Genomic DNA, 57,671 nt, shown 5'->3' on the forward strand with positions numbered 1-57,671 from the left:
CTGAAATTTTAATCTTTTCTTCTTGATTTCCCGAAAAGACATGACTAATTTTATATATATCTCCACTGGATAAAAATTCTAAAATTTGTAAGCCAATCCATTTAATTAATAGTAATAAAGTAAAATTAAAACCAGTTAATAAAAACACGATAAAAGAGGTAGTTTCAAATTCTTCAAACAGCAGATAACTAATTAATTCATTTCGAGCTTCTGCGGGAAATATTAATTCTGCATTTAAAAAAATAATCCATTCACAAGCACCTGCCAATAAATTGAGAGCCATTGTATACTGTACACTCAATTTTGGAGATATATTGAAACTTTTTTTAAAAATCCAGGCTTCCATAGTAATCGAGATTAAAAACCGAATAACTCTTAATAAAATGACCCTTAATATAGTCTTGATTGGCATATATGGAGGATGGGGAATGGGGAAAAACTAGATATAATCAATAATTAAGGATTAGATTGGAGAAATTCTTGAACTACCTCTTGATATTGTCGTTTTTTGCCATCAACCTGATAATTTAATTCTCGCATTTTCTCGGCGGAAATTTTACCCGATAACTGTTGTAACACCCCATCTAATTGGGGATATTGGTTGAGGGTTTCCTGGCGAATAATGGGGGCAGCTTCATAGGGGGGAAAATAGTTTTTATCATCTTCTAAGATCACTAACCCTAAGACATCAATTAAAGCATCTGTTGTGGAACCTGCGACTAAATCTACTTGTTTTTGGGCGAGTGCTTGATAAATTAAACCTAAATCCATGGTTTTCACGGGTTCAGAAAATTTAAGATTATAGACCTTAGTTAAGCCGGATAATCCATCTTCTCGTTCTCCGAATTCATATCCCGAACCGAAGCGAATTTTAGGACTATCAGGAACTAAATCAGAAAACTTTTTCCAGTTAAATTGTTTAGCATCATCCTGGCGTACCACCATAGCAAAGCTATTGTTAAATCCCAAAGGAGGCATCCAAATCAGATTATATTTTTCAGCATAATCAGATTTTAACCGATTAAAAACTGCTTTTGGATCACTAATCGGTTTTTGTTTCAAAATATTGGTAAATGCCGTTCCCGTATACTCAACATATAAATCCACTTGACCTGCAACTAGAGCCTGGTGGCAAAGTTCCCCCGCTAAATTAAATCGTCGTTTGACCTGAATATCCGTTTGGGTTTCAATTTTTTGTGCTAGAATTTCCCCTAAAATCAATTGTTCAGTAAAATTTTTAGCACAAATCACAATTTCAGGAGAACGGGAAACACAACTACTTAAACTGGCTACAATCCCTAACCATAACCCCAAAAATGTAACAATTTTTTTTCCTCGCCTGCGAAGGGTTTGGTAGGGGGATAAGGTTTCTGGGGGAAATTCTATTTTATCGTCCATGGAATATTTAGGTTGATAATTTGACTTAACCGGATGTTGCATAAATTTTGATCAAAGCAATTGATTGATTAGTTTAACTTGACACTCCCACCCCTTAGCGTAGCGTAGGGGTGGGATTCTCGTATCTAGCCCAGTCAAACAGAGATAGTTGAACATACCTCTTGTTTGACTGTATTCACCGAGTTCACCGGGTGTGCCAAGCACCCCATGATTTAAACCGGATGAATCCATTACAGAAGCATCTCTCTCTAGGTTCAAATCACATGAAAACCCGTCCCATTGAGATAGGTTTCGTGCAGCATTAAGATCGGAATTATGGTAGTGACCGTTAGGGCAATTGAAATCATGTCGATTTCTTTTGCCAATAACACCACAAGTTGAACAAGATTTAGAAGTATACGGTGCAGGTCTTTTGATTAACTTCAATCCTTTAAGAGCTAACTTATAATTAAGTTTTTGTTCCAAAGAATAATAAGACCAATTATGTCGAGATTGACCAGAATCAGAACGAGATTTCTTGCTCTGTTTCATGGTTTTACGACAACCTTCCAAATCCTCAATCACAACATTAGCATTATGGTATTCAGCAAAACGAACAATTCGGCGACTGACGGTATGGTTAATTGCATCCATCCATCGTCGTTCTTTCTTGTCCCATTTCTTTAAGGCTCGAAACTTTTTAGCTTCTTGAAGTTGTTTTCTTCGTTGTTGAAAATAACGTCTCCGATGCTTAACGCTGTGACCATTAAAGAATTTGCCAAAACCTTCTTTTGGTGCAACTACCGCTAAATTATTCTGCCCTCGGTCACATCCTAATGTTTTCTCTGTCTTAACTTCTGGAACATCCTCAGTGATTGACAGATAGACATACCACTTATTTCTATGTTTAATTAACTTAAAAGATCCCCCTTGAATTGTTCCCTCTAATAATCCATCTAAAATGGTTTGCCAGTGAGCGGATGCAACTTCAATAGGGATTCTTTTTTCACCTTTAAGAGTCGGGAAACTAATTGAATAAGTATTTCCTTTTTGAGTTAACTTCCAGTTTTGGTTGTTGACTTCCACAGGAAGAACTTTATATTGTTTAGTTTTACGACCCGTGGGGGATGTGGTATGTCGGATAACTTGGTTAACCAGGGCAGATTTTAACTCGGACATGATTTTAGCTGTTGTCATTTTACGCCGTTCTTTAATCGGCAATGACAACAGGTTATTGGCAATCCGTGTGTTTTCTGCCGTCATTTGCTCAAACATCTGAGCTTTACAACGGTTGAGATCCACGAATTTCAATTTAATCGTCCGAGTTATTTGTACCATGTTAACCATGATAACATAAAATTGTTCAATTAATATTGATAAAAGAATTTTCTCAATATTAATTGAACTGCCTTCTTTGTGGAGTCGGAGCTATTATTGTGGGACGGCTGGCTCTGTATAAGAGTGAAACTATCAAGAAATATATTGCAAACCAAAACTCTCATTAACCTTCACTCCGCCTAAAGGCGGGTATTCTACATCCCACGCTTGAAAGACGTGGGATGTAGAATACGGTTATTGTAAATCCGTTGATTAACTCCGATCTTCTATACTGTTTATTGTTGACCCATAACTGATCAACTCTTACACTGACAAATCATAAAAGATTCGCCCACTTCTGGCCCACTGATCACTAATTACTGATATATGAATTATCCCATTCCCACCAGTCCCCAAGAAATGATGGCTCTGCGACAACAACCTGTTACCGATGAGTTAGTAGTAACAGCACTCGCTGGAGTGGTTAAAATTGCACGTTCGCGTCAACAATCTTTAGAAGATCTTAAAGCTGAGGTTTTGGCTGATGATAGTCTGCTGAACCGAGAACAACGGGTTTGGTTAAGTGAATTAGTTACCCATGCTTGGCAATCTTTACCTTAGCAAAAAATTTAGGGTGTTTAGGGGAATAGGCAATACAAAGAATTAATATATATTACCATTGAGGATGGGAGAAAAACAGAGTTTCTGCGGCGGCGGCATCCAAAGGTTTAGCGAATAGATACCCCTGAGCTAATTCGCAGCCCAAAAGTCGCAGTAACGATAATTGTTCTGGGGTTTCAATTCCTTCAGCTACCACACTCATCCCCAAATGATGGGCGAGATTCAGAATTGCTTGAACGACTTCTAAATTTTTTCCCATAGAATCTAAGTTACCAATAAAAGATCGATCAATTTTAATAATATCTAAAGGAAATTGGTGTAAATAACTCAAGGAAGAATATCCCGTCCCAAAGTCATCTAAACTTAACTGAATTTTGCGAGCTTTGAGTTGTTCAAATAGCTCGGAGGCTAATTGAGGATTATCCATAATGGCACTTTCTGTAATTTCTAATTTTAAATTTTTACTATCTAATTTCAAACTCTCAAGAACTTGATCAATTTTTTCAATTAAATTATCTTGAGAAAACTGTTTAACAGATAAATTGACACTCATGCTAATCTCAAAAACTTCCCCTCGTTCAATAGCTTGTTCTTGCCAGAATTTGAGTTGACGACAGGAATTTTCTAATACCCAAAATCCTAGGGGAACAATTAAACCAGTGGCTTCAGCAACGGGAATAAAATGATCCGGTGAAACTAAGCCCTGTTGGGGATGTTTCCAACGAACTAAGGCTTCAAAACTACTAATTCTTCCGGTTGATAAGCAAATAATTGGCTGATAATAAACAATAAATTCTTGACGCTCAATAGCCCGTCGCAGGTCATTTTCTAATTGTAAACGAGTTAAAGCACGGGTGTGCATCTCTCGATTGAACACTTGATAACGGGCTTTTCCTAGGGTTTTAGCTTGATACATTGCCGTATCTGCATCCCTGAGCAAATTTTCTGGCTGTTCATACTCATAATTTCCCAAAACAATCCCAATACTGGTATTAATAAAAACTTCATGTTGATGGAGTAAAAAAGGTTTCATTAAAGCGTGTTGAATCGTTTCTGCTAATTGGGTAGCTTCATCCACCGATTCAATCTTTTCTAAAAGAACAGTAAATTCATCTCCTTCAAATCTAGCCAAAGTATAATTAGGATTAATACAATTGGCTAATCTTTGAGCCACCGCTTTTAAGAGTTGATCTCCAGCTAAATGTCCTAAAGAATCATTAACGACTTTAAAATCATCGCAATCGAGAAATAATACGCCAAATTGAGAACTAAAATGGTTATGAGTATAGGCCAAAACTGCCATTAATTTTTCCATAAAAAACACTCGATTCGGTAAACCGGTTAGGGCATCATGGGAAGCCATGTGCAACAATCGTAAATTAACTTGTTCTAGTTCCTTAGTTCGTTCTTTGACCCGTTCTTCCAGTTGCGTATTTAATTGTTGAATTTGTAATTTTGCTGCTTGTAAATTCAGTTGATTTTTGATTCTGGCTAAAACTTCTCGAATTTCAAAAGGTTTAGTAATATAGTCCAAACCGCCCACTTCAAATGCTTGAATTTTATCAAAAACTTCATTTAACGCGCTTAAAAAAATCACAGGGATATCCCGGGTTCGTTCTGAAGACTTTAACTGTTTGCAAACTTCATACCCACTCATTTGAGGCATCCGAATATCTAATAAAATTAAATCCGGTGGGTCAGTAATCGCACCCATAATCGCAGCCGAACCATTAATTACGCAGCGCACATTATACCCCTGTTCTGTTAACATCGCTGATAACAGATATAAATTATCAGGCGTATCATCAACAATCAAAATGCTAGTTAGTGGGTTATCTGGTTGAGCGTCATTCATCGGAAAAAACTATAAATACAGAAGGAAATGAGTGGTCAGTGCTGGTTGAGTTAAAGTTTAGCGCAAAATTTCTTCAATCATCTGATTAGCTTGTCTGCCATAGCTTCCTCCAAATAAGTTAAAATGATTTAAGATATGGTAAAGATTATAAAGTATTTTACGTCGCTGATAACCTGAATCTATAGGAAAAATAGTCTGATAACCCTGATAAAAACGGGGCGGAAACCCTCCAAATAATTCGGTCATGGCTAAATCAACTTCTCGATCTCCAAAATAACTAGCTGGATCAAAAATTACTGCTTCTCCTGCTGAAGAAATTGCCGCATTTCCTCCCCATAAATCTCCATGAACTAAGGAAGGTTTAGGATCATAATCCGCTAACAACTCTGGTATTTTTGTGAGTAATTTTTCTTCGTGTTCAAAATAGCCTCCTCGCTGTTTAGCCAGTTTCAATTGATAGTTAATTCGATGTTCTTGCCAAAATTCAATCCAATTATTTTTCCAAGTATTAATTTGAGGTGTGGAACCAATTGTATTATTGATTTCCCAGCCAAAGTTTTCAAACCCAGGATAATCCTGTGGGGGTGTCCAGCGATGCAGTAACGCTAAGTTTTTTCCCATTTCTTCCCAGGCTGAAGGGTCATTTTTTCCCCCTAAATTTAGCCATTCTAAGACTAAATAAGCGGAATTTCCTAACCCTCCCCAACAAATAACTTGAGGAACTCTAATTGTATGGGTTTTCCCAATTTGTTTAACCCCTAAAGCCTCGGCTTCAAACATTTGCACTTGACTAATTTGATTGAGTTTAATAAAATAATGACGGGAACCTTGACTAATTTTATATCCTTGATTGATGCAGCCTCCACCGACGGAATGGCGATCGCAAATTTGAAATGGTTCTCCCGTAGCTTGACTAATTTGTTCAGAAATTTGATCCCACATCATATCTAATTGTTTTATTTTTCTAACTGATTATATCAAATTTCAAAAATTTATGTAAATATTATGATAGGTTTTAAGAGACAATTCATTGTTTAGTTAAACTAAAATCTTCCCACCTATTTTATCCACATAATTACCATGACTGAAGCAGAAACCCCTAAGCCTAACTTACTAAAACTCGCTAAACAAGGAAATCCGAAAGCGATCGCTATTTTACTCGATTTTTAGTTAATATTATTATTGTTTTAGCCCAAAATTTCTGATCAAACTTGGCAAAAAATCTTGCCACAATTGCAAGAGACTTCTTTTAGCCTTAGTTCTTTAGAAGTAATTTCTAAAAACCTTAATTCCCCAGAGGAAGAACAAATTATTAACGCTATTCATCAAAAAATAAATCATCAACCCTTAAAAACCGAGTTTCTAGTTCAGCAAAAACCACGATAAAAACGCTAATATGAAGGAATCTAAAGCTATCTTTCACACATCTATTCAATTATGCACATCTTTGGACTGGGTAAAAAACTAAAAATGCCTTCGGCTTCCGACGCCTTACCCGGACGGAAACAAGTCATGTCCGTACCCGACAAACATTATGTCAATGGTAATCCCCTGAAACCTCCTTTCCCGACCGGGTTAGAAATGGCAATGTTTGGCATGGGTTGTTTTTGGGGTGCAGAACGTCGGTTTTGGCAGCAGGAAGGGGTGTTTAGCACCTCCGTTGGTTACAGTGCCGGATTTACTCCCAACCCCACCTATGAAGAAGTTTGTAGCGGGCTAACGGGACATAATGAAGTCGTGTTAGTGGTTTATGATCCGAAAATTATTAGTTATGAACAATTGCTGAAAGTTTTTTGGGAAAGCCATAACCCGACTCAGGGAATGCGTCAGGGTAACGATGCGGGGACACAATACCGTTCAGGAATTTATGTTTATTCTGAGCTACAACGGGAATTGGCTGAAGCCTCCCGGGACACCTATCAAATCGCCCTCAAACAAGGGGGTTATGAAGCTATAACCACAGAAATTCTGCCAGCGCCGGAATATTATTACGCCGAAAGTTATCATCAACAATACTTAGCAAAAAACCCCAATGGCTACTGCGGTTTAGGGGGAACTAAAATCAGTTATCAGTCATCAGTTATCAGTGATCAGGTTAAGAGTTGTCAGTGATCAGTTAAAAAGCTATCAGTGATCAGTTTAAGAGCTATCAGTGATCAGTTTAAGAGTTATCAGTCATCAGTTTAGGAGTTTTCAGTCATCAGTTATTAGTGTAGAAGTTATCGGTCAATAGTTAGTGTTTAATAGTTGTAAATTATTAAATATCAACTAAAAAATGATTAACTCTTAAACTGATTACTGATGACTGATCACTGATCACTGATTCTTTTTCCAATCAGTTATCGCTTTTTGAGCCGCGTCATAGGCCGATGTATTTTCGGGAACTAACTTAGCTGCTTCAATTGCATTAACATATTGCTTTTTCTTTGCCCGGGATTGAGCAATTTCCCAGATTTGATTTCCCCATTGATTGATCAACTGTTGAGCCTCGGAATATCCAGGTTGATCCGCCGGAATTTTTTGGACAAGACCAATAGCATTACTATAGGATGAAGCCTGACCGGGCTTAATTAAAGCCTTAGCTTGGCTCAGAATTCCTTGATTATTGTCTAGGATTTTTAACTGAGCTTCCCACTCCTCAAGCTGTTTTTGCCCCTGTTGATAAATCTCAGGATTGGCGTCAGGGAGCAACTTAATTGCATCCACTGCTCCCGGTAAATTTTGACTCAGAGCGCGTCCTTGGGCAATCACCAGGATCATTTTGCTCCACTGTTCAATATCTCCTTGGGCTTGCTTGTACTCAGGATCAGCCACCGGAATTTGTCGAATGATGGCGATCGCTTTACTAAAATCCGAAGCGGAAGCATCTTTTAACAGGAGTTTGGATTCATCTAACAATTGAGCCGGACTTGCAGGAGTTGGAGTCGGGGGTGTGGTTTCCGGTTTTGTGGTCGCGGGCAATGGTTTGGGAGTTTTAACCAGCGTTGAAGTCTCAACGGAAGACTTAGCGGTATTTTGACCTAAAAATATTGGTTTATTGGTCAAAAACACACCCAGCAACAGCACCAGCGCGGTGGCTCCACTCCAAAGAATTAACCGTTGTAAAAATGAACTTTCTGTCATAGTGTCCTCTGTTGAACTTACAGGCGGTTGGGAGTTCATCGGAATTACAGAAGTTGGAGAATTTTTGGGTAAATTCCCTGGCCCGACGGCTTCGCCTGGCACAGAAATCCGATCTCCATTTCCTGTACCCGAGGTGGGGGAGAATTTTAGAGGATCTTCCGATATGGGAGCCGCCCCATTTTGATGAGATTCCACAGTTGCCATATTTATTTCTCTAATACCGTTGGAAAAATTAATCGCCCCCTGACGACTTTCAGGTAAAAGCACCTGTGATCGTTTAGAGGCTGGATAAACAGCAAATACAGGTTTTTGTCGGGGTCTTAAATGTTGTTCGGTCACTTCTGGTAAACGTTTCTCCAGTCCGTTAATTAACGAATCTAAGGTTAAACCTTGTCCAGCTTTCAACCCTTCCAATAGCACCGCCGTAAAGAATCCTTGGCGCAGTGCCGAAGTTTCCCGGGATAACTGTTCGGGCTGACAAGATAAAATCGTCGGAATTTGTGATTTTCGAGCGATTTCAGCCGTTTGAGTGCCCACACTTTCCCCGGCGTGCGCCCCCTGAGCGCGGTTAATATCCAGCAATACCAAAATTTTATCGGTTGCTGCGGCTTTAAAATAGTTAAACAACGTTTGAATCGGAATTGCCGTTGTTTCTAACTGGGCTGGGTTACCATCAATCGGTAACAAGTAATCCTGTCCATCTTTAGCAAACCCGTGACCACTAAAGAAAAACCACAGAACATCTTCATGACCCAGTTGCTCTTTACAGAAGGACTCTACCCAATCTAAAACATTTTTTTGGTCAGGATAGGTGGACATCCTCGATATTTGGGGCGACTTATCGGTGATCAATAAACTCTGATCCCGGGGAAACCCAGCCACATCAACTAAATATTCATAAATAGCTTCTGCATCCTTTTGGGCATAGTTTAAAGGTTGCAGATATTGGTATTGATTAATGCCGATGGCAATACAAATGTGGCGTTTCATCGCTTATGCCCCATAAATTCCTAGTTTAGCTATATTCAACTTAAAACCTTTGATGATCATAACAGACCCAGCCCAAGACGGAAAAATAAACAGGCTAAGGTAAAGATTTTTAAACTCCAAAATTTCCGATCGCCGCTCGGTGAAGCGGTGTTAATTTTCCTATCCCTGGTTGAATCCCAAAAAATGTAACACTTCAAAGCAAAGAATCGAGTTAAATTAGATACAACAGGTGCATGGAAATCCAACTGACTCCGAACCCGAGAATTAATCCCGGCGTAACCCACTATTGTCTCTATGCTGAATGTGAGTCGAGAAATTTGATCCCAATCTTAAACCCTGTCGATTAAAAAGGAGTATGCAGCTAATGGCTTTAAGCGCCGCCCCTCAACAGCCTGTTGAGCATCAATCCCCACTCAAAACCAGTAATCCTAAAGCCCATAATCATTATCGGTTTCAGGATTTTTTCAGCTTTGATCCGTCCATGGGTACGGTTACAGACTGGAATCAAATGCGAAATATCTTTACGAGTGAAGATTTTATCATCGGTTTGGTCGAAGGATTAGAGGAAGAAGTCGGCAGTGCCTCCTCGGTGATCATGTATACCATTGGCAAAGAATGGGGCGTTAAGGACGCTATCTTTTTCCAGCAGTGGTATGAGGCCGAATTTGGTCAAAGTATTCGACAGTCTAACCTGATGTTTCTCTTAGAAACTTGGTGGTGGCCCTTCACCGCCCAAGGCTGGGGACGTTGGGAAGTGGACATGAGCGATCGCAAACATGGCTGTATCTTTATTAACCTATTTGACTCGGCCGTTGCCCGGACGTTAGGGGATGTGGGAAAACCCGTCTGTCATATCTATGCCGGATTATTTGCCGGATTTTTTAGTAATTTAGTCAAAAAAAGTCTAAGTTGTATTGAACTGCAATGTTATTCCATGGGAGAAACCTATTGTAAGTTTCTTTTGGGAAACCCAGACCGGATCGATGCCGCGGGTTTCTGGTTGAATGAAGGTGCTACCGCCCGGGATATTCAACGAAAATTACAGGATGGAGTGGTGCTGCGATGAAAAATCAGCCGGGTTGGCTCAGTGAGTCTGTTCAGGACTTTTTTGGCAATCTTAACTGGTTAGGGACACCCGTGAGGGTAGAAAATCATGATCGTACTCCGTCACAGTCCAATTTAACCCTGTCCGTGGCTGATTTTTTCCAACGGATTGATTGGGAAGGAGTTCCCCAGGTCGGAGCTATGCCAATTGTACCCGTGTCTGTTTCTAATACCCCCGATGAATCTGATGTCACTATTGAAGATTTAATGGGTTTATTTTAAATCAGTTATCAGTCATCAGTTATGAGTTATCAGTGTAGGAATTAAAATTAAAGACCTACTACCGCATGAATTCATACTTTAGACTATTCGTGTTAATCAACTGATAACTGATGACTGTTTGCCGATAACTGATAACTGTTTACTGATAACTGATAACTGTTTACCATGCAAGCCGAATTAAATGAATTATTAGTCAAAGCGGAAAATCGCTATCTTCAAACCGAAGAATTGCTAGGTTTTAAGAGCTATTCAGAAACTTTAGCCCAACGATTAAAAATTTATGAATTTCTTCGCGATCGAGAAGTGGTTATTTTTCAGCCCATTGCTGATCAAATTTCCGTCATATTTCCTCAAGAAAAGCAAGAGCGTTTAGAACAGGTTTTGCAACAATGGATTCTGATTTTGCGCCATAGTGCGATGGCGATGTTATTAAATGATTCAGAATACCTTCAACGACGAGTGATTGATTGGCTATCAGGTATAGTTCAAGCCCATAATAGTCAAGCTATTGATACTCAAGTCTACCAGTTGCTAAATACCCGTTTAAATGAATTACTCTCGGCAAAGGCAATGGTTTTTATACAACCCTTCCTAGAACAAGTTAAAAGTTACTTGCTAAAACCTTGAATAAAAAAGAGTTAATCGATTCTGATTAGCATTTTTTTAGAGGCCCTTGTTCAAAATCCTCCGTTTGTTGATCACAACCCTTAGCGGTTAACTATCAACCGTCAATATAACCTGCTTAAATTATGATTGAAATTAACAATTTACTCACCAAACCTCAACTTCCAGGCAACTATTTCGCCTATGATGCCTATGTCAAAGGCGATCTGGAATTAGGGTTACTAGAAAATCGCCTGGGAGGTCGTCTACTAGGTCTTCCCTCAACTTTCCTAGAAGCAATTTATACCGGATTAGAACAAGAAACAGGTCAAGCCACTCGTTTAGTTTTATTTAACTGTGGTCGCTGGTGGGGGAAAAATTTTTATGTGCGTTTTTGTGAAGAAATCAGCGAATATTATGACAAAACCGTGGCGCAAATGGAAATGATCGAATTCATTCAATGTTTGCAACAATGTTGGAAAACCCATGGTTGGGGAACCTTTGATTTAGATACCCAATATGTTAATACTGGAGTTTTGATTCTGATTACTAAAAACTCTCCCTTTCCCAGTGTAGCCAAAGGCTGGAGCCGACCCGTTTGTTTTTTGGAAGCTGGAATTTTTAGCTCTTTTTTTAGTCGATTAACTGGACGAGACCTCCATTGTATTCAAACAACCTGTGAGTCAATGGGTGCAGAGTCTAACCAATTTATTCTCGGTTTGAGTAATCGTTTACAATCAGTCGAAGCCTTAGTTGATGAAGGAAAGGATCATGAAACGATTCTTAAAGCGCTGGTCTGAAATATTAATCGGTCATCGGTAAACAAATCACTCACACAGATCTGCCCCTATCCCTTGTGCCCTTGCTCAGTCTCTACACCGATTACTGATTAAAGCAAGTTATAAAAATATTAAAAGGAGATCGTTTGGGTTCATTGGAGACTGTCAACTTAGGTTTAACCCATGGATGCGATTGAACTACTGAGTCGATATGGAGATGGAGAACGGGATTTTAAGGGCCTGAGTCTGCGAGGTATGATTCTGAGTACCCATTCTTATCGGCCTAATACTGCAATAACAATGGGTTTAGCTAATCTTCGAGAACCCCAAAATCGACCACATCTCATTGGTGCAGATTTAAGTCATGCTGATTTAAGCGAAGCCCATCTCTGTCTGGTTAATCTTAGCAAGGCTAATTTAACCGGAGCCAATTTAACCGGGGCTAATCTCAGTGGAGCTAGTCTGAGTGGGACTATTTTAACTGGGGCTAATTTGAGTCGGGTTAACCTCGAAGGAGCTCACCTAAATTGGGCTAATTTACAAGAAGCTGATCTTAACCATTGCAATCTCAAAAGTGCTGATTTTAGTTCGGCAATTCTCATAGAAGCAATTTTGACTCAAGCTTCTTTAGTTAAAGCCTATTTAATTAAGGCAAATCTTCGCCAGGCTATCTTGAAAAACACGGATTTGACCCAGGCTAATTTGAAAGATGTGGACTTATCGGGGGCCGATTTGAGTCAAGCCATCATTATCCGAGCTAATTTAAGTGGTGCGAATTTGAAGGGGGCTGATTTAACCAAAGCCCAGATGTTAAAAACTAATTTAAGACACGCTGATTTAACTAATGCTTTTCTCAATTCTGCGACTTTATTAGAAGCAGATTTGAATGAAGCTAACTTGAGTGGAGCCAATCTTAGTAAAGCTAATTTGAGTAAAACTTATCTCAGGAATGTCTGTTTAAATGGAGCTCATTTAAGTGGAATTAATTTAAGTGGCGCGGATTTGGGTGGGATTGATTTACGACAAAAATTATTAACGGGAATCAATTTAGCTGGCGCTTATTTAAGTGAAGCTAACTTAGAAGGAGCGTTACTGATGGATGCTAACTTAAGTGCCAGTAATTTAAGTTCTGCTAACCTAAGTAAATCTTGTCTGATTAATGCCGATTTAAGAAATACTCATCTGGGTAATGCTAATTTAACAGATGCGAATTTAATGGGAGCTAATTTAAGCGGTGCTGATTTAAGAGGAGCAATTTTAAAAGGAGCCATTTTAGCCAATGCTGAAATTAAGGGCGCACAATTAAATGGCGCTACATTACCGAATGGCAAAGTTTATAATTCCTAAAAATCCCAGGATTTATTACGTTCTTTTTTTACACAAAGTATTTGAATTTAGTTCAATTAGAGGTAAAAATATATTATTTTCCTCTGGGGTTAAATAATTTTTAATTACATCGGACATGGTTTGACAAGTTAATTGAGTTAGATCTTGAACTTGAAAAGCTTGTAAAATTGTCGAAAACCAAATTAATAGGCGTTGTCGCAAGTATTCAGGATCATCTATCAATAATGCCATCGCTGAATACCGTAAAACTCTGATTGTATCTAAACGCCATTTTGATTTTAAATTCACTGAACCTTGAATAAAAATGTCTGGATTCATTTTTTCTAGCTTTTTCTGAATTTGATTCATGATAACCGATTCATTTTTTTGAATTTTTTGATAGGCGCTAATTCGATATTTAAACGTCTGGAAATAGGATTTCAAAAAATCCAGTTCTTCCGGTGTTGCATAACGACCATCAACTTCAACACTTAACCGTTCTAAATTAGTAAACATAAATCAATTATACCAGGCAATTATTATAGCAAAACAAGCTGATTAACTTTTAACTTTTATACTGATAACTGATAACTGTTGACTGATAACTGAATAACTGATTACTGGTCATCTTTAGCATTTCGAGTTCGAGCTAGATATTCGCCCACTTGTAAACGAGTTTCTTTCAATTGATTTAGAATTGATCGGGTAATCAGTTTTCCAGTTTCAACCACAACTTGCCCAGTAATCGGATGCAGGAGTTCTTGTTCGGCTCGTCGCCCGACTAAAGATTCTATATCTTCGATGGCATCAATATACATCCCCGAGGGTAATTCAACAACAATGCCCTCCCCAAGAACATGAGCTTGACACGCCAAACGGGAATTGGGTTTAGCCGTTGTGATCACTTCTAGGGTTCTTTGTTCACGACGGCTGACTTTTGATAAACCATCCATACCATCTTTAATAAAAACATGGCAAGTTGCACACATTCCTCGCCCGCCGCATTCTTTCAGGACATGAAGTTCCTTGGTCATTAATGCGGAGAGCAAATTAGAATTAGTCTTAACCGCCATTTCTTCCGCAATCGGTTCCAGTCGCAGTATTTTAGCCATTTGTAGTAAAAATTAGATTAGAGAATCAGTAGATCAAAAAAATATAGATTGCACAACTGAACCGTTAAATTTAAGACCACACAGACATTAACGCTTAATTATCGCAGCAGGATAACAAATTTAGACTTTAGGGACGATGAACTTGAGCATTCGGCTCTTGCACCCAAATTGCATAACCTTTTGGAGTTTTTGTAATTACGGTGCTATCTCCCACCCTTCCTAGTTTAGCAACGATTTCTAAGGTTTTATCAGCAGCCTCTACCGCCTTAAAAAAACTATAATATTCCTCGTCCACACAAACCGCAGCCACTGGTTTCTCCAAATCCGGTACTTTGATTTGACAAGTGTGATACTGGTTTTGGGATTGGATGATTTTAGTTGGGGCTGTCCCCGTAGTTTGTGTTGTAGAGTCTGATTCGACTGAAGAAAACATAAACACCCTTAATGGCTAGATAATGGTAATTTGTTAGTAATACCCATATTCTAGTTATACTCTAATACTATGGGATGGAGCGTTAACAAAGCGGTCTAAAACACACCATGCAGGCTTCTCGATACCGAATTTTGGGGTTAGTAGGACAAGGCCAGTTTGGTAGGGTTTACTGTGCCAGCGATCGCCGCACCGGACAACTGGTCGCTCTCAAAGAACTCAGTCATCGAAGCGCCCCTACTCACCAATTTTTACAAGAACTATGGTTTATTATCAGTCTACAACATCCTAATATTGCTGTTTGTCTAGGTCTTGAACATATCCAGACCGGACGGTATTTAGTAATGGAGTATTGTGAAGGGGGAACCCTTCGCCGTCTTCTCGAACAACAAAATTCCCTACGTCTGCAAGAAGGATTAAACCTGATCCTAGGGGTTTTAGAGGGTTTAGACTACGCCCATCAACGGGGTGTGATTCATTGTGACCTGAAACCTGAAAATATCCTGCTTACCCTCAAACCTCAAGGGTGGCATTCAAAATTATCAGACTTTGGAATTGCCCGTCGTCTTCCCCTGGCTGGAAAACTTTCCCCTTCAGAAAAGCCATCCACTTTTACCGGGGGATCTCCTGCTTACATGGCTCCCGAACGATTTTATGGCATTTATTCGCCGCGCTCAGATATTTATGCAGTTGGGATTATCTTGTTTGAACTTTTGGTAGGCGATCGCCCCTTTCATGGTTTACCCGGTGAGTTGATGTCCGCCCAATTAAATCAACGATTGCAGATTCCTTCAGAGATTCCTGAAGTCTTACAAACCGTCATTCAAAAAGCCTTAGAAAAACTCCCAGCCCGTCGCTACAAAACCGCAGCAGCCATGGCAGAAGCCTTGGGACAAGCCCTAGTTAATCCCGAAGTTGAAAGTCTGCTTGACTCTATTATTCCTGGGACACTTGCCGATTCGCCGACCGACAATAATTCCCAATTCTCAGAAGTTAATGGGTCTAATCTGACTAATATCCTTGAACAGTCTATTTCTTTACCTGCATTGGGAAATTGTAAATTTCCCCTAAATTGTATTACCAATTTTCCTTATCTTTATACAGGGTTAGGTCAATCTCTAAAAATTTGGTCACCTCCCCATGATTTATCTGCATCGAGTCAGGAAATTGATGTTATTTCTCAAGATACAATTCGATTTCCAGAAGCTATTTTAGCAATGCAAACAATGGTTAATGGTTGTTGTATTATGACCAAAAATCGAATTTATCATTGCACGCCTTTTCAAAAAAATCCTCAATCTCTATTGAATTTAAGCGCGATTCAATCCTTACAATCCTATGATGATAAACAATCGCCCATTCATAATAATATTAGCTCAGAAACCGTAACCACTAATTTGAAGCCAGCATCATCTCGGGATTTATTATATAGAGTCGCAATTGAACCAAATAGTCGCTATATGGCTTTAGCATTTTCGGGACAATTACGATTTTATTTATTAACCGAAAAACAAGGTTCTCCCGCGCTAAAACCGATTAAAAAACTATCCCTTTCTGTTCCTCAAATTCCAGAACTTATATTTTTAGATCGTAAACATTTACTCGGAGTTTGGCTAAACTTCAAACAAAAGCACTGCAATATGTTCCGATTTTATACTCGCCGGGGAAACCCCATGGGAAACCTGAAATTATCAATTCCTTTAAAACAACTGATTCCTACTACTCAAGCCTACACTTTATTAGGTATTGGATGCGATGATCAGCCTCAGCTTGTCCTGTTACATTTAAAGCCTCTGGGGATTATTCGTATTCCCTTAAGCTCGCCACCCACAATTGCTTGCGCTACCTCTTGGGGATATGTTATAGCGGATAAAGAGGGAAAATACACCTTCTTTAATTTAGAAGGAAAATTTTTAGGTAATTATCTTGGCCCTGTTAATCCTCAAGCCATGACCTCTTGGGGGAAAACAGGTTTAGCAATTCTGAGCGCTCGCGAACCCCAGGGTTATTTACATTTTGTACAATCTATTAATCTTGAGTCAGACCTATGAATCACGATCCATTAATTGAATCTATAGATATTACTATCAATCCTATCAAACAATCATCCATAAATCAACCTCAAAATTTAGATGATTTTCTCGATCAAACCCTGATTAAATTTATTGATCCATTTCCGTTTGATTCTATTTCTCACTCTCCTGAAATTCCAGATTCTTTAGTTGAGGCTATGCAGGGATTAATTCAAATTATTGCCCATTTACGATCGCCTAATGGAGCCTGGCCGTCCCATTTACCCCAAACCCCTGAAAACCTAATTCCTTATGTTACAGAGGAAGCCTCGGAAGTATTAGCAGCTTATCAAGCTTACTCTGTTTCTACATCGAAAATTTTGCCAAATTCCTCAGATCAGAAACAATACAATATTCAACCTCCCGTTATTTTATTTCTTAATACATTAGTTCCTCAATTATTATGGAATCTAGTTCAAAGTAACAATCAGTTTATGCGACTTTTGACTGGCATTAATGCTGAAATTTTATTACCCAATCAAGATTGGACACCGGGAAAATTAAGATTAGTTGCTAGTTTAATGATTCAAACAGAAAATATACAAATTTCAATTGATTTAGCAACAAGTTTTTTGCCACCTCCCTTAATTACAACCGAAGCATATATTCAATCTAATGATTGTTCATTCTGTCAGAATCCTTTAGAAGTTAAATCTTTATTACAACAAATTACCCATCACCTTCAAGATCATTGGAATCCAATTAATTTATTAATTAATTCCATCAAAACTAAACTTCTTTATCCCAAGAGTCAATGGGAGCAAAGCCAAATCACTATAGAAATGGGATTTCAATTTATTCCTGACCCAAAAACATCAGAGGTTAGCCCCTTTTATTATTCCTTGGAAAATGAACAAACAGAAGAAGATTTTTTTACCCATACACCGATTCAAGATGTGGAATATTCTATTTTAGCGTCCATTTCTCAAGCGTCTTTATTAAAAACACAAATTCGACTCACAGACCCCAGTATTATTCAACCTTATATTCAAAGTCAAATCCAAAATTATGGGTTACACTGGCTGAATCAACAAAAACAATTTCATAATCTTAATCTTTCTTCTAAAACTATTTCAGATCTCGATCTTCAATCTAAAGATTCTTCTTTAATTGACTTAATTCAAATTGCCGATGAATTGGTTGATATTATTTACAGTCCCCAATCTCCTTCTAGTCTGATGCGTCTTCAACCTGAAATGCCATTGATCGAATTATCTCTAAGACTATTATGGCAAATGGTTAAAAGTAGTTATAATATTATGCAATTCATCAGTGGAATTCAAGCCAAAGTTCTACAACCTGGATTAACTTGGCAAACTGGAAACTTGAGATTATTAGCCGTTTTAAATGCTGAATTTATCAACGATTCTTGGGAAATAGATATCGCTAGTAGTCAACCCCTGAAGTTTGAATTAAATCCCTTGATACCTAACTCTATTATTCAATCAGATTGCCATGAATGGTGTCGATTGCCCCAATCCCTAGAATTTTTAAAAGTGCAAATTATTAATTTATTGGAAACTGCTCCTGAACTTAAAAGTTGGATCAAAGGAGCCAAAGTAGATTGGGGTAATTCTACTGAAAATTTAGAATTATCTGTTTCTTGGCAATCTGGATTCGCTCAACTCAGTTTTGATTTTGAATGGATTCCCAATCATTAATTAGGCAATAATTGAGTCTTACACTGATAATTGAAATGTATACTTACGCTTTTTTCAAAACTCCCATATCACCCCTAAAACTTCCTCCCGGGATTAAAGGTTCTTTAGAAATTATAAGTTTTTATGGGTTATCTGCTTTAGTCGAACCTAATTTAAAATCTCACGATCTCCCAGATACCGATGAACAATTAATCCAAGCCATTTTAATTCATGACCAAATTATCTGTGCCATTTTTGAACAAACTATCCTCTTACCGCTACGCTTCGGAATTTGTTTTCATACCGCCGCCTCCATTTCTGAGCATCTAGCCCTACATCAACAGGACTACTTACAAAAATTAGAGCAATTCCAAGGAAAAGCCGAGTATTGTTTACAGGGAGTTCCCCTCGAACCCACACCCAACACCCCAACTCAAACCCCACCAATAGACTCCTCCCCCCAGCGAGGGAGAGACTACTTCTTAGCCAAAAAACAACTACATCAGCGTCAACTAGAACATCAACACCAGCAAACCCAGGAATGGCAACAGCTAATTAACACCATTAGCCAAAGCTATCCAGAAACCCGTTTTGCCGAAAGTCAACCCAATCGAGAACGCATCTATATATTGATTCCCCAAACCCAAGCCATCCAACTTCAAGAGCAACTCAATAAATGGCAAGATCAATCCCTTCATTGGCAGTTAACCCTTGGGGACGCCATACCGCCCTACCATTTTCTTTAACCTTCCTGTCCCATGGAAAGTCCCAAACGGAATTCTTCCACCGTCTCAATCTATATATTCAAGAAGATCGTGGGCTAGAAAGGCGATTTTGATTAGGAAAAAAATTTTTTTGGCAAAAAGCTTGACAAAGCTGGGGAGGTTAGATACATTGGTAAATGCGCTCGAGAAACGAAAGCGACGAGAGCGCGCCGAACCTAGAAAAAAGAATACGTTTGAAAGTCGAATTTACAAACTCCTAGTCAAAAAACTAAACGAGGAGTCAACTGTAAAGTTGATGACTCAAAAAATAACATGACTAATTAAATTAGTCAAGAGAAGAGCTAACAGATTCTTCAAAATGGAGAGTTTGATCCTGGCTCAGGATGAACGCTGGCGGTCTGCTTAACACATGCAAGTCGAACGGAATCCTTCGGGATTTAGTGGCGGACGGGTGAGTAACACGTAAGAACCTGCCTCTAGGACGGGGACAACAGTTGGAAACGACTGCTAAACCCGGATGAGCCGAAAGGTAAAAGATTTATCGCCTAGAGAGGGGCTTGCGTCTGATTAGCTAGTTGGTAAGGTAAAGGCTTACCAAGGCGACGATCAGTAGCTGGTCTGAGAGGATGATCAGCCACACTGGGACTGAGACACGGCCCAGACTCCTACGGGAGGCAGCAGTGGGGAATTTTCCGCAATGGGCGAAAGCCTGACGGAGCAAGACCGCGTGGGGGAGGAAGGTTCTTGGATTGTCAACCCCTTTTCTCAGGGAAGAACAAAATGACGGTACCTGAGGAAAAAGCATCGGCTAACTCCGTGCCAGCAGCCGCGGTAATACGGGGGATGCAAGCGTTATCCGGAATGATTGGGCGTAAAGAGTCCGTAGGTAGTCATTCAAGTCTGCTGTTAAAGAGCGAGGCTTAACTTCGTAAAGGCAGTGGAAACTGGAAGACTAGAGTGTAGTAGGGGCAGAGGGAATTCCTGGTGTAGCGGTGAAATGCGTAGAGATCAGGAAGAACACCGGTGGCGAAGGCGCTCTGCTGGGCTATAACTGACACTGAGGGACGAAAGCTAGGGGAGCGAATGGGATTAGATACCCCAGTAGTCCTAGCGGTAAACGATGGAAACTAGGTGTGGCCTGTATCGACCCGGGCCGTGCCGAAGCTAACGCGTTAAGTTTCCCGCCTGGGGAGTACGCACGCAAGTGTGAAACTCAAAGGAATTGACGGGGGCCCGCACAAGCGGTGGAGTATGTGGTTTAATTCGATGCAACGCGAAGAACCTTACCAGGACTTGACATCTCTGGAATCCTGCTGAAAGGTGGGAGTGCCGTAAGGAACCAGAAGACAGGTGCTGCATGGCTGTCGTCAGCTCGTGTCGTGAGATGTTGGGTTAAGTCCCGCAACGAGCGCAACCCTCGTCGTTAGTTGCCATCATTAAGTTGGGAACTCTAGCGAGACTGCCGGTGACAAACCGGAGGAAGGTGAGGATGACGTCAAGTCAGCATGGCCCTTACGTCCTGGGCGACACACGTACTACAATGCGAGGGACAGAGAGCAGCCAACCCGCGAGGGAGAGCGAACCTCTTAAACCCTGGCACAGTTCAGATTGCAGGCTGCAACTCGCCTGCATGAAGGAGGAATCGCTAGTAATCGCAGGTCAGCATACTGCGGTGAATCCGTTCCCGGGCCTTGTACACACCGCCCGTCACACCATGGAAGTGAGCCACGCCCGAAGTCATTACTCTAACCCGCAAGGGGGGAGGGTGCCGAAGGCGGGGTTGATGACTGGGGTGAAGTCGTAACAAGGTAGCCGTACCGGAAGGTGTGGCTGGATCACCTCCTTTTAGGGAGACCTACTTTTGAGTCGAGTGCCCAATCCAAAAATACAGCACCCTCAAAAGTCATCCCAGGTCGTGCTAGGAAAAAAGAGACTTTCAAACGTATCTCAAGTTCGGAAAAAGGGCTATTAGCTCAGGTGGTTAGAGCGCACCCCTGATAAGGGTGAGGTCCCTGGTTCAAGTCCAGGATGGCCCACCTAAAAAATGTGGGGGTATAGCTCAGTTGGTAGAGCGCTGCCTTTGCAAGGCAGATGTCAGCGGTTCGAGTCCGCTTACCTCCACTGAAAATATTCCTAGAACCAATCAGCACTACAGCTTTCCGAGAAGAAAGAGTAAATGCTGGGAAAAGTTCCAGCCAGAACCTTGAAAACTGCATAGAAGAATCAAAAGGGATCAAGAATGAAACCAGAACCGGGAATAATAAACCCGGAAAAGTTCTGGTGTTCAGGAGTTCGGAAACGAACAGAAATTCTCGAAAAAAGAGAAAGTGGTCAAGATAGAAAGGGCTGACGGTGGAAACCTTGGCACACAGAGGCGAAGAAGGACGTGGCGACCGACGATAAACTCCGGGGAGCTGGAAGCGAGCGACGAGCCGGAGGTGTCCGAATGGGGCAACCCAAAAACAGCCCACTGAATCAAATAGGTGGGCATGAGCGAACCGGGCGAACTGAAACATCTTAGTAGCCCGAGGAAAAGAAAGCAAAAGCGATTTCCCGAGTAGTGGTGAGCGAAAGGGAAACAGCCTAAACCAGTCGGTTTACCGATTGGGGTAGTGGGACAGCGACACTGGACTTAGAGAGTTAGACAAAGCAGATGAAACCTGCACCAGAGAAGGTGAAAGTCCTGTAGTCGAAAACTCAAAGAGCCTAGCTGAATCCCGAGTAGCACGGAGCCCGTGAAAGTCCGTGTGAATCCGCCTCGACCACGAGGTAAGGCTAAATACTCCTGTGTGACCGATAGAGAAACAGTACCGTGAGGGAAAGGTGAAAAGAACCCCGGAAGGGGAGTGAAATAGAACCTGAAACCGTCAGCTTACAAGCAGTGGGAGTCCGATTTAACGGATGACCGCGTGCCTGTTGAAGCATGAGCCGGCGAGTTAAAGGCAATGGCAGGTTAAGACAGAAAATGTCGCAGCCCAAGCGAAAGCGAGTCTGAAGAGGGCGAAGTCGTCATTGTTTTTAGACCCGAACCCGGGTGATCTAACCATGTCCAGGATGAAGCTTGGGTAAAACCAATTGAAGGTCCGAACCGACCGATGTTGAAAAATCGGCGGATGAGGTGTGGTTAGGGGTGAAATGCCAATCGAACCCGGAGCTAGCTGGTTCTCCCCGAAATGTGTTGAGGCACAGCGGTTGCGGAAAAATCTGGGGGGTAAAGCACTGTTTCGGTGCGGGCTGCGAGAGCGGTACCAAATCGAGACAAACTCTGAATACCCAGAGGAAGAGCAACCAGTCAGACGGTGGGGGATAAGCTCCATCGTCAAGAGGGAAACAGCCCAGACCACCAGCTAAGGTCCCCAAATCACCACTAAGTGAGAAAGGAGGTGGGAATGCCGTGACAACCAGGAGGTTTGCCTAGAAGCAGCCAACCTTAAAAGAGTGCGTAATAGCTCACTGGTCAAGCGTTCCTGCGCCGAAAATGAACGGGGCTAAGTGGTGTACCGAAGCTGTGGAATATGATTTATTGTATTGGTAGGGGAGCGTTCTGGCGTAGGGAGAAGCACTAGCGGAAGCAGGTGTGGACGAACCAGAAGTGAGAATGTCGGCTTGAGTAGCGAAAATGTAGGTGAGAATCCTACACCCCGAAACCCTAAGGGTTCCTCCGCACGGCTCGTCCGCGGAGGGTGAGTCAGGGCCTAAGGCGAGGCTGAAGAGCGTAGTCGATGGACAACGGGCGAATAGTCCCGTACCGTGGGTAAATTGGTCAGGGGAACGGAGAAGGTGTGTGCTAGCCGGATGATGGTTACCGGTGCAACCGTACGAGGTGTTGAGGTCTGGCGAAAACAGACTGAGCTAAGGCGGGAGTCCGACCCTTTACGAAGGGGAAGTAGAGAGCATCAAGCTTCCAAGAAAAGCCCTAAAACCGTTAATTTACCAACGCCTGTACCCGAAACCGACACAGGTAGGGAGGTTGAGAAAACTCAGGGGCGCGAGATAACTCTCTCTAAGGAACTCGGCAAAATGGCTCCGTAACTTCGGGAGAAGGAGTGCTTACGCAAGTAAGCCGCAGTGAAGAGGCCCAGGCGACTGTTTACCAAAAACACAGGTCTCCGCCAACTCGTAAGAGGAAGTATGGGGGCTGACGCCTGCCCAGTGCCGGAAGGTTAAGGAAGTCGGTCAGGCGCAAGCTAAAGCTGATGACTGAAGCCCCGGTGAACGGCGGCCGTAACTATAACGGTCCTAAGGTAGCGAAATTCCTTGTCGGGTAAGTTCCGACCCGCACGAAAGGCGTAACGATCTGGGCACTGTCTCGGAGAGAGACTCGGCGAAATAGAATTGTCTGTGAAGATACGGACTACCTGCACCTGGACAGAAAGACCCTATGAAGCTTTACTGTATCCTGGAATTGGGTTCGGGCTTTGCTTGCGCAGTATAGGTGGGAGGCTTTGAAGTCATCCTTGTGGGGATGATGGAGCCATCGGTGAGATACCACTCTAGTAGAGCTAGAATTCTAACTCTAACCCGTGAATCCGGGTTGAAGACAGTTTCAGGGGGGCAGTTTGACTGGGGCGGTCGCCTCCTAAAAGGTAACGGAGGCGCGCAAAGGTTCCCTCAGAATGGTTGGAAATCATTCGCAGAGTGTAAAGGCATAAGGGAGCTTGACTGTGAGACCTACAAGTCGAACAGGGTGGAAACACGGCCTTAGTGATCCGACGGTACTGTGTGGAAAGGCCGTCGCTCAACGGATAAAAGTTACTCTAGGGATAACAGGCTGATCTCCCCCAAGAGTTCACATCGACGGGGAGGTTTGGCACCTCGATGTCGGCTCATCGCAACCTGGGGCGGAAGTACGTCCCAAGGGTTGGGCTGTTCGCCCATTAAAGCGGTACGTGAGCTGGGTTCAGAACGTCGTGAGACAGTTCGGTCCATATCCGGTGCAGGCGCAAGAGCATTGAGAGGAGCCTTCCCTAGTACGAGAGGACCGGGAAGGACGCACCGCTGGTGTACCTGTTATCGTGCCAACGGTAAACGCAGGGTAGCTATGTGCGGAGTGGATAACCGCTGAAAGCATCTAAGTGGGAAGCCCACCTCAAGATGATTGCTCTCACCACTTTTTGTGGGTAAGGTCACGGGCAGAACACCCGTTTATAGGTGTTAGGTCGAAGTCCAGCGATGGATGTAGCCGAGACACACTAACAGACCGAGGGCTTGACCTCATACCCTTTTTGATTCTCTATGCAGTCTTCAGTTTTCTGTTTAATAAATTAAAGAGAATTGAATCACTGCCCCGGTTTTAATATTTAATCGGGGCAGTTTCTGTAAGTCAGCATTTCTAAAAAGGGTTTCCACTGTCGGGTCGCTACACCCTTAGCAAATAGATCGAATCCTTTATAATCAGGACTTACGCAAGCAGGCTATTTTCTAAAGCAGCAATATTTGCCCCCTAAATCCCCCAAAATTGGGGGACTTTAAATAGACTCTCCTTAATTCTTATAAGTGGTCATAAGTTGTTGCATTAATTGGGCAACATCTGGGTTGTAAATCCTGAGATAATTCCAATAATTCTCAAATACAGATTTCACATAGCCTTGGGTTTCAGGATAGGGAATTTTAACTACAAATTCGTCGGGATCTTGAAATCCAAAACGTTGTAACCACCCGGAAACAGCCCCCGGCCCAGCATTGTAACTGGCAACGGCCAACATTGAATTATTGTTATATTCTCGATGGGTAAAATCCAGATAATAGGTTCCTAAATTAACATTATCATTGACATTTTCCAAGGAATAATCCGTTAATTTAATTTGTTTAGCCACCTCCTCCCCGGTTTCCGGCATCACCTGCATTAATCCTGTTGCACCAACCACGGATTTAATCCCCGGCATAAACCGCGATTCTTGACGAATTAAAGCCGTTACTAATACGGGATTTAACTGCCGTTCTTTTGACCAATTAACAATGGTTTCTAAGTAGGGAAAAGGATATAAAGCTTCCCAATAGGCGGGTTTTTGTTTTAATTCTAAATATTGCGATCGCTCCTGGGGATCATCTCGGCGATTTAAACTCGATAACATCCAAATTCCTTCTAAATTGTCCCCCACGCCCATCCGTATTAAGCCATCGGTATATTGTTCGGAAACCGACGGCTGGGTAATATTTTTAAACTCCGTTTGCCATAATTTCCAAGCCTCTTGATTTTGCCCTAACGCATACAGTTCTTGTAAAGTTTCAGAACCCGCCGGAGGCACTTCCCGAATATCAGGATGTTCGACATGGGGCGAGAGGGATCGAACAGTGGTAAAATCGCCCACCGGCCATCCTAAATGCACCGCAGAACGCCAAGCATAATAGGAGGAAGGATAACGAACAATTAAATATTCAAAAGCTTTTTTAGCCTCTTGGGAATTGCCATTTTTTTCCGCCCATTTTCCCACCCAAAATGTCGCTTCTGGAGCAAATTCACTATCGGGATTTTGGGTTGAAACTTGTTTTGCCCAGTCGGATGCTGATTTTAAATCCCCCGCTTTTAAGGCTTGTTGAGCAAGTTCCCAACGCAATTGGGCAGCGGCTTCAGAATCACTATATTTACTGAGTAATTGTTGACGAGTTTCGGAAGCTAATTTTTCCGATCGCATTTGATCTAAAAGTTTAGATTTATCTAATAGAGCTTCGGCTGCATGACGGGGAAATTTAGCAATTACTTGATCTAAATACCCTAAAGCCTCTTTTTTCTCAACTAGCCGCGATAACCGCAATAAACCAAATCCCGCATCTTCTCCTTGAGAGTCTATTTCCTGGGGAAAACTATTAATTAATTGTTTGTAGGCAATTCGAGACTGAGGAATTTTATCATTTAACCATAACCCTCGGGCATGACGGTAGAGATTTTTAGGGGTTTTGGGGGCTTTTTCATAGGCGAGCGCCGCTTTCCCATAATCCTGTTTTTCCCAATAGCCAAACGCTACGGTTTCCCATTGTTCCGGGGTCAGTTGAGTGCCGAATTGAGCTTTTAATTGTTCTAAATAGGTTCCATAGTCTTTTAAAGATAATCCATGTTTAGCAATTAGAAATAATAATTCTGGTTGATTGGGATTTTGTTTAAGGCGAGTTTGAATAATTTCTAGGGTACGGGGATGGCTGGGAAATTGGGTGATCGCTTGATCCCAATATTCAGGCTGGGTTTTTCCTAATGTATATAACGCTTCAACAACAACGGGTTGAGTGCTATAATTTTTCAACAATTCCTGCCAAGTTTTTTGGGCTTTTTCCAGATCTCCAATTTGTTCATAAGCCCGCGCCCGTTTGACTAAAATATGACCCCCTAAGAGGGGATAATCCTGATCCAATCCCTTTAATAATTTAATTGCGGTTTCGGGTTGTTCGGCTAAAGAATCCCCCGCTAATAAATATCGCGCCCGACTTCTTTCTAAAGAAGCTTTTCGGTCTTGGGCGATCGCTTCTAATTCGGTTTGACGTTGGGAAACGGGGGATAAAGCCAGTTGTAATACTTTCGACTCAGGAATTTGCTGATCAGCCGAATAGCTTTGTTCAACGGACTGTTTCCATCCGCGAAATACGGCCATTGGAAAGAATACACCCACCAACAAAGCCCCAGATGCGATCGCTGGTAAAACCCAAACTTTAGAGATCGGTCGCTTAATCATGATCGATATTTATAAAAAGAATAAAACGGAAAATTAACCCCACCTTCAGGATTTTAACGGATATTTCCAGAGGAGGCCTAACCCCCTCAAACCCCAACTCTACTTATTGACCCGACACAACAACCAACGCAAGGACATGGGGGGTTTTTGGATCGGGACAACATCTCGACCCTGTGACCAATGTTCAAACCAACCCGTCGGGGGCCAGGCTTCCGGGGGGAGGTGAGTGCGTTCATACTCATACACCGACTCATCGGAAATCAGTTGGAGTGGTAAATTCTGGAGTAGGGAATTCATCTCACCCGGAGTGATCACATAAGACCATTGAATTTGACCCATTTCCCGAATTTTATCATCTGGCTGGAAATCGGTATCGGTGATAAACGTACTGAATAAAATTAAACCCCCGGGGGCGGCTGCGTCACAGACTTTACTTAGGAGGGTTTGTACATCATCCAAGTTGCGAAAATGGGAAATCACTTCTGCAATTAAAACTAACCGATAATAATTAGCCGGGAGGACTAGGGCGGGGTTGAGAATATTGCTTTGGATCACCCGAATCGGTAAACTAGCGTCTTTAGCTTCCTTAGCAATAATTTGAGCAAAGTCTGGGGTCAGTTCCACCGCATCCACCGGATGTCCCTTGCGGGCTAAAGGTAAGGTATTACGACCTACCCCCGCCCCCACATCTAAAATTGGAGTTCGGGCTGGGTCAGGAAATTCGGACACCACGGCCATTAATTTACTATCGGGATGGGCTCCAAATAATGGCCCCTCCCGGGTCGTTAACCAGCGTTGATATTTATTTTCTAAAGAGGCGACTTCGGTAGTAACAGTGAGTTTAAGACCACTGGTTAAGCCTTGAGTGGGTTCGGGGGGTTCATATCTAAAAATTAAACGCGCATGGGGTGAAGCCTGATATCCTTCATGGAGTTTGCGCTCGACTAGCTGACGTAAGCCATTCATTTCCTCCGGGGTGAAATTTTGTCCTAACGCCGCCAGCAGGGCGTTAAACTGAGTCATATATTCATCGATCAAAGCCGGCGCGCAAGGGAGAACCAGTTGTCCCCGGGCTGAAGTGAGTCGTTTCACTTTTAGTAAAAGTGCTTTTTCAATTAAACTTTGATCATTCACGGCCATCGATTGATTTATTGTCTCCACCAATGCAATATCCTCTAAATGCTGTATAGTGAGTCGCCCTGTTATTCTAATTTACAACAATAACATGGGAGATTGAAAACAAGTGTAGTTTGCGCCTAACCAATAAAAATTGAGCAACTTTGACACTGATAACCGATAACTAATAACTTATTAAGAAAATTTGGAGGTTAACAAACGTGCAATGGATCACGAAAGCTGCTCTTATCCGCCTGGGGATTTTGTTAGCAGGTTTAATGTTTTTGCTAATCGCGATCGCCTCTTTAATGATATCCATGCCTGGAAAAACTTATTCAGGACAGTTACCCCATCTGACCCCCTCTCAAGAACAGGTATCGCAGCAGTTAAACCGATATATTAAAATAATTGCCGATGATATTGGGGAACATAATTATATTTTTTATAATCAGTTAATTCAAGTAGAAAATTTTTTAAAAGAGCGGTTGAGTGACGCTGGTTATGCCGTAAAAACTCAAGAGTATGCCGTTGATGGAAAGATTTTTCGCAACTTAGAAATAGAAATTAGAGGGAGTGAAAAACCCGATGAAATTGTGATTGTTGGTGCTCATTATGATTCAGTTGTTGGTTCTCCAGGAGCTAATGATAATGCAACCGGAGCCGTTGCTATCTTGGCTTTAGCCGAAAAATTTGCTACCATTCAACCCAAACGAACTTTAAGGTTTTTAGAATTTGTCAATGAAGAACCTCCTTTTTTCTGGTCAGAAAATATGGGAAGTTGGGTTTATGCCCAACGCTGCAAAGAACGCCAGGAAAATATTGTAGCAATGCTCAGTTTAGAAACGATGGGCTTTTACTCTCAGGCTGCGAATAGTCAACAATATCCGGTAAATATTTTAAAATTAATTTATCCCAGCCCAGGCAATTTTATCAGTTTTATTGGTAATATTAGCTCTCGATCCTTAATTCATCAAGCGATCGGAAAATTTCGGAATTCTGCTAAATTTCCCTCCCAAGGCGTGAGTTTACCTAATTTTATTCCCGGCGTAGGATGGTCAGATCATTGGTCATTTTGGCAAGCTGGCTATCCCGCTTTGATGGTTACAGATACTGCCCCCTTTCGTTATCCCTATTATCATACTGAGCAGGATACTCCCGAACACATTGACTATTCTGCCTTAACTCTTGTGATATCTGGATTAGAGTCTGTCATTCAAGATTTAACTGAGTAATCTAGCAGATCCGCAAATATTGATTTAGGTACTTGTACAAAATCATGATACTATAGGAATATTGTCAATTTGGGGCTGTGGCTCAGGTGGATAGAGCAAGCGCCTCCTGAAGAATCGGGCACCCTGTGGGGAAACCCCGTGAGTGAATGTGGTCAAACTCAAGGAAGCCTAAGTCTGGAAACAGATACGGTAATCTTGAGCCAAGCTTTCCCTCTCAACGAGGAAAGAAGGTGCAGAGACTGGCTCTAGGGAATAATAATTTTATTCTTTAGACAAACGGCCACCGCCTACGGGCGATATTCGCCTACGGTGAAGGAATAGTCCAGAGAGTGGGGAAACTCACACAAATCTGAAGCGCTAGGTCGGCGGTTCAAATCCGCCCAGTCCCGTTGAATTTTGACTGAGCAAGATAATGAAGTGGAATCAACACCTGAGAAAATGGCATCGTACCTTGGCACCGATTGTTTTGCTGCCTTTGTTTGTTACCGTTGCCACAGGTGTTTCCTATCGGTTGGGGAAAAGTTGGCTGGGACTATCCCGCGACCAAGTGCATTTCCTCATGAGTATCCACGAGGGCGAGTATTTAGGACAAACCTTAGAGCCACTTTATGTGTTGCTCAATGGTTTGGGCTTGCTCTGGATGCTAGTTACGGGCGCGATTATGGTATTTCAACAGATTAAACCCTTAAAAAAACTCCAATCTGGGATAGCTCAAGTCAAATCTTTATTTCAGAAGCCATCACTTCAACCCTTGGACGATGAAAAATAATTGCTCCTCGGACGAGTCAGTCGTTCAGACGGCTCAAGGCTTCTGTGTTATATCCTGGTAGAATAGCCACCAGAAACAGGCTAAGATTTTTGCAAATAATTGATAATGAAACCTCGTCGCACCCGTAGTCAAGACCGGATTCTCAGCCAACTCAAAACCCTAAAACGATCGGTTTCTGCTCAAGATCTGTATTTGGAGTTGCGGAAAACGAACCAAACAATGGGTTTAGCCACGGTTTATCGGTCTTTGGATGCTTTAAAACGGGAAGGGTTAATTCATGTCCGAACTTTAACGACGGGGGAAGCGGTTTATAGTTGTATGCAGCAAGACGAACATCATCTTACCTGTGTGGAATGTGGACGTTCGATTCCCCTGGATGAATGTCCTGTCCACCACCTAGAAATTGAACTTCAACAGTTGCACAATTTTAAAATTTATTACCATACCCTGGAATTTTTTGGGTTATGCGATCGCTGTAATCAGTTATCAGTAATCAGTAATCAGTTATAAGTGTAATATTTTAATTTGAAAGCTACTGATTACTCTTACACTGATAACGGATCAGTCCTGCACTGAATAACCAATCACTGATTATTGATAACTGATTAAAACCACTATGGGTACTAAGCGAATATACAGAGGTTTACCCTTATACTGGCATCAAGAAACGATGGCAAATGATCAACAATGGTTAGAGTCCATTGTTCGGAATACCGCACCCTTTTCTGATGCTTGGACAAAAGCTCGCATTGTCCAACTGGCCTATGCTGTTCCCAAGGGAATCAAGACTCAAATCCTATATAATTTACCGCTCTATGGTGGTTATACTTCTGAATTAGAAATCGCACAAGCCTTACGTTCTAGCTGTAATTTAGAAGAATATCCCGATTTTGATACTCAAGTTAATGAGGATTATGTAATTAGAGCCTTAAATAGTTGGCATAATAAACAATTTGCTAAAGCGGTAAGTCGGAATTTTGAAATTTATGTTGATCGGGAATATTCCAATAGTTTTTTAGTCGTTAGTACCGCCCGCACCTCATTAAATGTTGATCGACAATTGCCTCCTTTAGCAAAATTTCGTCCCTTATTTAATATTGCTGAAATGGGACGACTGATGCGCATGGGAAACTTTGAGCGTCTCACTTTGAAAACCCATGGCTATGCGACTCCAGCTTTTAAATTTTATCAAGAATTTATCGCCGAAATAGAGTCATTATCCGTGAAAGGGCCAATTAATAAAATCGGAACCTTAGAAAATCGGAGTGTTTATATTGGTTATCATTGGCCGAGTGAAATGCCCTTAATTCATCCTGGATTATGGAGTGATATGGGAGAACAAAAAGGTCTTTCATTAAAGTTTTTATTTATTGTTGCCCTGTTAGCTTGGATATTTGGCACGGGATTTTATATTATCTTAAGTTTAATTGTCGTTCCTCTGTTAGATTTATTGGGAATAAAACTATCATTATCTCCCCTCTGGCATTGGTTTAATTGGCATCAAATTTCTGATTTAATCGCTCAATGGAATGGAGTAACCCTAACGGTTTTTGTTCTGTGGTTATTATTAATGCAAATTTTAAGAATTTCTGTTTATCAACGCGATCGCTATCGAGCTATTCACTATGGCGCACCGGATTTAGCAGAATTTTTTTGGAGACTCGATAAAGTTTTAGGGGAAAATCCCTATACATCTATGCCATTTTATGAACCCCAAAAAGAAACTATAATTGCTAATTATTATAACCAAAACTTCCCCCCCATGAATGTTAATTTAATTGGTCATAGTATGGGAGGTTTGGTAATTATAAATGTCCTAAGAATTCTCTCGGATCGGTTTGGAAAAGAAGATCGCTTGGAATATGAAAAAAACAACATGGGTGATTACCTACAACTAGACAAACTGATTTTAACTTCTCCTGATATTCCCTTAGAATTTCTTCGAGAAGGTCGGAATAATTATGTCCGTTCTGCTATTTTACGATGTAATGAAATTTATTTATTTTCTAGTGATCGAGATTTGATTCTTCGCTATCTTTCTATTTTAGGCAATTGGTTTAGTGAACCTAGTATAGAAATGTCAGGATTACGATTAGGAAATGTTTATTTAAAACCCTGTAAAAATCCCAATAATCAAATAGTATATCAACCCTATATTCGGGTAATGATTAGTTCTCAATCGGCAGTTCAACCCACATCAGCCTATGATTTATTTGAAAAATTCAACTATATAGATTGTTCACAAATGCCCGGATTAAATTGTATCTCTCTCCCCTTAAATGTTTGGACAAGTCTAATTATTGATCTAACAAATACCCTATTTTTTATTGCTGGGAAAGTTGATATTCATGGCGGTTATCACTTCACCAACACCACCAGTTTCGACATTTTGAAATTTTTAATTACCCGAGATGGATTATCTCGAACAGAAACCTTAGCAGAAATCAATCACCTAATTAGCGGGAAACCTGTTTTATTTTTACCCTCTGATCAACAAGTTGGAAATAGCAGTGACCCAGACCTTGAAGATTAAATATAATTTAAAAATACCTGAAAACCTTTGACCTTGTGTAAATCGAAGAAGATTTGGCAGTTTTAGCAGGAACTGGGACAATAAAAAAATCCCTTTCAGATTCAGATATATGAAACCTAAAATTAAAGACCCCATAGCTTGGCAACAGGCTGAACTCCTAATGCAGCCTGCGTTGATCCGCCTCCTAGACAACATTCGCAAACAATTAGACCAATCTATTTGGAAAGGAACTTATCAGGAAGTTCAAGATCCTGTGCCGGGATATCGGTTAGAATTGGAGCATAATGGTCAGCAAATCACCGTTGATATTTGGGAATTGTGTTATCAGATCTGTTTTCAAAACTATCGCCCTACTCATGTCGCCGAAGAAAGTCTTGAGGTTGAAATTGATATGAACTTAATTGATCAAGAAATAGGAGATGTAGATTGGCAAAACCTGGAAAATAAAACTCGTAAAATTATTCAAGATTTATTTGCTAATTTACCCTCAGATGCTCCCCATTCTTGATCTTAATTCTCTATACTCGTCAATGTTGAAAAAATTTTAAATTTCGCTGACTCCCGCCATGATTTCAGAATTACAGAATTTACAAGCCTCTATGGGGGCCGGGTTTGAAACCTTAAACACAGGGGAAACTATTCCCATCAGTTTTGGCAATGATGCTGAAGCCATCACCGCCACAAAACAGGGTGTTGCGATCTATGATCGGTCTCACTGGGGACTATTAAAAATTTCAGGAGCAGATCGACTGCGATTTTTACATAATCAAAGCACCAATTCCATTGAGAATTTCAAACCCGGAGAAGGTTGTGATACGGTATTTGTCACTTCCACGGCTCGAACTCTTGATTTAGCAACGGCCTTGATCACCGAAGATGCCATTCTTGTTTTAGTTTCGCCCAACCGTCGCCAACAACTCATGCAATGGCTAGATCGGTATATTTTTCCCATGGATCAAGTACAACTGCAAGATATCACAAAGGATTATGCGGTTTTTAGTCTCCTGGGCCCCAATAGTTCCCAGGTTCTTAATCCATTCGGGATCATGGACTTACAACAAAAATCCTACGGCTCCCATCAATGGGTGGAAATTGCGGGTTCAAATCTTCGCATCGCCGTGGGGAGTGGTTTAGACACCTCTGGATATACTCTCATCCTTGATCGAGCGATCGCCACCTCAATTTGGCAAGTCTTAACCCAGGGGGGTGCTGTTCCTTTAGGGGAAAGGGTTTGGGAGCATTTACGGGTTTTAGCGGGTCGTCCCGCACCGGATGCGGAACTGACAGAAGATTACAACCCCCTAGAAGCGGGTTTATGGCAAACCCTATCTTTTGATAAGGGCTGTTACATTGGTCAAGAAACAATTACTCGTCTGAATACTTATAAAGGTGTTAAACAAAAACTCTGGGGTATTCGTTTAAATGCACCTGTTTCAGAAGGAACTCCGATATTAATTGATGATGTTAAAGTCGGAAAATTAACCAGTTATACTAATGGCGATGGAAACCATTTTGGTTTGGGTTATATTAGAACCAAAGCTGGTGGCGTCAGTTCAAAAGTTAAAGTAGGTGAAGTAGATGGAGAAGTTGTAGATGTTCCTTTTTTAAACCATCCACTTGTATAGAATTCAGCTTGATCATGCCTAAGTCCCACGCCTTCTTTGTCTGTCAGAACGTGGGGCTGCTTCCAGAAAAAGATTATCGATTTACAGGAAAATTAATGATCATTAATCAATATTTTACCTCTATTCTGTTGAACAAACTAAACGAATAAATTCACAAGGATAACCGGAAATATTGCTATTAAAAGTGCCAATTTCTTGAAATCCTGCGTTTTTATAAAATGCGATCGCCCGGTGATTTCCTGCCATCACAATTGTATAAATAGGAGTACCAATCAGGTTTAAAGCTAACTGTAATAACCGTTTACCAATGCCTTGATTTTGATAATCGGGATCAACATATAACAACGCAATACAGTGGGAATCGAGGGCAATAAAAGCGACAACTTTTTTCCCTTCACAGGCTACGAATTTATCATAAGTATAGCAAATATGATGAACATTGGGATTTTGTTCCAGAGGTCTCATTGCCCTTAAATCACAAGACCCTTTAAATTCATCGGGTTGGGAGCGATCATGCACCCGACAAATAGCCGACCAATCGCTTTCTAAATAAGGACGAATATTAATTATTTTCATTCATGTTTAGACAAATTGTGGACGTTCTAAAACCTGGGAAAATAGGGTTTTAAATTCATTTTTTTGGGTTTCTAATTCCATCATTTGTTTCCAGGTTTCATAAAAGAAAAATGTGGTTCCGGCAAATTGGCGATCGCGAGTCAGTTGAATTTGTTCTTTAACATTAACAAAAGACATGGGTTTAATTCTTAACCCCGTTAAAATTCCAATACTAACCGGAATATGGCTTTTTGCTTCCAAAAGTTCAGGACGTTTTAAATCTGCTAAAAAGCCATTAATATCATCTCGATAAACTTGTAAAACCAATTCTTCTAAATAACCTTCTTGTTCCCAGGTTTTCCAATCTTGTAAAAACTGAGAATAGGCATAAAGATAAGGATTTGGAGATAAAGAAAGAATACAATTCGGTTTATAATCTTTGATCACCCAGAAAACTCGGTTAACAAATTCTGTGATTTTTTTCGCTCTCCAACTTACCCAATTTGCTTCTTGAAAGTCTGCGGGGGGTTGGGAATTTCCCGTTTCTTTCCGATATAATTGGATTGTAAACTCATCATAGCCTAAATCTACGGGTAAACCAAAATGATCATCAAATTGAATCCCATCAATATCATAGTTTCTGATTACTTCAATGATTAAACCTAAAAGAAACTGTTGGACTTGGGGGTGAAAGGGATTTAACCATAATTGATTAACTTGACTTTCTTTATAAACTTTCGTACCATCTTGACGACAGGTAATCCAATGGGGACGCAGTTCAACAATTTTAGAGTTTGGGGGAACCATGAACCCATATTCAAACCAAGGAATCACACTAATCTTTTTTTCTTTGGCTAAGGGAATCATTTCCTTGAGAATATCTCGGTCTTTTAATTCAGGAATCGGATAGATTTGAGTTCCGGTAAACCGTTCCATTAAAACACTCGGATAAAGGGTATAACCGTTATTCCAAATGGTAGGATAGACCGTATTAAAATTACATTCTGCTAATAAATCAAAAGCATTAATTAAAGCATTTTTAGATAACAAAACATCGCTATCAATATTGGTTAACCAAACTCCCCTTAATTCACCCCGCGGAACGGGAATAATTGGCGGTTTAACAATATACTTTTCAGCAATAGTTAAGGGCTCATCAACTTGGCGCAACGCTTGACAAAAAAATACAGCTACTTCGGCGCGAGTTGCGGGTTTATTCGGGTTTAAAAGTTTCACCTCTGGATAATTAACAACTAAGCCAAATTCAATCGCCGCCGCGATCGCATTTTTAGCATAATTAGGAACATCTTTTGCATCATTTAAACTTTGATTTAGGGTTTTAATAATAGATTGACTGGGTTCATAATTTAACCCTTTGACTAAAGCGACTAATGCTTGAACTCTAGGGATATTTTGTTGGGGTTTAAAACTTTGGTCTTCATAACCACTCATAAACCCCGTACTATAGGTTTTTTGAATTACGCTATAAGCCCAAAAATTCGACGAAATATCCTTAAACTGGAGCGGTTCTCGAATGTCTAAAAGTTGGGGAAAGGCTTTAATCAGCATCGTGGCAAACTCAGCACGAGTTAAGGTTGCATCGGGCTTAAAGGTTCCATCTCGATAGCCACTGATAATGCCTTTATTTGCCAGAGTTTCTATACTGTTTTTGGCCCAATGATTGGTTATATCTGTAAAGTTTACCATGAAGTTTAAAGGGGGTAAAATTGGTTAAAGATTTCTGTTTAATTGTTAATATTTTTGAATAAAATGATACAATCCATTAACTTTGCCTCTAATTAGATTCAGAAAGAATATAATAACAGTATGAATTGTACCCTAAAGTAAGATAAGTTACAATTCTAAAAAATGTTAAATTGTCCATATTTTTTAAATCCTTGTTTAAAGGTTTCTAGCTAAATTATGAAAATCATTTCCACCCTGTTTTCTGGAATTACCACCACCTTTACCGCCCTGACCTTGGTAACAGGTCTAGCCATAGCTCAAATGGCTGAAGTCCCTAAACCCAATATGAAAGGAGATTTTATCACGGCAAAAGTTCAGGGAAATCGAGGACTTTATAATAATATAAACTGGTTGGTTGTCGATCCTCAATATCTGAACTGTCGCAATACTCCTGAAGGAACAGTTAGGACTCGCTTAGAGTCGGGCGCAATTATGACAGCCCTGTTTTCTAATGATGGAAAAGGCGACGCTATTGTACTTAAAAATGGTCAATCTTGGTTAAAGGTAGAAAGTATTCATCCATACGGGCCTCGGTTAAATTCTGGAGTCTGTTATGTTCGGGCTAATTCAAAATATATTGCCCCAATTAATGGTGATTATCTCGATATGTTTAAAAGGAAATAAAAGCCATGCGTTTTATCAATCCCAAAACTGATTTTGCCTTTAAAAAAATATTTGGTTCCTCGGAAAGTAAGGATATTTTAATCAGTTTCTTGAATGCCCTGGTTTATAATTCTGAGCCAATGATTCAGGATTTAGAGATTATTGATCCTTACCTGGCGCCCAAAGTCACCGGGCTTAAAGATACTTATTTAGACGTTAAAGCTCAACTTAATACGGGTGAAATTGTAATTATTGAGATGCAGGTGATCAATGTAGAAGCCTTTACAAAAAGAGTCTTATATAATGCAGCTAAAACCTATTCTCTACAATTAGATGTGGGACAGGGATATCGGTTTTTAAAACCTGTTATTGCTTTAACAATTACGGATTTTATTCAATTTGAAAATACTGATTCTTGGATTTCTCACTTTATTTTTAAGGAGAAAGTTCAAAACTTTAATTATTCCGAGAATGAATTAGAGTTAGTGTTTGTGGAATTACCTAAATTTCAAAAATCCTTAGAACAATTAGAAACTTTAACGGATAAATGGATTTATTTTATGCAAAGTGCTAGAACTTTAGAAACGGTTCCTGAAACCTTAGAAACTGTCCCTCAAATTCAACGGGCTTTTCAAATTGCTAATCAAACTAATTTAACCCGCGAGGAACTCGATGAAGTTGAAAAAGTGGAACTGTTTTTACAAGATCAAAGAAATGCAATTAGTTTTGCAGAAAGTCAAGCTAGACAAGAAAAAGCGAGAGAAATTGCTCGTCAACTCCTGAATATTTTAGATGATCAAACTATTAGTCGCACCACGGGGTTAAGTTTAGCAGAAATTCAAAACTTAAGATCCTGATTTTTTCAATAATTAAGAGGAATATCGACCGTATTTTGCGATCGCATTTTCCTCTGAATTTTGTTGATTTGTTAACCACGCCCAAAGTTGATCACCCTGGGAAAAATGCCACCATTCATTCGGATGTTGTTGAAATCCTGTTGATAGCATAACTTGGGACAAAATTAGACGATTTTGATGATATTCTTTCTCTATTTGATCAGAACTATGCTCAAAATAATTAGGATAGGATAGAGGAGAAATCTGATCAATTTCCGAACCCATATTTAATATTTTCCCCTTATGATCAACTAAAGTAATATCCAAAGCCGCACCCGTACTATGGGGGGGAGGAGTGGCGGGATCTAAGCTCGGAGCCGCCCAAAATTTATCCACTTCTGCTAATATAGATTCGTGTTGTTCGGCGGAAAGATTGTCTGGTGTTAATCCCCGTTCTTCTAATAGTTGTTTGTATGAATAATTTACCATAAATTGTTGCACTTCTACGGGACGATAGGCGTCAAAAATTAATATCTTCCAGTTAGGATAATGCTTGTTTAATTGCACTTGTGCTGCGAGTAAACGTTCTAAAACACATTGTCTTAAATAATAGGGAGAATCTACCGACGAAAAATGATAGGGTGCTCCTAATTTTTGATAAGCATGGGGAGTTTCTACTACAAATTTTTCCAGGGGAATATTAACCAAAGGTTCCCCACATTCTTGAATCGAAATTTGTTGATAAGGTTTCATAATATTGGTTAATTCTAAGTAGTAAGCCCTTTAGGGCTTAGAGGTACTGTTAAGATTTTCGGGACGCAATTAAAGCATAAAATGGATCGCTTCCTCCCATTCCTAACATTTGCATAAATAGAGGAGTTTTTGATTGACTAGCAATAACTTTGGGGCTATTAAATCCGGGTAAATCATTGATTTTAACCGAATTAATATAGCCTTTAACTAATTCTATTCTATCAGGTTCTGTTGCTTCTCGCCAGGCGGAGATCGCTTTTTGATAAAACATTCGATTAGAAAAGCTAATAATAGTAATTCCACCCGGTTTTAAGATTCGATGAATTTCGGATAAAATTGCTTCAGGATATTGTAAATATTGGATGGAAACACAAATTAAGACCGCATCAAAATCTTGATCGGATAGGGGAAGTTTGAGATCTTGGTTTAAGTCTTGAACAAAATAATGATCCAGTTGAGAATTTTTAGTTAATTCTTCCTCATTCATTCCATGTCCTTCAACATGGGAAAATTGAATTTCAGTTGGAAGATGGGACACCCAACTACTCATTAAATCTAAAATCCGAGTTTGGGGTTTAAGATGCTTTTGATACAGAGTGGTTAACTGATCAATAAACCCTTCATCAACGTGGGTTACAAAGCGAGGAAACGAGTAAAATAGTGAGTCCTCTGTCTCGTCTAATTTAATCCGTTCATGGCGTTGGAGTAACATAATTCTATTGATCCTAATAGATGCTATGGTTTTGAAAATCCGAATATTAAGAATTGTATACTAATTTTGATCCAATGGGTATAATTATTCTAATATTGATTAATAAATCAAATATATCATGATTCAGAATCGCTATTAAAAACACCCTAGAAACCCATGCCTCGCACACCTACATTATCCTTTGATCGGGGTACACTTTTATTACATCCTCCCCCAAAAGGGAAAACTTGGATTGATTTTGTGACCTGGGATGATCGGGTAGAAAAATTTAGAAGTCCAGCTTTTTATTATCGTAATTTAGTAGAAACTTTACGCAAAAATCAAGTCGATTTTATTGATCAAGCTCATAATTTTAACCCATTAGAATTAACTCCTAGTTTTGAAATGCCTCCCTATCCTCATCAACAGGAAGCATTAGCAGCTTGGCAAGCGGTAGGAAGTCAAGGAGTGGTGGTTTTACCCACAGCTTCCGGGAAAACCTATTTAGCTCAATTGGCGATGCAAGAGACAGGATATAGTAGCTTAATTGTTGTGCCAACCTTGGATTTAATGCACCAATGGTATGCCCATTTATTGGCGGCTTTTCCTGATATTGAAATTGGATTATTAGGAGGAGGATCGAAGGATAGAACCCCGATTTTAGTGGCAACTTATGATAGTGCAACGATTCATTCTGAAACCTTGGGAAATAAATATGGACTGTTAATTTTTGATGAATGCCATCATTTACCCACGGACTTTTATCGGGTTATTGCGGAATATTCCCTCGCTCCTTATCGTTTGGGACTAACAGCAACTCCTGAACGTTCAGATGGTAGACATAGTGATTTATCCTTGTTAATTGGGTCTACAGTTTATCGTAAAACTCCGGAAGATTTAGCAGGAACGGCATTAGCAAATCATCGGGTTGTACAAATTTTAGTTAAACTTTCTCCCAAGGAAAGAGAGACTTATCAAGAACAAATGAAAATCAGGAACGAGTTTATTAAAGAGAATAATATTAAATTATCGAGTTTAGATGGTTGGAAACAATTTGTAATGTTAAGTGCGCGATCGCCTTTAGGAAGACGAGCAATGTTAGCGCACCGACAAGCTAAAGAAATATCATTATGTACTAACGGAAAATTGAGGATATTAGCCGATTTATTGAGTCAACATCATCTGGAAAAAACCTTGATTTTTACCGCCGATAATTCAACAGTTTATAAAATTTCTCAAAGTTTTTTAATTCCCGCTATTACCCATCAAACCCCTGTAAAAGAACGCCATGAAATCTTAACTAAATTCCGAGCCGGAGACTATAAAACCCTAGTTGCATCCCATGTTTTAAATGAAGGAGTGGATGTTCCTGATGCTAAGATAGCAATTATTTTATCAGGGACAGGTTCAGAACGAGAATATATTCAACGGTTAGGCCGAGTTTTACGCAAAGGAAATACCCCCAATAAACAGGCGATTTTGTATGAAGTTGTAACAGAAGATACCAGCGAGGAACGCACATCCCAACGTCGTAAAGGAGAAACATCATCTAAACCCCAACCGCCCAAAAAATCCTCTAATTCTGATTACCAACAGTTAGATATATTTCAACCTAAACCGTTATATGGGATTCAAAATACCCCAAGCAAACGGGTTGCAGAATCCTCGGAAATATGGAATAATCAAGAAGAATCCGAATAAAAATCTATGCAATAATTTCAAGGTGTGATATAATTATTGATTATTAGTATGGTTCGCTCATCTCAGGGGACAAAAGTAATGAATTTGACCAACCTGCCTTTATTAAAAGACTTTAGCATTTTTCCTAAACATACGGGAAATTGGCAAGGAAACTGGATTATTTTCGATGAAAACGGGCAAGAAAAAACTCGATTTACGGCGGTTGTAACCCAAAATATTGTTGAGAATAAGTGGTTACAAACTAATGTTCAAACCTATAGTAATGGTCAATCAGAAACTCACAATTTCATTGGTACGGTTATCGGAGAAGGGGAAGTCTTAATTGAAGGTTCAGACTCGGCTTTTGTTAATTATAAATCTATAGCAACAGAACGAGATGATGATTTAATTATTTTCAGGGTTTGGGATAAAACAACAGGTAAATTAAGAGCCGTTGAAACCATCAATCTGATTAGTCCCTCTGAACGAATTAGAACCACCCAAAGTTTTTATCCAGAAACTGGGAAATTCAGAGGATTTATGGTAATTACAGAACAAAAAATTGCTGAATAAAAGTTAGTAAAATTTCAGTTTTGCCCTAAATTTATGAGTTGGAATTTCTGATGCTACCTTCTGAACTTTTAAGTTATAAACAACAGGGCGAAACAGTAATTCCCCTGCGACTAAAAATTGATCCCAAACATATTGATTTAGCAACGGAAGTAATTCGTTGTTTTGAAGAATCTGTGAATAAAACCCAAGGGGAATTAAGTAAACGCTTACAGGAATTTGAAGGGGATAGTCCAGACTATAGGTTAAAAAGAGGGTTAGCCCATTTATTAAGAAGTGGTTTTTGTACTTTTGAGATAGTTAGTCCCTTAGAACCTGTGGAATTACGACAAAAAGTATTTACCTTATCCGCCAAAACAATACCCAGTTTAGCCTCGACAGAACAAACCTTAGAACAGTTAGCAACTCAACTAAGTCAAGACTTAAATCGAGAGGTTTTATCCCATCAAATTTTATCAGGTCTTTATGCAGATTTACAGGAAAATCGGATTTTAACCCAATTAGATTCTCCCACTCCAGAGGCGTTATTACATCGGTATAATTTATCTCAAGTTCAGGGGATTTTCTATCAAGCTAGTCAAATTATTATTAACGCCTATCGTAATGATCCAGGGGAATATAAACTCTTATTTCGCTATTTAAAATTATTCCAATTAATGACTTATATTGAGGGAGATGCAGATCGAGGTTTTACTTTAACTATTGATGGCCCAACGAGTTTATTTAAAGCTAGTACCCGCTATGGTTTATCCTTAGCTAAAATGATTCCCGCCTTACTTCATGTTACCAAATGGAGTTTAAAAGCTAAATTACAACAACGTGATCCCTATACTCGGGTGATAAAAACGGGTTATTTTAGTTTAAATTCCGATTGCGGTTTAGTCAGTCATTATCCCCCGGGGAAACCCTATGATAGTATGATTGAACAATCTTTTGCCGAGCGCTGGAATACTTTAAAAACTGAGTGGAAATTAGAACGGGAAGTCGATTTAATTCCGATTCCAGGGAGTGTAATGATTCCTGATTTTCGCTTAGTTCATCCCGATGGTAGAATGTTTTTATTAGAGATTATTGGTTATTGGCGACCGGAATATTTACAGAAAAAGTTTTATCAAGTTCAATCTTCTGGCTGTGACTATTTAATATTAGCGATTTCTGAACGATTGAATTTAGAAAATGCCGGAATTAATATTAATCGTCTGCCCGTCCCTGTAGTTTGGTTTAAGGATAAATTATCTCCCAAGGCGGTATTAGAAATTTTAGAAAATCCGGTTGACAATTTTAACAAAAATTAGCTATAATTAAGCAGAGGTTTAGGTTTTTATGTTTATGTTGGCTCAATCTCCTCGTCCGACTGAAACCTTATACGACCAAGACTATTATCTCTGGTTGAAAACAACGATTAACCAACTGCGTGTTCATCAGTTTTCACAGGTTGATTTAGAGAATTTACTGGAAGAATTAGAGACGATGGGGAGAAGCGAAAAACACAAGATTGAAAATTTATTAGTTAAGCTATTTGAGCATCTCCTGAAACTGCAATTTTGGCAAGGGGAAAGGGAACGAAATCAGGGACATTGGAAAGGGGAAATTATGGCATTTAGGAGACAAATTAACAAGCAACTTAAAACCAGTCCTAGTCTAAAACCTTATATTTTAGAAATTTTTGATGAATGTTATGAAGATGCGCGGAAAGAAGCGAGCGCTCGTTCTCAACTTCCTTTAGATACTTTTCCAGTAATTTCAATTGGATCTTTAGAACAAATTTTAGATGAAAATTGGTTTCCGATTTAACTTTTCTCTAATTAGAGGATAAATAATGCACTCTCAATATAGTATTTTAATTCAATGGTCAGAACAGGATAAAACCTATCTTGTCACTTTACCTGAATTTGGCTCCTATGCTCATACTCATGGCGATACCTATCAGGAAGCTTTGAAAAATGCTGAGGAAGTGGATGTATAACTAATTATATGAAAGATATTAAAGTTCCGTATAAATACGAATTCCCAGTTATGGTTATTTCTGTTAATCAAGACTTACGCAAGCAGGCTAGATATAGCGTGTCAAAAGTAGGCGATCGCATACCAATGATAATAGCAATCGCCCTAAAAAGTCCTAATTATTTATTTTCCCCCCAATGTTGGGGGCTAGGGGGCTAGATGGCTTGAAATGTATAGTGTTTAGAATGATCAGGTTATTATGAAGGATTGATCGGCAGTTTTAGAGACTATTTCTCAAGCAGCAATATTTGCCCCCTAAATCCCCCAACATTGGGGGACTTTAAGAAGTTGTCCTGTTAAAGCGATCAGGAGCAAGTGCCTTATTGGGAGGAATGGGTTTAGCTATCGGTTAGACTAGATTAATTTAGAAACAAATATATAAAATTTATCAAAAAGTAGTGCAAGCGTCCTGAGTCGCTGGTGCAGATATAGGTTTTCTGGGGATAAAAACCCTCGCAAATATTTTGCTCCTGTTCTAATTGACCCAAGAGAAAATAGCGATCGCTATCAAACTCCATAACTTAACTTTGTTTCATTAACCTGTTAATTTTGTTTAATTTCGATAAATTCAATCTGCGGTAAAAGAGGATCTTTAACCATCGCAATCCCCGTAAATCCCCAGCGCTGTAAAATTGGTTTAATTTGATAACCCGTAACCGATTCTACCGCAAACCGATCTTTGACATCCCGGGCGTGTTTGTTTAAATAACTCAAAGCATCAAAATTTTCTGAAAATAATAATAAATAGGCCGATGGACTATCGGGGTCAGGATGGGAGGTAACATAACGTCCATCGGCTTTAGAGCGAAGAATATAATAAACTTCAGAGAGCATTTAAACCGTCTCCTTAAAAGTGCAAACTGGGTTAAACCCAATTTATTTTGATTCTATTACCTCCATTTTACATCTAAAATTTCATCGTAAATCTTCTAATTTAATTCGAGGGTCAACAGCTTTTAATAGTAAATCCGCTAATAAATTACCAATAATTAACATCACTGCCCCCATCATTAAACTCGCCATAACTAAATATAAATCCTGTTGTTGTACCGCTTGTAAAATTAATTTACCCAATCCTGGCCAGTTAAAAAAGGTTTCGGCAATAAAAGCTCCCCCTAATAAACTGGCAAATTCAAACCCCAATAATGTGATTAAAGGGTTAATGGCATTCCGCAGGGCGTGAACATAAATAACCCGATTTTCCGGTAGTCCTTTTGCCCTCGCCGTTTGAATATAATCCTGGCGTAAAACATCTAAAAGTTGCCCCCGCATTAATCGTTGTAAACCCGCAAAACTGGTAATACTTAATGCTAATGTCGGTAAAATACTATGCCAAGCAATATCGGCTATTTTTCCCAAGGGTGATAAATCGGGAAAGTTAATACTGGTCATGCCGCCAACCGGAAATAGGGGGGAAGTTTTTTGAGCAAAAAATAATAATAATAAAGCCGTGATGAAACTGGGAAAACCTTGTCCGGTGTAACTAATCACTTGTAAAAATCGGTCAGTAAAACGATTCTGATTCACCGCCCCAATTATCCCTAATGGAATCCCGATTGCCCAGGTTAAAATTAATGATAAAAATGCTAATAATAAGGTAGCAGGAACTCGTTCTATCAGCAGGGAAGTAACAGAACGTTGATTGGCAAAACTAAAGCCAAAATTTCCCCGAGTCACAATTTGGGTTAACCAATGCCAATATTGTTCTAGGGGAGATTTATCTAGGCGAAATTGTTCTCGCAGTTGGTCTAAGGTTTCGGGGGAAATTTGAGGATTATTCGAGAGGTTATCTAAATAATCTCCCGGGGCAAGTTGAGTAATGGCAAAACATAAAGCCGATGCTAAAAGTAGAGTTAAAAGCGCCTGTAATAATCGCTTACCAATATAGACTAATGTTTCACCCATAACCTTAATTTTTTCCCTTGATAACTAATAAATTTACCCCAAAAAAACCTCAAACTCTTAATCATATTGTAATAGACTAATTACCGGAACATCTGGTAATTGTTCCCGTCCTTTTAACCCGGTGAGTTCCACCACAAAACAAAATCCTGCTACCGTAGCCCCGGCTTGTTCAACTAATTCTGCGGTGGCTTTTGCTGTGCCTCCAGTGGCAATTAAATCATCAACAATTAAGACTTTATGCCCCGATGAAATAGCATCTCGGTGCATTTCTAAACAATCTGTCCCATATTCTAATTCATATTCTGCCCGATAGACGGCGGCGGGTAATTTTTTAGGTTTACGAATCGGAATAAAACCCACTTCTAATTGATAAGCTAAAGGCATTCCAAACAAAAACCCCCTAGACTCCATCCCCAGAATATAGTCAGGAGACAAAGGACGACATTTTTCGGTTAAACAATCAATAGTATATCGAAGTCCCTGGGGGTTTTGTAACAGGGTGGTAATATCTCGAAATAAAATTCCTGGTTTGGGAAAATCAGGAATATTGCGAATGAGAGACTTTAAATCCATGAGTAGTTTAGTAAAGGAGAAAATCAATAGATTCAGATAAATTGTCTCTCATTTTGTGCGTTCTGTCGAGTTATTTTTTCGTCTTGCTTTTGGCATCTTCTTCGGGAAAACGAGTAATATCATCATCCCCTAAATATTCGCCATTTTGCACTTCAATCATTACTAAAGGAATTACCCCAGGATTTTCTAGGCGGTGGGGGGTATTCATCGGAACATAGGTGGACTGCTTTGGAAGTAATAAGGTTTCCTGTCCGCCGCACATCACTTTAGCGGTTCCGGCGACAACAATCCAGTGTTCACTGCGATGATAGTGCATCTGGGTACTAATATGATAACCCGGATTCACCACAATGCGATTAATCCGATAGCGCTCGCCTTCTTCGAGTAGAGTCACCTGACCCCAAGGCGGTGTGCGGGTGCTTGCTTCTTCGCTAAGGGTCAGTTGTGGGGTTTTATCCTTGCTCATAATGTTTTTTTGGTAATCTATTGGCTATCAATTTTAAAGCCTTGAAGCTGAATAACAATATTAAATATTATATCTGAATTTACCAAGGACTACCAATTAAAGCCAACCCCCACCCATGATAAAGCTGATGAATGATTTTTAATTTTCCCATCTCCATCATCCCTAAATCCTCAAGATTTAAAGGATGACGGTTAATCGAAAATTTTTGATTAGTTAAATCATGGTTTTAACCATTTTTTCATTAACTTAATTTCCGCTGCTTGGGAAACTAAAATAGCTTGGGCAAGTTGCTGAATTTCAGGACGTTTTGATTTAACTTGAGCGTCTTTTGCCATAATTAATGCTCCTTCATGGTGAGGAATCATAGCTTCAACAAATCGTTGATCAAAACCAGCATCAGCAGGGCCTAAATCAGCCATCATCATCATTGATTCCATATCTTCCTTAGACATGGACATACTGTGACCCATAGGGGCATGATACATGATCGCATCTTTGGCATCAGGATACCATGTTTTTCGCCATTCCTGCATCTGAGCAATTTCTTTTTCCTGAGCTTTAATAATTTCCTCAGCTAATTTTTTAACTTCAGGATTATTGGATTTTTGCAGTACCTGTTCAGACATTTTAACTGCTCCTTTATGGTGGGGAATCATCCCATCAATAAAGCGTAAATCATACTCAGCATCCGCTGGCCCTAAATCCATCATCATCCCATGATTTCCTGACATCATGCCGTTATTTTGGGTTAAAATTGTTTCAGAACTAACGGGAGTTACGGCTTCAGAAGACATCGGTTTAGAATCCGATTCAACCCTGGTACAAGCTCCCAAACTCAAGGTGACAGGAATTGCTAGTATGGGTAATAAAAAAAGAGATTTGAATTTCATGGTTTTGATCTCAAAATTTTCAATAAAAGCCTGGGTATGCTAAAGATTGAATTAAAGTTTAATCCAATATTTAACTCCCTAGCTTCACTTTTACATAAAAAAATGAAATCAGGATGAAATGGGCAAAAATAATCAATCCTCTGATCCTTGGAAATTGGTTCAACCTCTACTAGAAATTCCGTCCCCTTGGGTAACCGTGATCGCAGAACAGTTACAGGATAATCAAGGCAGAATTTTAGAATATTGGCGGGTTAAAAAAGCCGATTCCGTCGTGATTTTAACGATTCAAAATCAACGTTTACTTTTACCACAACCGATGTATCGTCCGGGGGTAGGAAAAATTACCCTGGATTTTCCAGGAGGACGAGTTGCCTCTGAACAAACCCCTTTAGAAACCGTACCTATAATTGTGGAAAAAGAGTTAGGAATTAAACCCTGTGATATTGATAAAATTACTCCTTTAAATCATCAGGGTTGGGAGATTAATAGTTCTTTTTCTAATCAAAAACTATATGGATTTGTCGCTGAGATATTACCCAATATTTTAGTAGATCAGGACTATCTAGGTGCGACCTATCCTACGACTATTTTAGGAATTGAAGATTTACTCAAGGATTTAGTTTGTCTTCAGTGTCGCGGGATTTTATTAGAATGGAAACATCAATTTAAAATTGGTGATTAGCATTATGATCAATCACAACAACCCGATCGCGTCCCTGGGCTTTAGCTTGATATAAGGCTCGATCTGCAAGTTGTAGCAAATCCTCACAGGAGGTGGTATGTTCAGGAAACGCAGCAACCCCAATTGATACGGTAATTCTAGTTAAGAAATTATAGGAATATTCATACTGTAGGTTTTTAATTTTTTGACGAATTTCCTCTGCAATAATTGTAGCCGTTTCTACATCGGTATTGGGTAAAACAAATACTAATTCTTCTCCGCCATAACGATAGGCTAGATCGGAAGTCCGCATCACCCCTTGTACCGCTTGAGAGACTAATTTTAGAACAACATCTCCGGCTTTATGACCGAAATTGTCATTAAATAGCTTAAAATAATCGATATCAGCAATTAAAATACTTAAACACTCTTGTATTTTTTGGGCTGAGGTGAAGACCTGGGGTAATACGAGGTCTAAATATCGGCGATTCAATAATCCCGTCAAGGGATCATGAATACTATCATAATGCAAGGATTCCTCGACAATATTACTATGTTCAATGGTTGTTTCTAGGATTAACTCTAAATCATTTTTTTCCTGACTTAATAAAGTGACTAAGGATTGTAAGTGTTCTTGAGAGGCTTGGAGTTTTAGTTGGGTTAAATAGCGTTGTTGGATTTCAGCTTTGAGTTTTTTATGGGATTCCTGTAACTGAGCTTCGACTGAATCTCCATGATCAATAATAACTTCTAATAGAGTTTCCAGATCAGCTTTTTCTTGTTTAAGAGTTTCTATATCCCGGCAAAGTTGGCTGATATAGTCCAACAGTTGTTTTTGAGAAAGTTGATCATTTTCCATTAACTTATACTTACCTTAAAGGATGAGATCAGATTCAGAACGCTATTGATTTAATATTAGTTTAAAAATTGATCCCTTGTAAAAAAATTAATCTCCTAAAGCAAAAGTTCACTGGCGGTAATCACACAGTCTCGTCCTTTAGCCTTAGCTCGATATAAAGCTGCATCAGCCGATTGAGTAATTTCCAGACTCGATAGTCCGTGTTCAGGAAAACTCGCAACTCCTAAAGAAACAGTCACTTTTTGTAAAAATTTCTCCGGTTTGTCCAGACTCAATCTTTGAATTCCTAAATTCAGTTGCTTGGCTAAATTTTTAGCTTCTTCTAAAGAAGTGCCGGGTAAGATCAACATTAGCTCCTCACCTCCATAACGACAAGCAATATCCGATTGACGAATATTATAAATCAAAAATTTGCTAATTTCCTGTAAAACCACATCCCCCGCTTGATGTCCCCATTGATCATTAAAGTTCTTAAAATAATCAATATCGCCCATAATAATACTTAGATTTTGCCCATATTCCTGGGCGTATTTAAGATGACGTTCTAAGGATTTTTCTTGATAACGCCGATTAAATAAACCCGTTAAGGGATCTCGAATACTCAGATTATGGGTATACTCTTCGATAAAATCTCCATGAACTGTTGTGGTTTCCAAGATAATTTTTAGATCATAATTAGCTTGAGTTATGGTTTCTAGTAAACTGTTTAGTTGAATTTCCGATGCTTTTAATTTCGCTTCGGTAGCCTTTCTTTCCCGGACTTCTAATTCAAGTTGCAGGTTGGATTCGTGTAATTGAGCTTCAACTAAATCTGCATGAACGATTGTTGTTTCAAGTAAAATTTCTAAATCGAACTTTTCCCGTTTCAACTGTTCTAGTTCACAACGAAGTTTTGCTGTTTCCAATAAGAGGTCAGAGGGCGTTACTGGGGAGTTTTGCTGCATCTTTATACTGGCTCTATAGTCTATCAATAATCTGATTTTGATTTAAAGTCTAAGTCTAAAGGCCGACAAAATTTATGATTCAATCTTCAGTTCTAAAGAGGGCATAAGTTTTTGTAAATTTTTGAGAGATTTACCTTGCCAGGGAATGGTTGTGGAGGCTAAGACAATTAAAGCAGTCTCTTTTTTTTGACGCACTTTAATCACAAATTTAGAAAGCATATTAATCCCAGAACTATTCAAAAACTCCAATTCTTTGAGATTAATGGTAATCATAGATGGGTTTTCTTCTAAAACTTGGTGCAGTAATTTTATCACAGGATTAGTGTCTTCGAGTCCACTTAAACGCAAGGAGCCTGATAAGGTGACGGTACTGGTGTCACTCTCATAGATCACTTCATAGTCTTCGGCTTTAATGGCTTGGGTTATCATGGTTAGAATCCTAATATTTCACGTTGTATCAATCAATTTTAAAGGTTAGATCAAAAGCTGAACCATGGTTGTAACAGTCACAACTTTAGGTTCGGTTTCAAGGGTTTCAAATTTCCAGCCCAATCGACCGAGGTAATCATTGATCATGGTTAAATAGCCCAAACCAGAACTATTATCACTCTCTAAACCTTTTTCTATTTGCTCAATATACAATTCTTGAGGATCGGAATTGATCAGTTTTTCAATAAACAGTTGGAAGGATTCAACTCTTTCCTGATTAATACTATTGACTACTACAAAGATTAATCGATCAGTTTTTAAATACAGTTGGATGCTGATCGGATGAGTGACCGTATAATCACTAAACTTCATCGCATTTTCTAATAATTCATTGGCGATAAAGCTAACAGCACTTTTGATTTCATTTTGTAACTTTGCCGTCGTGGGATCATCTTCACTTTTAGGAAAAAAGGTAGTGACATAATCAGCCATAAAATTAGCTGATAATCCATTATTACGCCAACGGTGTTTTAGGGGAATTGAACTCGGAGAGAAACCAATGACGAGAAATTCATTGCTCGTTGGAGGAACTTCAACAAAGTCGCCAAAAATTTGTGTCATAAATCCTTTGAGTGACGATCGATCAAAAGTGACTTCAGCTACTGTGCCTTTTTTTACAAACAAATAACTCAAGGGAGAAACTGTAAAATCGGGAAAATGTCCTAAAAATTTAGAAATTCAAGCATTTTTGTGGTACTGGAGTGAGTTAAAAAATTTGACCTAATCAAAGCTGAAAACCTTTTGTTAACGCCTTGATTACGGGCTTATCCCAAAAACTCTGGTAGTCCATTATATCATGTTAGGGTGAAAATATTTACTCATTTAATTAAAATCTAATCACGACTCTTTTTAACTATATTGATAAGGATTCAATCACGCGCTGTAAGTAAATTTGAGCTACTTGATCCGATGGATTTTCTTGTAGACAGGCTTCAAAGCATTCAGCCGATTCGGGAAAGGCTTTCAGATGATAGAGGGTTAAAGCTTGCTCAAACAAGGTTTTAGTTTCTAGTTTCTTTTGATAGATTAAGGGCGGATCGGCATCAAAAACTTCAAAAACTGAGACCATTTCTGATTTCCCTTTCACCCTCACCCTATCAATCACTCGGAAAGAATAAATATTAGGATCTTCAAGGCATAAAAAGGTATGTTCACTAATTAATAAAGGAATCCCATACCGCTTACTTAATTCCTCTAATCGAGATCCTAAATTAACCGCATCACTAATCACGGTACTATCCATGCGATGTTGTCCACCGACGATTCCTAACATCAAATCCCCGGTATTAATTCCGATCCCAATGGTAATCGGAGGGCGATCGGGACGTTGACGAGTCAGATTATATTCTGCTAATCTTTGTAACATAGAAATTCCCGCTTTCACCGCATCATCAGCACTGCCGCCAAAGAGCGCCATAATTGCATCGCCAATATACTTATCAATAAAGCCTCGATTTTCAGTAATCGCCGGTTCCATGCGGGATAAATAAGCATTAATAAATTTAAAATTATCTTCGGGGGTCATCCGTTCCGACATTTGGGTAAAACTCCGAATATCTGAGAATAAAATAGACATTTGTTTTTGTACCGCATCCCCCGATTTAACATCTACTAAACTTTCATATCCCAAAAACGATAAAAATTGATTCGGAACAAATCTTCCCGCCGCATCGGTCAATTGTTCCTCCTGATCTAAAGCCAATTCCAAATTACAATTAATCTCAAACATTTCCTCAATAAACTGTTGGCGTTCCTCCTCCGCCCGTCGGCGTTCGCTCACATCTTGGAACACGCCAATGGCATAGGTCACTTGACCAAATTCATCAAAAATTGGAGTTCCCCACATTTGCAAGGGAATAGTCTGATCTAAGGAGATGACTTCTAAGGTATCAATGCAGCAAATGCCCTCACGCAGAGCTCTAAAAATCGGTAAATCCTCTAAAATATAAGGTTTTTTGGCATCGGATGAGGAATGAGAATAAATATTCAATTGTAACGGGGGATTAGAAAATAAAACTTCAACTCCTAATAACTCTTGAATCACCTTATTACTATAATATAAATTTCCTCCGGCATCCACAACAATAACACCCAAAGGAATCGCTTCTAAAAATTGATATAAGTGTCGATTTTGAATTTTTAATTCTGACATTAAATCCAAATTTTCAGTTTTCAGCCTTTCGTTGAGCAGACTAATTTCTTGATAGGCTTGAGTTAATTGATTTTTCTGAACTTCACTAATTTTTTTCTCGGCATTGAGTTGATTTAAACTCTCTTTTAATTGAATTTCTTTTTGCTGAAGTAGAAAAACTTTTTCTTCTAAACCCTTATATAGACGGCGTAGTTGCCGGGTCATTTGGTTAAAAGAAATAGCCAATTGTCCGACTTCATCATCATTAACCACGGGGGCTAATAAGGTCAAATTTCCCTCGGAGACTTGAGTTGCCATTTCCGTAATATTGATAATTGGGCGAGTAATTTGTCGTGCTAAAATATAAACTCCAATCGCCAAAATAACAGCCGAAGTTAATCCCACCCATAAAATAATCCAAGCTAATTTTTCGGCGGGTTTATTCGCCTCCGATTGGTGCATTTCTACTAATAATGCTAATTGCTGTCTATCCAGCCAACGATAGGCTGCAATCACCGGAATCCCGGCATGGTTTATATAACTTTTATAGCCATTCTTTCCCGATAAAGCCTCTCTAATCCCCGGACTATCCACTTTTTCTGGAAAGTCATACCGACCAAATTGTTCGGCGGTAAAAAATATATGAGATCGATCAAATAAATAGGTTTTTCCCGTGGTTCTCAAACCCGTTTTATCAAAAACAATTTCTTCCATTCTTTTCATATTCAGGTGCACTGCCAACACCCCAACTACATCCTGATTAGCCCCCTTAATCGGTGTCGAGATCGTTAAATTTGGTTTATTTGTAATCGATGAAACATAAATATTTTGCACAAAAGTCTTATAAATACCCGCTTGAAAATATTTTTCCTGAACCCGATATTGACCCTCAGATTGGGGATTGGTAGAAAAAACAATTTGTCCCCCAGTTGCCCTCAAAATCTGAACTTCCTGAAAGTCCGGTCTGGTGGCTAATACCGAAGCCATATATTGTCTGATTTGTGTGTGGGAATCCTGCCAGAGTTGGGAACTTGGATCATCAGTTACTAAAATTTTGGCGGCAGTTTTAATATCGGGTAACTGTGCTAAGGAAAAAGTTGCATTTTTTTGGTTTTCCACCCATAAATTTAAAGATCTTTCTTTGAGGGTGGCGATGACTTCTAATTGGTCAAATACCAATTGTTGTAGGTCAGTTTTAGCACTTTGAAAGGCGACCGCCACCACCCCCAGGACAGTTACCATCGATAGCAGTAAAAAACCGATTACAAGCCTGGACATCAGGCTTTTTGTCCAGAATTTCATTCAATTCGCCCTTGATCACTGGTCACAACTTCAGTTTCTCAGTTACAACACAAAACTTACACACACCTCCCAATTGTTAAACAACGGAGGATTTTGCTACTGACTTGGTGGCTTCTGATTCCCTCAACACTTACCCTAGAGTATTTGCACCCTGTTTACTGAAAAATTCGGCGCATTTCCTGAATTAATAGTATATTCAATATCTAAATTTTCACACTCTCACCAGCTAAAGCCACTGAGATTCTTTAATCAAAGTATTTGTACCTGCATTTTCATCTCTATCCATGACACCGCCACACTGACCCTGGCCGAGCCGGAAATTTTGACCAGGGACGGTCGGATCTTGTTTCAGTTGGGAGATCTCATGAGCTTTGGCGCGGCTAGAAGTATTTCCCGGCGGATGTCTATGCTCAAAAACTTAGACGGTCTGAAATCTGCTTTCGGGATGTCAAAAATCTCTTTAGACCGATAGGGGCAAGGAGTTTAGGGTCTCGACTTCGGCGGTTGTTAAGGGCTGAAGATTGATTTGTTGCTCAATCCGTTCTCTGGCTAAGGCGCGATATTCCCAGAAATGTTCCCCAGCCGCACATAGGCCTAGATACATATTCAGCACTTGGGGTTTTTTCTGGAGGATAATCCACAGTTGACTCCAAAACTGTCCCCTAATCTCGGGCCGCCGTATTCCCTGATGCCAGATGACTTGAGCGACTAATCTTAACCCTTTACCCAGGGGAAACTGCATGGTTTGTTTTTTGGTTGTGGAGCAGTTAATTTTTAAACATTGTTGCAAACACCGCCGCAGATAGTTTTCCGGCTCGTATAGCGTCCAAAACCCTTCCACATACTCCCGGGCGATGTCGGCCATGGGGCGAGTGGGGATAAAGTTCATCAGGGTATTTTGGTCGCCCGTGGGGTGGCCGTTTTCCTCCATTAAGCGTTTTTCTTGTTTGAGCCGATCCCAAAGGGCCGTATTGGGCAGGGCTTGAAGAATACCTAGCATCGGTTGAGGAATACTGGTTTCTTCAATAAAGGCTTGAATCCGATCGCCGGCCCCGGCTTTTTCTCCATCAAAACCCAGGATAAACCCGGCATAAATTAGTAGCCCCGCCTGGTTGATTTTACGACAGGCTTCTATTAAGGGACTACGGGTATTTTGCTGTTTGCGGGTGAATTTCAGGCTATCTTGGTCGGGGGTTTCAATTCCCAGGAATACGGCATAAAAACCCGCTTCCCCCATCAGTTGCAGAAGTTCATCATCTTCGGCTAGATTTACCGAGGCTTCCGTCATAAAGGTGAAGGGATGGTTATGTTGCTCCATCCAGGGAATTAGCTCCCGGAGAAAGGATTTAACGTTCTTCTGGTTGCCAATAAAGTTATCATCTACAATAAACAGGGAACCGCGCCAACCGAGATCGTAGAGGGTTTGTAACTCCGCTAGGGCTTGAGACGGCTCTTTGGTGCGGGGTTTGCGGCCATAAAGGGAGATAATGTCACAGAATTCGCAGTTGAAGGGACAGCCGCGGGAAAACTGCATCGCCATCATGAAGTAACTCTCCCGGTGCAGCAGGTCAAAACGGGGGATAGGACTTTGGCTGACATCGGGCTTTTCCGTCGAGCGAAAGATTCCCTGGGTTTGGCCTTGACTCAGAGCTTCTAGGAATAGGGGAATGGTCATTTCCCCTTCATCGAGAATCAGGAAATTAGCCCCGGCGTCGAGGGCATCCTGGGGGACGGAAGTGGGATAGGGGCCACCCACGGCTACGGTTTTACCTAGACGGGCGGCTTTTTGAATTAAGGCTTGAAAGTCGGGTTTTTGTACTAGCATGGCGGAAAGAATCACCAGATCGCACCAGTCCCAGTCCGCTTGGGTTTCACAGGCGACATTGCGATCGCGAAATCTCATCTCCCAGTCTTGCGGTAATAGGGCTGCAACTGTAATAATTCCTAACGGTGGAATCACTGCTTTAAAACCAGCAATTTCCATGAAGCGATCATAAGACCAAAAAGATTGAGGAAATTGAGGATAGAGCAGCAATACTTTCATGAATTTTTAGTTTCTTACTCTGGCAATTTTAGGTGACATCGGCTTAATTTTTATCTATCTTAAGTATGATTATTTGATCAAATCACCAAAATTGAATTTCCGTTAATCTAATCCCAACTAAATTTTTTTTATAATGTCAAGACCTACTGTATATCTAGCAATTACCAATCATGGATTTGGTCATGCGGTTCGCACCTCTGCGGTTGCGAATGAAATTCAAAGGCGTTGTCCTGATGTATTATTGATTCTCGTCACAACGGCCCCTCGATGGTTATTAGAATCTTATTTGGAGGGAGATTTTATTATCCGTCCTCGCGGTTTTGATGTGGGGGTGGTACAGTCGGATAGTTTGACCATGGATAAAGCAGCAACCCGGGAACAATGGCAAACAATCCGTCAACAGCAACGGGCAATTATTGCCGGGGAAGTAAGTTTTATTAAACAAAATAAAGTGGATTTAATCTTAGCTGATATTTCTCCCCTGGCCACGGAAATTGCTAAGGCTGCGGGGATTCCCTGTTGGATGATGGGTAATTTTGGTTGGGATTTTATCTATCGAGATTTGGGAGAAGAATTTATGGAGTTAGCAGATTGGATTTGCGGTTGTTTTAGTCAATGCGATCGCCTGTTTCGGCTTCCTCTCCATGAACCGATGACAGCTTTTCCCCATCAAATTGATGTCGGTTTAACCGGGGGAAATCCTCGGTTTGATTTAGACTATCTCCGGCAAAAGTTAGGGATTAAAACCCCACCCGAAAAAACCCTATTATTAACTTTTGGCGGTTTGGGATTATCAGCAATTCCCCACCATAATATTGAACGGTTATCGGATTATACGTTTATTACATTTGATCAGCATTTACCCCCCTTTCCCAATTTAATTCAAGTCAGTAATTCTCAGAAATTACCGGATCACAATTCCCATCCCTTCCATGTGCGTCCGGTGGATTTAATGCCCCTGTGTAGTCAGGTAATTTCTAAACCCGGTTATAGTACCTTTGCGGAGGCATTACGGTTAGATATTCCTGTGGTTTCTTTAACCCGAGATGGATTTGCAGAAGCTCCGGTTTTATTAGAATGGTTAGAAAATTATGGGACTCACCAGATTATTCAGGCGGCGGAATTTTTTGAACAGAATTGGAGTTTTCTGCACCAACCTTTGATCAAACCCCGTTTATCTGAAACCTTAGATAAAAATGGGAATGAAGCGATCGCTCAATCTGTGATTGACTATCTTATGGGTTGACTTTAATATTTAAGGATCATTAAGCCCGGTCGGGCTTACTACGAATTAACTATGGCACATTATCAAGAAATTTTAGAAGTACAAACCAGTGGAAAATCCTTTTCTACAATTACGGCTTATGTCCAGGAAGTAGTTAAAAATTCTGGGATAAAAATGGGAATTTGCCATCTATTTTTACGTCATACTTCCGCCAGTTTAATTATTCAAGAAAACGCTGATTCCGATGTACTCAGGGATTTAGAGAACTTTTTATCTAAGTTAGTTCCCGAAGGCAATTATTATATCCATGATGCCGAAGGGCCCGATGATATGCCCGCCCATATTCGGACAATTCTGACCCATACTTCTGAACAAATCCCGATTTCCCAGGGACGGTTACTATTAGGAACCTGGCAAGGAATTTATCTCTGGGAACATCGACGCCATCGTCATACTCGGGAATTAGTCGTCCATATTATGGGAGACTAAGATCAATTTTAGGGGGATTC

Annotated in this window: 54 protein-coding genes, 2 tRNA genes and 2 rRNA genes (2 of these 58 only partly in view); 31 read left to right on the top strand and 27 right to left on the bottom strand. The window is 40.0% G+C overall.

The genetic code is table 11. The annotated features are described in order from the left end of the window. The 3 genes in view from fraC to PL9631_RS21370 are tightly spaced (at most 44 nt apart) and all read right to left on the bottom strand, a layout consistent with a single transcriptional unit that may run on beyond the window. Positions 1-412: the 5' portion of a filament integrity protein FraC gene (gene fraC / locus PL9631_RS21360; protein WP_331281282.1), read on the bottom strand. It extends 95 nt beyond the left edge of the window; the window shows 412 of its 507 coding nt (coding positions 1-412); the start codon lies at positions 410-412; its stop codon lies beyond the left edge, outside the window. Positions 413-456: 44 nt separating this feature from the next. Continuing rightward, positions 457-1,440 (bottom strand): glycine betaine ABC transporter substrate-binding protein, encoded by a 984-nt coding sequence (locus PL9631_RS21365; protein ID WP_231516808.1) that lies wholly within the window; start codon positions 1,438-1,440, stop codon positions 457-459. A gap of 9 nt (positions 1,441-1,449) precedes the next feature. Next, a complete protein-coding gene (locus PL9631_RS21370) occupies positions 1,450-2,715 on the bottom strand; it encodes an RNA-guided endonuclease InsQ/TnpB family protein (RefSeq protein ID WP_197046462.1) in 1,266 nt (421 codons plus the stop codon). A 366-nt stretch (positions 2,716-3,081) separates the two neighbouring features. Between PL9631_RS21370 and PL9631_RS21375 the strand changes: the two genes are divergently transcribed. Further along, positions 3,082-3,315: a hypothetical protein gene (locus tag PL9631_RS21375; protein ID WP_083623476.1), complete on the top strand. Its 234-nt coding sequence runs from the start codon at positions 3,082-3,084 to the stop codon at positions 3,313-3,315. Positions 3,316-3,367: 52 nt separating this feature from the next. On the opposite strand, the gene PL9631_RS21380 is transcribed toward PL9631_RS21375, so the two are convergent. Together PL9631_RS21380 and PL9631_RS21385 are read right to left on the bottom strand one after the other, a co-directional pair. Further along, the gene (locus tag PL9631_RS21380) at positions 3,368-5,170 is read right to left on the bottom strand and encodes an EAL domain-containing response regulator (RefSeq protein ID WP_083623477.1); all 1,803 of its coding nucleotides are present in this window, start codon (positions 5,168-5,170) and stop codon (positions 3,368-3,370) included. Between the two features lie 57 nt (positions 5,171-5,227). After that, a complete protein-coding gene (locus PL9631_RS21385; RefSeq protein ID WP_083623479.1) occupies positions 5,228-6,112 on the bottom strand; it encodes a fructosamine kinase family protein in 885 nt (294 codons plus the stop codon). A 282-nt stretch (positions 6,113-6,394) separates the two neighbouring features. Here PL9631_RS21385 and PL9631_RS21390 point away from each other — a divergent pair, with 282 nt between their 5' ends. Together PL9631_RS21390 and msrA are read left to right on the top strand one after the other, a co-directional pair. Next, positions 6,395-6,556, top strand: coding sequence for a hypothetical protein (locus PL9631_RS21390; protein WP_156090652.1), 162 nt, complete (start codon positions 6,395-6,397; stop codon positions 6,554-6,556). Positions 6,557-6,607: 51 nt separating this feature from the next. Then, complete coding sequence (msrA, locus tag PL9631_RS21395; RefSeq protein ID WP_083623480.1) at positions 6,608-7,282, top strand: peptide-methionine (S)-S-oxide reductase MsrA; 675 nt, start codon at positions 6,608-6,610, stop codon at positions 7,280-7,282. Between the two features lie 204 nt (positions 7,283-7,486). On the opposite strand, the gene PL9631_RS21400 is transcribed toward msrA, so the two are convergent. Further along, entirely contained in the window at positions 7,487-9,283 is a 1,797-nt protein-coding gene (locus PL9631_RS21400; RefSeq protein WP_083623482.1) for a caspase family protein, read from the bottom strand. Positions 9,284-9,647: 364 nt separating this feature from the next. Here PL9631_RS21400 and PL9631_RS21405 point away from each other — a divergent pair, with 364 nt between their 5' ends. From PL9631_RS21405 to PL9631_RS21425, 5 genes are all read left to right on the top strand, one after another. Beyond that, positions 9,648-10,349, top strand: a complete 702-nt coding sequence (locus PL9631_RS21405) for a V4R domain-containing protein (protein ID WP_083623485.1) — start codon at positions 9,648-9,650, stop codon at positions 10,347-10,349. Next, entirely contained in the window at positions 10,346-10,609 is a 264-nt protein-coding gene (locus PL9631_RS21410) for a hypothetical protein (RefSeq protein ID WP_083623486.1), read from the top strand. Before PL9631_RS21405 ends, PL9631_RS21410 begins: the two co-directional genes overlap by 4 nt. Positions 10,610-10,774: 165 nt before the next feature. Beyond that, entirely contained in the window at positions 10,775-11,236 is a 462-nt protein-coding gene (locus PL9631_RS21415; RefSeq protein ID WP_083623488.1) for a globin family protein, read from the top strand. 122 nt (positions 11,237-11,358) lie between these two features. Beyond that, positions 11,359-12,012 carry a V4R domain-containing protein gene (locus PL9631_RS21420; protein WP_083623490.1) on the top strand — a complete coding sequence of 218 codons (654 nt, stop codon included), beginning with the start codon at positions 11,359-11,361 and terminating at the stop codon, positions 12,010-12,012. Positions 12,013-12,174: 162 nt separating this feature from the next. After that, entirely contained in the window at positions 12,175-13,338 is a 1,164-nt protein-coding gene (locus PL9631_RS21425) for a pentapeptide repeat-containing protein (protein WP_083623492.1), read from the top strand. A 15-nt stretch (positions 13,339-13,353) separates the two neighbouring features. Here the strand turns inward: PL9631_RS21425 and PL9631_RS21430 are convergent, their stop codons facing one another. The 3 genes from PL9631_RS21430 to PL9631_RS21440 all read right to left on the bottom strand — a co-directional run bounded on the left by PL9631_RS21430 (position 13,354) and on the right by PL9631_RS21440 (position 14,862). After that, positions 13,354-13,833 (bottom strand): globin family protein, encoded by a 480-nt coding sequence (locus PL9631_RS21430; RefSeq protein ID WP_083623493.1) that lies wholly within the window; start codon positions 13,831-13,833, stop codon positions 13,354-13,356. Between the two features lie 101 nt (positions 13,834-13,934). Next, on the bottom strand, positions 13,935-14,429 hold the full coding sequence (locus PL9631_RS21435; RefSeq protein WP_083623495.1) for a 2Fe-2S iron-sulfur cluster-binding protein: 495 nt from the start codon (positions 14,427-14,429) through the stop codon (positions 13,935-13,937). A gap of 127 nt (positions 14,430-14,556) precedes the next feature. Next, the gene (locus PL9631_RS21440; protein WP_083623497.1) at positions 14,557-14,862 is read right to left on the bottom strand and encodes a hypothetical protein; all 306 of its coding nucleotides are present in this window, start codon (positions 14,860-14,862) and stop codon (positions 14,557-14,559) included. A 107-nt stretch (positions 14,863-14,969) separates the two neighbouring features. Here PL9631_RS21440 and PL9631_RS21445 point away from each other — a divergent pair, with 107 nt between their 5' ends. The 7 genes from PL9631_RS21445 to PL9631_RS21475 all read left to right on the top strand — a co-directional run bounded on the left by PL9631_RS21445 (position 14,970) and on the right by PL9631_RS21475 (position 24,512). Then, entirely contained in the window at positions 14,970-16,910 is a 1,941-nt protein-coding gene (locus PL9631_RS21445; RefSeq protein WP_083623499.1) for a serine/threonine protein kinase, read from the top strand. Next, positions 16,907-18,592, top strand: coding sequence for a hypothetical protein (locus tag PL9631_RS21450; protein ID WP_083623500.1), 1,686 nt, complete (start codon positions 16,907-16,909; stop codon positions 18,590-18,592). Before PL9631_RS21445 ends, PL9631_RS21450 begins: the two co-directional genes overlap by 4 nt. A 35-nt stretch (positions 18,593-18,627) precedes the next feature. After that, complete coding sequence (locus tag PL9631_RS21455) at positions 18,628-19,317, top strand: GvpL/GvpF family gas vesicle protein (RefSeq protein WP_083623502.1); 690 nt, start codon at positions 18,628-18,630, stop codon at positions 19,315-19,317. A 334-nt stretch (positions 19,318-19,651) separates the two neighbouring features. Next, a 16S ribosomal RNA gene (locus tag PL9631_RS21460) occupies positions 19,652-21,142 on the top strand. 116 nt (positions 21,143-21,258) lie between these two features. Further along, positions 21,259-21,332 (top strand) — tRNA-Ile (locus tag PL9631_RS21465). Positions 21,333-21,344: 12 nt separating this feature from the next. Continuing rightward, a tRNA-Ala gene (locus tag PL9631_RS21470) sits at positions 21,345-21,417 on the top strand. Positions 21,418-21,625: 208 nt separating this feature from the next. Continuing rightward, a 23S ribosomal RNA gene (locus PL9631_RS21475) occupies positions 21,626-24,512 on the top strand. The 16S and 23S rRNA genes sit together here with 2 tRNA genes alongside, the layout of an rRNA operon. Before the next feature lie 267 nt (positions 24,513-24,779). On the opposite strand, the gene PL9631_RS21480 is transcribed toward PL9631_RS21475, so the two are convergent. Both PL9631_RS21480 and PL9631_RS21485 read right to left on the bottom strand, forming a co-directional pair. Next, positions 24,780-26,960: a lytic transglycosylase domain-containing protein gene (locus PL9631_RS21480; protein WP_083623503.1), complete on the bottom strand. Its 2,181-nt coding sequence runs from the start codon at positions 26,958-26,960 to the stop codon at positions 24,780-24,782. 99 nt (positions 26,961-27,059) lie between these two features. Then, positions 27,060-28,121: a class I SAM-dependent methyltransferase gene (locus tag PL9631_RS21485; RefSeq protein WP_231516809.1), complete on the bottom strand. Its 1,062-nt coding sequence runs from the start codon at positions 28,119-28,121 to the stop codon at positions 27,060-27,062. A gap of 176 nt (positions 28,122-28,297) precedes the next feature. On the opposite strand from PL9631_RS21485, the gene PL9631_RS21490 reads away from it, so the two are divergent. The 6 genes from PL9631_RS21490 to ygfZ all read left to right on the top strand — a co-directional run bounded on the left by PL9631_RS21490 (position 28,298) and on the right by ygfZ (position 34,235). After that, the gene (locus PL9631_RS21490; RefSeq protein ID WP_231516810.1) at positions 28,298-29,308 is read left to right on the top strand and encodes a M28 family peptidase; all 1,011 of its coding nucleotides are present in this window, start codon (positions 28,298-28,300) and stop codon (positions 29,306-29,308) included. 412 nt (positions 29,309-29,720) lie between these two features. Then, positions 29,721-30,077: a peptidase gene (locus tag PL9631_RS21495; RefSeq protein WP_083623506.1), complete on the top strand. Its 357-nt coding sequence runs from the start codon at positions 29,721-29,723 to the stop codon at positions 30,075-30,077. Positions 30,078-30,182: 105 nt separating this feature from the next. After that, the gene (locus tag PL9631_RS21500; RefSeq protein WP_083623508.1) at positions 30,183-30,587 is read left to right on the top strand and encodes a Fur family transcriptional regulator; all 405 of its coding nucleotides are present in this window, start codon (positions 30,183-30,185) and stop codon (positions 30,585-30,587) included. Between the two features lie 106 nt (positions 30,588-30,693). Beyond that, positions 30,694-32,610, top strand: coding sequence for an alpha/beta hydrolase (locus PL9631_RS21505; RefSeq protein ID WP_083623509.1), 1,917 nt, complete (start codon positions 30,694-30,696; stop codon positions 32,608-32,610). A gap of 109 nt (positions 32,611-32,719) precedes the next feature. Continuing rightward, positions 32,720-33,118, top strand: coding sequence for a hypothetical protein (locus PL9631_RS21510; protein ID WP_083623511.1), 399 nt, complete (start codon positions 32,720-32,722; stop codon positions 33,116-33,118). 58 nt (positions 33,119-33,176) lie between these two features. Beyond that, on the top strand, positions 33,177-34,235 hold the full coding sequence (gene ygfZ / locus PL9631_RS21515; protein WP_083623512.1) for a CAF17-like 4Fe-4S cluster assembly/insertion protein YgfZ: 1,059 nt from the start codon (positions 33,177-33,179) through the stop codon (positions 34,233-34,235). Between the two features lie 120 nt (positions 34,236-34,355). On the opposite strand, the gene PL9631_RS21520 is transcribed toward ygfZ, so the two are convergent. Next, positions 34,356-34,811, bottom strand: coding sequence for a GNAT family N-acetyltransferase (locus PL9631_RS21520; RefSeq protein ID WP_083623513.1), 456 nt, complete (start codon positions 34,809-34,811; stop codon positions 34,356-34,358). 6 nt (positions 34,812-34,817) lie between these two features. Beyond that, positions 34,818-36,497 carry a glycoside hydrolase family 10 protein gene (locus PL9631_RS21525; RefSeq protein ID WP_083623515.1) on the bottom strand — a complete coding sequence of 560 codons (1,680 nt, stop codon included), beginning with the start codon at positions 36,495-36,497 and terminating at the stop codon, positions 34,818-34,820. A gap of 216 nt (positions 36,498-36,713) precedes the next feature. Here PL9631_RS21525 and PL9631_RS21530 point away from each other — a divergent pair, with 216 nt between their 5' ends. Together PL9631_RS21530 and PL9631_RS21535 are read left to right on the top strand one after the other, a co-directional pair. Further along, the gene (locus PL9631_RS21530; RefSeq protein ID WP_083623517.1) at positions 36,714-37,160 is read left to right on the top strand and encodes a hypothetical protein; all 447 of its coding nucleotides are present in this window, start codon (positions 36,714-36,716) and stop codon (positions 37,158-37,160) included. Positions 37,161-37,165: 5 nt separating this feature from the next. After that, positions 37,166-37,996, top strand: coding sequence for an Rpn family recombination-promoting nuclease/putative transposase (locus tag PL9631_RS21535; RefSeq protein WP_083623518.1), 831 nt, complete (start codon positions 37,166-37,168; stop codon positions 37,994-37,996). A 12-nt stretch (positions 37,997-38,008) separates the two neighbouring features. On the opposite strand, the gene PL9631_RS21540 is transcribed toward PL9631_RS21535, so the two are convergent. Both PL9631_RS21540 and PL9631_RS21545 read right to left on the bottom strand, forming a co-directional pair. Continuing rightward, positions 38,009-38,728, bottom strand: coding sequence for a M15 family metallopeptidase (locus tag PL9631_RS21540; protein ID WP_083623520.1), 720 nt, complete (start codon positions 38,726-38,728; stop codon positions 38,009-38,011). Between the two features lie 49 nt (positions 38,729-38,777). Then, entirely contained in the window at positions 38,778-39,440 is a 663-nt protein-coding gene (locus PL9631_RS21545; protein WP_083623522.1) for a class I SAM-dependent methyltransferase, read from the bottom strand. A gap of 156 nt (positions 39,441-39,596) precedes the next feature. Between PL9631_RS21545 and PL9631_RS21550 the strand changes: the two genes are divergently transcribed. From PL9631_RS21550 to PL9631_RS21570, 5 genes are read left to right on the top strand one after another with little or no spacing between them, the layout of a single operon-like run. Further along, on the top strand, positions 39,597-41,120 hold the full coding sequence (locus tag PL9631_RS21550; RefSeq protein ID WP_083623524.1) for a DEAD/DEAH box helicase: 1,524 nt from the start codon (positions 39,597-39,599) through the stop codon (positions 41,118-41,120). A 48-nt stretch (positions 41,121-41,168) separates the two neighbouring features. Continuing rightward, positions 41,169-41,672: a hypothetical protein gene (locus PL9631_RS21555; protein WP_231516811.1), complete on the top strand. Its 504-nt coding sequence runs from the start codon at positions 41,169-41,171 to the stop codon at positions 41,670-41,672. A gap of 50 nt (positions 41,673-41,722) precedes the next feature. Continuing rightward, positions 41,723-42,964: a DUF790 family protein gene (locus tag PL9631_RS21560; protein ID WP_083623526.1), complete on the top strand. Its 1,242-nt coding sequence runs from the start codon at positions 41,723-41,725 to the stop codon at positions 42,962-42,964. Between the two features lie 34 nt (positions 42,965-42,998). Then, positions 42,999-43,463 carry a DUF29 domain-containing protein gene (locus PL9631_RS21565; protein WP_083624298.1) on the top strand — a complete coding sequence of 155 codons (465 nt, stop codon included), beginning with the start codon at positions 42,999-43,001 and terminating at the stop codon, positions 43,461-43,463. A gap of 25 nt (positions 43,464-43,488) precedes the next feature. Further along, on the top strand, positions 43,489-43,635 hold the full coding sequence (locus tag PL9631_RS21570; protein ID WP_197046463.1) for a type II toxin-antitoxin system HicB family antitoxin: 147 nt from the start codon (positions 43,489-43,491) through the stop codon (positions 43,633-43,635). Positions 43,636-44,216: 581 nt separating this feature from the next. Here the strand turns inward: PL9631_RS21570 and PL9631_RS21575 are convergent. The 5 genes from PL9631_RS21575 to PL9631_RS21595 all read right to left on the bottom strand — a co-directional run bounded on the left by PL9631_RS21575 (position 44,217) and on the right by PL9631_RS21595 (position 47,507). Beyond that, positions 44,217-44,507: a hypothetical protein gene (locus PL9631_RS21575; protein WP_083623530.1), complete on the bottom strand. Its 291-nt coding sequence runs from the start codon at positions 44,505-44,507 to the stop codon at positions 44,217-44,219. An 81-nt stretch (positions 44,508-44,588) separates the two neighbouring features. Further along, positions 44,589-45,578 carry an ABC transporter permease gene (locus PL9631_RS21580; RefSeq protein WP_083623532.1) on the bottom strand — a complete coding sequence of 330 codons (990 nt, stop codon included), beginning with the start codon at positions 45,576-45,578 and terminating at the stop codon, positions 44,589-44,591. Positions 45,579-45,635: 57 nt separating this feature from the next. After that, positions 45,636-46,151 (bottom strand): adenine phosphoribosyltransferase, encoded by a 516-nt coding sequence (locus PL9631_RS21585; protein ID WP_083623533.1) that lies wholly within the window; start codon positions 46,149-46,151, stop codon positions 45,636-45,638. A 70-nt stretch (positions 46,152-46,221) separates the two neighbouring features. Beyond that, a complete protein-coding gene (locus PL9631_RS21590) occupies positions 46,222-46,617 on the bottom strand; it encodes a phosphomannose isomerase type II C-terminal cupin domain (RefSeq protein ID WP_083623535.1) in 396 nt (131 codons plus the stop codon). 218 nt (positions 46,618-46,835) lie between these two features. After that, positions 46,836-47,507: a DUF305 domain-containing protein gene (locus PL9631_RS21595; protein ID WP_083623537.1), complete on the bottom strand. Its 672-nt coding sequence runs from the start codon at positions 47,505-47,507 to the stop codon at positions 46,836-46,838. A gap of 118 nt (positions 47,508-47,625) precedes the next feature. On the opposite strand from PL9631_RS21595, the gene PL9631_RS21600 reads away from it, so the two are divergent. Then, positions 47,626-48,189: an NUDIX hydrolase gene (locus tag PL9631_RS21600; protein ID WP_083623538.1), complete on the top strand. Its 564-nt coding sequence runs from the start codon at positions 47,626-47,628 to the stop codon at positions 48,187-48,189. Here PL9631_RS21600 and PL9631_RS21605 read toward each other — a convergent pair. The 6 genes from PL9631_RS21605 to PL9631_RS21630 all read right to left on the bottom strand — a co-directional run bounded on the left by PL9631_RS21605 (position 48,173) and on the right by PL9631_RS21630 (position 55,937). Then, positions 48,173-49,027 (bottom strand): GGDEF domain-containing protein, encoded by an 855-nt coding sequence (locus tag PL9631_RS21605; protein ID WP_083623540.1) that lies wholly within the window; start codon positions 49,025-49,027, stop codon positions 48,173-48,175. The two genes, PL9631_RS21600 and PL9631_RS21605, sit on opposite strands and share 17 nt — an antisense overlap. Positions 49,028-49,122: 95 nt before the next feature. Next, positions 49,123-49,971 (bottom strand): diguanylate cyclase, encoded by an 849-nt coding sequence (locus PL9631_RS21610; RefSeq protein WP_083623541.1) that lies wholly within the window; start codon positions 49,969-49,971, stop codon positions 49,123-49,125. A 72-nt stretch (positions 49,972-50,043) separates the two neighbouring features. Then, positions 50,044-50,400 (bottom strand): slr1659 superfamily regulator, encoded by a 357-nt coding sequence (locus PL9631_RS21615; protein ID WP_083623543.1) that lies wholly within the window; start codon positions 50,398-50,400, stop codon positions 50,044-50,046. Positions 50,401-50,445: 45 nt separating this feature from the next. Beyond that, positions 50,446-51,021, bottom strand: a complete 576-nt coding sequence (locus tag PL9631_RS21620; protein WP_083623544.1) for a slr1658 superfamily regulator — start codon at positions 51,019-51,021, stop codon at positions 50,446-50,448. A 292-nt stretch (positions 51,022-51,313) separates the two neighbouring features. After that, positions 51,314-53,869, bottom strand: coding sequence for an adenylate/guanylate cyclase domain-containing protein (locus PL9631_RS21625; RefSeq protein ID WP_231516812.1), 2,556 nt, complete (start codon positions 53,867-53,869; stop codon positions 51,314-51,316). A 484-nt stretch (positions 53,870-54,353) separates the two neighbouring features. Then, positions 54,354-55,937: a B12-binding domain-containing radical SAM protein gene (locus PL9631_RS21630; protein ID WP_083623546.1), complete on the bottom strand. Its 1,584-nt coding sequence runs from the start codon at positions 55,935-55,937 to the stop codon at positions 54,354-54,356. A 133-nt stretch (positions 55,938-56,070) separates the two neighbouring features. On the opposite strand from PL9631_RS21630, the gene PL9631_RS21635 reads away from it, so the two are divergent. Together PL9631_RS21635 and PL9631_RS21640 are read left to right on the top strand one after the other, a co-directional pair. Beyond that, positions 56,071-57,183 carry a precorrin-6A/cobalt-precorrin-6A reductase family protein gene (locus PL9631_RS21635; protein WP_083623549.1) on the top strand — a complete coding sequence of 371 codons (1,113 nt, stop codon included), beginning with the start codon at positions 56,071-56,073 and terminating at the stop codon, positions 57,181-57,183. A 51-nt stretch (positions 57,184-57,234) separates the two neighbouring features. Further along, positions 57,235-57,651, top strand: a complete 417-nt coding sequence (locus tag PL9631_RS21640; protein ID WP_083623551.1) for a secondary thiamine-phosphate synthase enzyme YjbQ — start codon at positions 57,235-57,237, stop codon at positions 57,649-57,651. A gap of 8 nt (positions 57,652-57,659) precedes the next feature. On the opposite strand, the gene PL9631_RS21645 is transcribed toward PL9631_RS21640, so the two are convergent. After that, positions 57,660-57,671: the 3' portion of a hypothetical protein gene (locus PL9631_RS21645; protein ID WP_083623553.1), read on the bottom strand. 771 nt of this gene lie beyond the right edge of the window; only the last 12 of its 783 coding nucleotides appear in the window; its start codon lies off the right edge, out of view — the gene reads right to left on this strand; its stop codon occupies positions 57,660-57,662.

The organism is Planktothrix paucivesiculata PCC 9631 (genome assembly GCF_900009265.2).
Lineage (GTDB): Bacteria > Cyanobacteriota > Cyanobacteriia > Cyanobacteriales > Microcoleaceae > Planktothrix > Planktothrix paucivesiculata.

Excerpts from the sequence above, each read along its gene's own strand:
- PL9631_RS21540 (WP_083623520.1), bottom strand. The coding sequence starts at position 38,728 with ATGAAACCTTATCAACAAATTTCGATTCAAGAATGTGGGGAACCTTTG.
- PL9631_RS21595 (WP_083623537.1), bottom strand. The coding sequence starts at position 47,507 with ATGAAATTCAAATCTCTTTTTTTATTACCCATACTAGCAATTCCTGTC.
- PL9631_RS21365 (WP_231516808.1), bottom strand. The coding sequence starts at position 1,440 with ATGCAACATCCGGTTAAGTCAAATTATCAACCTAAATATTCCATGGAC.
- PL9631_RS21605 (WP_083623540.1), bottom strand. The coding sequence starts at position 49,027 with ATGGAAAATGATCAACTTTCTCAAAAACAACTGTTGGACTATATCAGC.
- PL9631_RS21375 (WP_083623476.1), top strand. The coding sequence starts at position 3,082 with ATGAATTATCCCATTCCCACCAGTCCCCAAGAAATGATGGCTCTGCGA.
- PL9631_RS21455 (WP_083623502.1), top strand. The coding sequence starts at position 18,628 with ATGTATACTTACGCTTTTTTCAAAACTCCCATATCACCCCTAAAACTT.
- PL9631_RS21610 (WP_083623541.1), bottom strand. The coding sequence starts at position 49,971 with ATGCAGCAAAACTCCCCAGTAACGCCCTCTGACCTCTTATTGGAAACA.
- PL9631_RS21520 (WP_083623513.1), bottom strand. The coding sequence starts at position 34,811 with ATGAAAATAATTAATATTCGTCCTTATTTAGAAAGCGATTGGTCGGCT.
- PL9631_RS21525 (WP_083623515.1), bottom strand. The coding sequence starts at position 36,497 with ATGGTAAACTTTACAGATATAACCAATCATTGGGCCAAAAACAGTATA.
- msrA (WP_083623480.1), top strand. The coding sequence starts at position 6,608 with ATGCACATCTTTGGACTGGGTAAAAAACTAAAAATGCCTTCGGCTTCC.
- PL9631_RS21405 (WP_083623485.1), top strand. The coding sequence starts at position 9,648 with ATGGCTTTAAGCGCCGCCCCTCAACAGCCTGTTGAGCATCAATCCCCA.
- PL9631_RS21450 (WP_083623500.1), top strand. The coding sequence starts at position 16,907 with ATGAATCACGATCCATTAATTGAATCTATAGATATTACTATCAATCCT.
- PL9631_RS21415 (WP_083623488.1), top strand. The coding sequence starts at position 10,775 with ATGCAAGCCGAATTAAATGAATTATTAGTCAAAGCGGAAAATCGCTAT.
- PL9631_RS21420 (WP_083623490.1), top strand. The coding sequence starts at position 11,359 with ATGATTGAAATTAACAATTTACTCACCAAACCTCAACTTCCAGGCAAC.
- PL9631_RS21505 (WP_083623509.1), top strand. The coding sequence starts at position 30,694 with ATGGGTACTAAGCGAATATACAGAGGTTTACCCTTATACTGGCATCAA.
- PL9631_RS21570 (WP_197046463.1), top strand. The coding sequence starts at position 43,489 with ATGCACTCTCAATATAGTATTTTAATTCAATGGTCAGAACAGGATAAA.
- PL9631_RS21600 (WP_083623538.1), top strand. The coding sequence starts at position 47,626 with ATGGGCAAAAATAATCAATCCTCTGATCCTTGGAAATTGGTTCAACCT.
- PL9631_RS21545 (WP_083623522.1), bottom strand. The coding sequence starts at position 39,440 with ATGTTACTCCAACGCCATGAACGGATTAAATTAGACGAGACAGAGGAC.
- PL9631_RS21565 (WP_083624298.1), top strand. The coding sequence starts at position 42,999 with ATGTTGGCTCAATCTCCTCGTCCGACTGAAACCTTATACGACCAAGAC.
- PL9631_RS21410 (WP_083623486.1), top strand. The coding sequence starts at position 10,346 with ATGAAAAATCAGCCGGGTTGGCTCAGTGAGTCTGTTCAGGACTTTTTT.
- PL9631_RS21560 (WP_083623526.1), top strand. The coding sequence starts at position 41,723 with ATGCTACCTTCTGAACTTTTAAGTTATAAACAACAGGGCGAAACAGTA.
- PL9631_RS21640 (WP_083623551.1), top strand. The coding sequence starts at position 57,235 with ATGGCACATTATCAAGAAATTTTAGAAGTACAAACCAGTGGAAAATCC.
- PL9631_RS21590 (WP_083623535.1), bottom strand. The coding sequence starts at position 46,617 with ATGAGCAAGGATAAAACCCCACAACTGACCCTTAGCGAAGAAGCAAGC.
- PL9631_RS21380 (WP_083623477.1), bottom strand. The coding sequence starts at position 5,170 with ATGAATGACGCTCAACCAGATAACCCACTAACTAGCATTTTGATTGTT.
- PL9631_RS21535 (WP_083623518.1), top strand. The coding sequence starts at position 37,166 with ATGCGTTTTATCAATCCCAAAACTGATTTTGCCTTTAAAAAAATATTT.
- PL9631_RS21615 (WP_083623543.1), bottom strand. The coding sequence starts at position 50,400 with ATGATAACCCAAGCCATTAAAGCCGAAGACTATGAAGTGATCTATGAG.
- PL9631_RS21430 (WP_083623493.1), bottom strand. The coding sequence starts at position 13,833 with ATGTTTACTAATTTAGAACGGTTAAGTGTTGAAGTTGATGGTCGTTAT.
- PL9631_RS21385 (WP_083623479.1), bottom strand. The coding sequence starts at position 6,112 with ATGTGGGATCAAATTTCTGAACAAATTAGTCAAGCTACGGGAGAACCA.
- PL9631_RS21510 (WP_083623511.1), top strand. The coding sequence starts at position 32,720 with ATGAAACCTAAAATTAAAGACCCCATAGCTTGGCAACAGGCTGAACTC.
- PL9631_RS21425 (WP_083623492.1), top strand. The coding sequence starts at position 12,175 with ATGGATGCGATTGAACTACTGAGTCGATATGGAGATGGAGAACGGGAT.
- PL9631_RS21480 (WP_083623503.1), bottom strand. The coding sequence starts at position 26,960 with ATGATTAAGCGACCGATCTCTAAAGTTTGGGTTTTACCAGCGATCGCA.
- PL9631_RS21555 (WP_231516811.1), top strand. The coding sequence starts at position 41,169 with ATGGTTCGCTCATCTCAGGGGACAAAAGTAATGAATTTGACCAACCTG.
- PL9631_RS21440 (WP_083623497.1), bottom strand. The coding sequence starts at position 14,862 with ATGTTTTCTTCAGTCGAATCAGACTCTACAACACAAACTACGGGGACA.
- PL9631_RS21620 (WP_083623544.1), bottom strand. The coding sequence starts at position 51,021 with ATGACACAAATTTTTGGCGACTTTGTTGAAGTTCCTCCAACGAGCAAT.
- PL9631_RS21370 (WP_197046462.1), bottom strand. The coding sequence starts at position 2,715 with ATGGTACAAATAACTCGGACGATTAAATTGAAATTCGTGGATCTCAAC.
- PL9631_RS21630 (WP_083623546.1), bottom strand. The coding sequence starts at position 55,937 with ATGAAAGTATTGCTGCTCTATCCTCAATTTCCTCAATCTTTTTGGTCT.
- PL9631_RS21585 (WP_083623533.1), bottom strand. The coding sequence starts at position 46,151 with ATGGATTTAAAGTCTCTCATTCGCAATATTCCTGATTTTCCCAAACCA.
- PL9631_RS21550 (WP_083623524.1), top strand. The coding sequence starts at position 39,597 with ATGCCTCGCACACCTACATTATCCTTTGATCGGGGTACACTTTTATTA.
- PL9631_RS21625 (WP_231516812.1), bottom strand. The coding sequence starts at position 53,869 with ATGTCCAGGCTTGTAATCGGTTTTTTACTGCTATCGATGGTAACTGTC.
- PL9631_RS21495 (WP_083623506.1), top strand. The coding sequence starts at position 29,721 with ATGAAGTGGAATCAACACCTGAGAAAATGGCATCGTACCTTGGCACCG.
- PL9631_RS21580 (WP_083623532.1), bottom strand. The coding sequence starts at position 45,578 with ATGGGTGAAACATTAGTCTATATTGGTAAGCGATTATTACAGGCGCTT.
- PL9631_RS21530 (WP_083623517.1), top strand. The coding sequence starts at position 36,714 with ATGAAAATCATTTCCACCCTGTTTTCTGGAATTACCACCACCTTTACC.
- PL9631_RS21400 (WP_083623482.1), bottom strand. The coding sequence starts at position 9,283 with ATGAAACGCCACATTTGTATTGCCATCGGCATTAATCAATACCAATAT.
- PL9631_RS21635 (WP_083623549.1), top strand. The coding sequence starts at position 56,071 with ATGTCAAGACCTACTGTATATCTAGCAATTACCAATCATGGATTTGGT.
- PL9631_RS21435 (WP_083623495.1), bottom strand. The coding sequence starts at position 14,429 with ATGGCTAAAATACTGCGACTGGAACCGATTGCGGAAGAAATGGCGGTT.
- PL9631_RS21445 (WP_083623499.1), top strand. The coding sequence starts at position 14,970 with ATGCAGGCTTCTCGATACCGAATTTTGGGGTTAGTAGGACAAGGCCAG.
- PL9631_RS21500 (WP_083623508.1), top strand. The coding sequence starts at position 30,183 with ATGAAACCTCGTCGCACCCGTAGTCAAGACCGGATTCTCAGCCAACTC.
- PL9631_RS21575 (WP_083623530.1), bottom strand. The coding sequence starts at position 44,507 with ATGCTCTCTGAAGTTTATTATATTCTTCGCTCTAAAGCCGATGGACGT.
- ygfZ (WP_083623512.1), top strand. The coding sequence starts at position 33,177 with ATGATTTCAGAATTACAGAATTTACAAGCCTCTATGGGGGCCGGGTTT.